This is a genomic window from Effusibacillus dendaii, from assembly GCF_015097055.1.
GTDB classification, from domain to species: Bacteria; Bacillota; Bacilli; order Tumebacillales; family Effusibacillaceae; genus Effusibacillus; species Effusibacillus dendaii.
This window is the reverse complement of the sequence record NZ_AP023366.1, coordinates 2,250,001-2,307,671: the sequence shown is the minus strand read 5'-3', so window position 1 is coordinate 2,307,671 and position 57,671 is coordinate 2,250,001. Positions and strand designations below refer to the sequence as shown.

Below are 57,671 nucleotides of genomic sequence, written 5' to 3'. Positions count from 1 at the left end.
TTCCGGATGAGCAAATATGTGGACCGGCTGCTTGCCTATTATGAGGAAAACCCGGACTTTATTCAACCGGAGTCCCGCAAAAACGAAATGATTAACAATTTTATCAAACCGGGGTTGGAAGATTTGTGCGTTTCCCGTACGACGTTTGATTGGGGAATCAAAGTTCCAAAGGATCCGGAACATGTGATTTATGTTTGGATTGACGCATTGTCGAATTACATTACAGCGATCGGGTATTTATCGGAAGACCCGCAAAAACAAGCAATGTTTGAGCGGTATTGGCCGGCAGACGTACACCTTGTGGGAAAAGAGATTATCCGATTCCATACCATTTATTGGCCGATTATGTTGATGGCACTGGGGCTGCCGCTTCCGAAAAAAGTGTTTGGACACGGCTGGCTGTTGATGAAAGACGGTAAAATGTCGAAATCAAAAGGGAACGTCATTGATCCGAAAGTGTTGATCAATCGATACGGTGTGGATGCGATCCGCTATTTCCTGCTGCGCGAGGTGCCGTTTGGTGCGGATGGCGTGTTTACGCCGGAAGCGCTGATTCAACGGATGAACTACGATTTGGCAAACGATCTGGGAAATCTGTTGAGCCGCACAACCGCGATGATTGAGCGGTATTTTGGGGGAGAGGTGCCAAGCCGGGCGGACCTTTCGGAACTTGATCGAGGCCTCCAATCATTGGCTGTCAGCACAGTTGAAAAAGTGGAAGAAGCAATGGACAAGATGGAGTTTTCGGTTGCGTTGACAGCCATTTGGCAACTCGTTTCACGCACCAACAAATATATTGATGAGACAGCTCCCTGGAATTTGGCGAAAGAGGAAGCAAACAAACCGCGATTGGCTACCGTGATGTATCATTTGGCGGAGACTATCCGGATCATTTCCATTCTGATTCAACCGTTCATGACACGCACACCGAAAGCAATGTGGAATCAGTTGGGAATTTCGGAAGGGCCATTGACCGAATGGGACAGCACGCACCAGTTCGGATTATTGCCAAGCGGTACCCGTATCGCCAAGGGGGAGCCGATTTTCCCGCGTTTGGATCTGAAATTTGAAGTCGAATATCTGGATGCGACGACCGGGGCACGCCAAGCGAACCAAGCGGCTGCTCATGGTACAGGCGTTTCGCAACCGGCTCCCGTCACACAGGAAAAATCGGCTGTTGGGCAAGTGCAGGCGAAAGTGGCAGATGAGTCAACCGGGCTGATTACGATCGACGATTTTGCCAAAGTCGAACTGCGTGTTGCGCAGGTCTTACAGGCAGAGAAAATCGAAAAAGCAGACAAACTGTTAAAACTGCAGTTGGATGTCGGCACGGAAAAACGGCAGGTGGTTTCAGGCATTGCCAAGTTTTACACACCGGAAGAACTTGTTAACCAAAAAGTGATTCTGGTTGCCAACCTGAAGCCGGTCAAGCTGCGGGGAGTGGAATCGCACGGAATGATTCTGGCCGCGTCGGAAGGAGATCGACTCGTGTTGGCTACGGTCTCGTCCGATATTCCAAACGGTGCCATAGTAAAATAAACATCTCAATTTTCGGTAAGGGTAATGGAGAAAGCAGGTGCAGGAGAAATTGTTATTCGATTCCCATTGTCATTTGAACAGTGACAGTTTTGACGAGAATGATGTATTGGAAATGATTCATACGGCGCGCGATCAGAAAGTGGTTCAGATTTTGGTGCCGGGTTATGATATGAAATCTTCTGAACGGGCAATCGAATTGGCGGACAACTGGCAGGGTGTCTATGCGGCGATTGGCATTCATCCAAACGATGCGAACGGCACAACGGACGAAATGTATGACCAGTTGCGTGAATGGGCGAAACTGCCTTATGTTGTGGCAATCGGTGAGATCGGACTGGATTATCATTGGGATACAACACCGAAAGAAGTACAGTTTGAAGTGTTTCGCAGGCAAATTGCATTGGCCAAGGAAGTCAAATTGCCGATCATCATTCATGACAGGGAAGCACATGCTGATATTGTCCGGATTTTGCAGGAAGAAGGCGCTCGGGAAGTCGGCGGTATCATGCATTGTTTCTCCGGCTCTTGGGAAATGGCACGCGACTGTATGGAAATGAATTTTATGATTTCATTTGGTGGCCCTGTCACATTTAAGAATGCCAAACGGCCGCAGGAAGTGGCAAAAAAGATACCACTCGATTATTTGTTGGTGGAAACGGATTCCCCCTATTTAACACCCGAACCCTACCGCGGGAAACCGAATCAACCGCTCTATGTACGTTATATAGCGGAAAAAATCGCTGAACTGCGCGAAATGGATTTTGCCGACGTATGCGAAATTACTTCTGCCAATGCAGAACGGATTTTTAAAGTACGAAATCCGTTTGTTTCGATGTGACATGAATCCGATTTTAAAAATTAAAGAAGTCATTGTGGTGGAAGGTCTGCATGACAAAGATGCGATCGATCGGGCGGTGAAAGCGGATTGTTTGATTTCCGGCGGTTCGGCGGTATCTGAAACATTTTTGCGGCAGGTGGAGCGGGCGCAGAAAGAGCGGGGCGTAATTATTTTTACAGATCCCGATTATCCGGGCGAGCGAATTCGCAAAATTGTAGCCCAACGGGTTCCCGGCTGCAAGCATGCCTTTTTGCCAAAAGAAGAGGCGATTGCAAATGGGGATCTGGGAATCGAAAACGCCTCTCCGGAAAGCATTCGGCGAGCCCTGGAAACTGTACGCACGGAATGGGCGGGGGGCGACGAGCAGTTCAGTTGGGCAGAAATGGTTGAGCATGGCTTAAACGGTGCGCCAAATTCGGCGGAACTGCGCGACCGATTGGGTCGTTTGCTGGGAATTGGTTACGGAAATGCGAAAACGTTCTGGAAACGACTGAATATGCTTGGCGTTACGCGTGAAGAATGGGAATGGGCATGGCGACAGATGGAGCAGAAACCGAATGACGGCAGCCCGTAAGGGCAGCGATCCAAACCGGTTTGCCAAGAGGGGCAAACAGTAAGGTGGCACAGGATGAAACGTCTCGTGAACCCGTCAGTCACCCGACAGGTGATTGATCAATTTGGCTTTCATTTTAAAAAGCAGTTGGGGCAAAACTTTCTTATTGATGCGAACATTCTCGGCAAAATTGTAGAGGCGGCCGAGCTGACAGAAGTAGATGGGGCGATCGAAATTGGACCCGGTATTGGAACGCTTACGCAGGCTTTGGCAGAACGGGCGGGTAAGGTTGTGGCTATTGAAAAAGACGACCGGCTAATCCCGATTTTGTCGGATACTCTAAATGAGTATGCGAATGTTTCTGTGCATCATGGGGATGTATTGGAAATCGATCTCCCGGAACTGATTGCCGCCTATTTAGGTGATCGGCGTGTAAGCGTGGTGGCCAATTTGCCTTATTATGTGACGACTCCTATTTTGATGAAGCTTTTGGAAGAAAGAATACCGCTGCACGCGATTGTCGTGATGGTGCAGAAAGAAGTGGCGGAACGGATGGCTGCCGCACCTGGCGGAAAAGAGTACGGGGCGTTAACTATCGCGGTTCAATATTATTCGGAGCCGCATATCGTTTGCCGCGTTCCTCGAACTGCGTTTATGCCGCAGCCGAATGTGGAGTCGATCGTCATTCAGCTGAAACTTCGCAAGAAACCGGCTGTCGACGTAATAAGCGAAGCCCTGTTTTTTCAAGTTGTGAAAGCGAGTTTTGCACAAAGAAGGAAAACCATTTTAAACAATTTGCAAAACAATTTTCCAGTGTCGGGCGGCAGGGAAACCGTTTTGCATGTCTTGCGGGAAGCGGACATTGACCCGATGCGGCGAGGGGAGACGCTCTCGTTACAGGAATTTGCTCGTTTATCAGATCAGTTTGCCCTGTTGGAGCAGGGAAGCTGATCTTTTTTTCTGGAATGGGTGCCGCCGTTTTTGCAAATTCTTTAGGTAGTGAAGAGAGGAGCCAACCGTGTAAGTGTCGAATTTTTACGATAGATTAAAGTTTCTGTAAAGCCCACATCTTGACCGTTAAATACGAATATGATGAAGAAAAGGGCGGTGGTTGCGTGCAGTTCCTGAGTCCGACAAAAGGGTTTCTGACGTTGGATGAAGTGATCGGTGACATTTGTGAATTTGTAGGAAATGATCCAAATAACCAATACAAGGTGATTATTGGATCTGATTCGCAAAATCGTTACGAAAAGGGAGTTACGGTGTTTGTTACCGCCATTATTGCGCACCGTGTAGGGAAAGGCGCTCGCTATTACATTTATCGGAAAACATCCCGTGAAATACGTTCCTTAAAGCAGCGAATGTTTACAGAAGCATCCTACTCCCTGTTGTTGTCCCAGGAAATGTCGCAGCGAATTCCGCAAATATGCGGAGATCATCTGGAGATTCATTTGGATATCGGAGAAAAAGGAGCCACAAAGTCATTAATTAAAGATCTTGTCGGTTGGGTAACAGCTTCCGGCTACATCGCCAAATTTAAACCGAACTCGTTTGGAGCTTCCAAAGTGGCTGATCGGTATACGCGGTCTTGGGGATAGAATGGCAACTGTGTATTGAAACAACCCGGATTTTTAACAGATATACTGGCGTTTCAATTGCCGGTGAAATTACATACAATCTGCCCATCCTGATTTTATCCATGACAGTAGCTGTTTTCGCTTCTTTCTCTTCATTTTGGATATTGGTAAAGCGGATGCCCGGTCGAAGGCGAGGTTACGGGAGTGTACAGAAAAGAGCAAGATGTTACGGAACACAAAGAAACACAGAGCGCGATCAAGAAAAGTGAAGAGAAGTACCGTAATCTTGTGGAAAATCTGCCGGAAGCGTTTCGGATTGCAAGGCAAGGACGATGGCTTTATCTGAATCTCTTAAAAAACGCGATTGAATCGATGCCAAATGGCGGACGTATTGTAACTGAATTGAAACAATCAGACGGCCGTGTATCTATCCGGTTTATTGACCAAGGCTGCGGAATCCCAAAGGATATGCTGAAAAAACTGGGGCAAACCTTCCTTACCACCAAAGAAAAGGGAACCGGGCTCGGGTTGATGGTCAGCTGCCAGATTATTGAAAGCCATAAAGAGACCATCCATTTTGAGAGCGAGGAACAGAAAGGAACGACGGTGCACCTTTCGTTGCCTGTGGTACGCCAAGTAAGACAGCTCAAGTTTCCGGCTAATGTGAAGATGCCTGCTAGTTAACGAACGAACTCACGGTCGGTTTGAAGGAAACCGATTCGTTGTCCCATTTGCACAAACTGCCCTTCTTGCAAATCCTCCCATACGGCCATGCCAGGTTGAAACAGCAAAATAACAGTTGATCCAAAACGGAACAGACCCATTTCCTCCCCTTTCTGCAGTTGGGGTCCCGTCACCTTTTGCTGTGTCATTACGCCTCGCGGTTGATTGGTTGTCAGGTCCGGGTCATATACCACCTTGATTGAGCCTACGATCGTAGCACCTACCTTAACGATCGCGTACTCGCCGTAAGGAGTTTCAAAATACGTTGTCAGCCGTTCGTTTTTGGCGAATAGTCCGGGAACGTTGCGAACCCCGAAAGGATTCACGGGAAACAGGGTGCCAGGCATATACGAATACCCGGTAATTGTGCCGGTCAAACAAGTATGGATACGATGATAGTCTTTCGGTGACAGGTAAATGGTTAGAAACAAGCCCCCTTCAAAGACGGAGGCTTTCTCTTTGTTTCCAATAAGTTGAACCAGGGAGTAGCTGACCCCTTTAGCCTGAATCAGCGTTCCGTCTTCGATTGTGCCGAATTGGGAAATCACCCCATCTACCGGCGATATGATCACATGATTCCCAGAAGCAAGCGGACGGCAACCGGGTTTCAGTTTACGTGTGAAAAATTCAGTCAGTGATCGATATTCATGAATCGGTTTCTCCGCCTGCTGCAAGTCGACTTGAAAGTGACGGGCATACAAAGGGATCAACCATTTTGACAGACTGCTTTCAGCAAAACGGCCGACCAGTCGGGAGACCAATTTTTTCGGAATTCGATTGAGAAGAAACAAGCGGATGCGGTTGTTCATGAGTGTCCTCCGAATTAGATGTTCATCCTCTCAATATACTGATCCCTTGATTTAATTGCAAGAAAATCTGCTTTATCAAGAGCCGCGCAGCCATCGCACGCAAGAGTGACAGCAACTCGCAAAAGTTGGGCAGACTAAAATTGATGTGGCCGTGCACACGAACGAACCAAATAACACTTGTTTTCATATAGTACAAGAAAATTGTAGCATTCTGTCGTTCCAAAATGGTAAAATCGATTGACTTCTTATTCTGATCGGACAGTTGTTCGGTCTGTGTGTGGGATGGTGTCAGATGAATTCGTTTTCGGAAGCGATGTCAAAGATTCGGGGCTGTAACAACCTGATTCTTTGCCATGACCAAGCGGACAGTGATGCAATTGGAGCCGCTTACGCGTTGTCACAATTAATCGGTGGAGATGTGGGTGTACCTGTAGAGGTGGCTAATCATGCGGAGCATCTCATAGAACGGCTGTCTATGACAGTAATTCATCGCCCAAACGTAACCGATTATACGAATGTGGTTGTGGTGGATACAGCCCATTCGACCCAATTGTGTGACTCGGTACCGGAAAAGTTTTTTGTCATCGATCATCATCCGAACAACCACTTGCTGGAAAAAGCAGAGGTTGCTCTTTATGATACCGTTTCATCAACAAGTCAATTGGTTTATCGGGTGATTCAGGATTTGCATCAGCCGATCGACAGGCAAATGGCGATGGCGCTGTGCGCGGGGATTCTGACCGACACGATCCACTTCCATAGAGGGGACCCGGAAGCATTTCAAGTATTTGGGGCTCTGCTGCAAGCTGGCGGGCTTACTCATGAAGAAATACTCGATTTGTATATTATGCAGGACACGGATGACCGTGAAGCCATTCTGGATGCGGCGTTGGCTGCGAACAAACAAACAATAGCCGGTTATCATATTGTGACAGCGGAGATCGCGTCCAACATCCCGACTTATGGGGCAAGAGCCCTGTTTGATTTGGGGGCGGATGTGAGTATCGTCGGATACCGTTCTGACCGAGAGGTTGAGGTTCGCATGTACATTCGAAAGACTTTATGCGATCACCATGCGATTCAAGCGATTGATCTGTTTCGTAACACTCCTTCTATGAAAAAAGGAAAAACATGGGGATACGGCCTGTTTGCCGGTTTTCGAAGTTCGAAAGTGGAACTGGGGATTATTTTTAAGGATCTGCGGAAAGTGTTGGACGAACGCCTAACACGGTAAGGCAAGTGACTACATACGATATCCTAGTCGAGTTATTAGGAGGATTGCGTATGTGGAAGATTGGGGACCTGGTTGCCCGCAAATCCTACCAAAAAGACGTTTTTTTTATCATAATTGACGCGGATGCCGCAAGACGGGTAGCAACTCTTAAGGGCTTGGAGGTACGTCTTCTGGCAGACGCTCCCTATGATGACCTTGAAACGGTCAGCCGACACGATTGGGAAACGCATATTCTTCAGTATTCGAGACTGGAAGCGAACAGTTTGAGTCTGATTCGCAAGCGGCGCGTTTTTGAAAGGGAGAAACACATGCTGCGCTCCGGTGTAAAATTGGCAGCGGGCAACCATTTTTATGAGCGGCCAGGGCGTGTCCTTCATCTCGACGGGGACAGCAGTTATTTGAATAAATGTATGCTTTTTTACGAAGAATTGGGTTTGCAGGCGAACGGACATCATGTAAGTGAATCAAGAATGGCGGACGTCTTGCCGCGTTTCTTGGAAATGTACCATCCGGATATCCTGATTATTACGGGGCATGACGGATTGATTGGCAAAGGGCAGCATCCGGACAATGTTTACAGCTACAGAAACACTGAAAATTTCATCAGAGCTGTGCAAGCTGCACGGAAGTATGAGAGGAGCCTGGATGAATTAGTGATTTTTGCCGGAGCTTGCCAATCGCATTATGAAGCGATCTTGGAATCCGGTGCAAATTTTGCCTCTTCCCCGAAACGGATTTTGATTCATGCGCTTGATCCTGTACTGGTAGCCGAAAAGGTCGCCTTCACGCCGATTAACCAAACGATTAATATTTATGATGTGGTCCAGTCCACAATAACCGGAACCGACGGCCTGGGAGGGTTGGAATCCAGGGGGAAATATCGGCTTGGGTTGCCTAAATCCTTGTCCTAAAAGGCATTTTACCGGAAGTATAAACAGTTTGAAAATTGGGACTTGTATGCCTGAAGTTCCAATTTTTTTTGAAATTGGCGACAAAAGCACCATTGACAGGGTTTGTTAGACGTTGCTATAATATTTTACTTAATTTGACACACCCCTGTCCGAGTGATATACTTGTCAATGGAAAGAGGTGGTGTGGATGGCGACGAAAAATCCTCTAAACGAGATCAAACGGAATTTGGATGGCTATATCGGTGAAAAGATCTTGTTGCGGGCGAACGGAGGTCGTCGCAAGACGATTGAACGGATGGGAGTTCTGGAAGAAACTTATCCGTCAGTATTCGTTGTTAAGCTTGAAAACACAGGCAACTCTTTTAAACGTGTGTCTTACAGTTATGCAGATATCCTTACGGAAACGGTCGAACTGACTGTTTGCAAGGATGATCAGGAACATATTCGAGTCATGTATGTCGAAGGTTAAACAAAAAGGGTCATGGGGAAATGCTTCCGAATTCGGAGGCATTTTTATTTTGCTTTTTTCAAATACTATCTTTGTACGCCAGAATTAAGGAGGCGATAGAAATGGCACGACGTCGAGGCATCATGTCGGAACAGTTGAAAATTGAATTGGCGAAAGAACTGGGGTTTTATGACACTGTTCAGCGTGAAGGATGGGAAAGTATCCGCGCCAAAGACGCCGGAAATATGGTCAAACGAGCAATTGAAATTGCGGAACAAACATTGGCCAATCAGACCCGATAGCCATTTAGCCAACCGGCGTATGAAATGCCAGGGCTGCGCCCTGGTTTTCCCAATTTAATGAATATTCGCCGCTTTGCTGGGCTAAGCTGAGGGTTGGAGTCTTTTTTTGTTGCAAGGAGGCAAAAAAGTGAGCAATTCCCGCGGCAAGTTGGTTGTGATTGGCGGAGCCGAGGACAAGCAAGGAGAATGTTTAATTTTGCGGGAGTTTGTCCGGTTGGCGGGTGGATCAAATGCACGAATCGTAGTAATTACGGTTGCCACTGAGCTTCCGCTGGAAGTAGGCGCTCAATATCTGGAGGTATTTGACCGGATCGGGGTGGAAGACGTCCGTACGTTTGATGTATCGAACCGCGAAAATGCCAATGCGGCAAGCGCGGCGAAGGCAATTGAACAGGCGACCGGCGTATTTTTTACCGGTGGAGACCAAGTTCGCATCACGAACCTGTTAGGTGGAACCAAAATTGATATGATCCTTCATAAGCGTCATGAAGAAGGGATGATATTGGCGGGAACCAGCGCTGGCGCTTCCATGATGTCGAATACAATGATCATAGAAGGTGTGCCGGAAACAAATCCCCGACTGGGGATTGTGGAAATGGGACCGGGTATGGAGTTCATTTCCGGAGTGGTTATCGACCAGCACTTTGCGCAGCGGGGGCGAATCGGGCGTTTGCTGTCGGCTGTTGCACAGTATCCCCATCATTTAGGCCTTGGAATCGATGAAAATACGGCTGTTGTGGTAGATGGAAACGAATTTGAGGTGATCGGGTCAGGTGCGGTCACCATAATTGATGCCGGCAGCTTGATCTATTCCAACTTTGCCGAGTTACATAAAAATGGTGATTTGGCGCTTTTCGGCGTAAAACTGCATGTGCTGCCTTCTGATTATCGATTTGATCTGCAAAACCGTGCTCCTGTTTTACAGCAAAATTTGAACAAAGCAGAAAAAACGAGGAGTTGAAACGATGAAAATAGGTGAGATTCGGACAATGCCCGGTCCGAATATCTATAATCATAAACCGGTTCTGTTGATGAAGCTGTTTTTGGAAGACTTAACAGAGAAAGAGAGCTATGAGATTCCCGGTTTTGTGGATCGCTTGTTAAGCTTGCTTCCCGGTGTGCATCAACATCATTGTGCAAAAGGAAGACCGGGTGGGTTTATCGAACGGCTATATGGAGGCACCTATTTTGGGCATATTGTGGAACATGTGGCATTAGAGTTGACCGAATTGGCGGGTGTACCCGCTTTTTTTGGCAAAACATTATATGCGGACGGTCCAGGCATATATGATGTGATTGTCGAATTTAAAGCGGAAGAAAGTACAAAATATTTACTTCGAGCAGCTGTTGACCTGGTACAAGCGCTTGTTGACGGCAAACCGTTCCCTTTGGAAGAATGTTTGCAGGAAGCGCGAAACATTGCGGCGAAGACGGAGTTGGGCCCCAGTACACGCGCGATTGTTGATGCGGCCGAGCGGCGCGGAATTCCATGGATCCGGTTAAATCAAGGGAGCCTGATTCAACTGGGGTACGGTAAAAACAGAAAGCTGTTGCAAGCGACCGTCTCAGATCAGACAAGGGCAATCGCGGTGGACATAGCCAGTGATAAAGGATTGACCAAAAGCATCCTGGAACAGGCTGCTGTCCCTGTTCCGAAAGGCCGGATCGTCCAGACGAAAGAAGAGGCGATCCAAATGCTGCAAGAAATCGGGACATCGATTGTAGTCAAGCCGTTAAATGGTTGTCAGGGAAAAGGAGTTTCTTTGAATCTGACTTCCGCAGCAGAAGTTTCTTATGCGTTTGAAATTGCGCAAGAATATTCATCCGAAGTGATCGTGGAAGAATTCATAGAGGGACGAAATTACCGGGTGCTGGTGGTAAATGGAAAAGTAACCGCTGCCAGCGAGCGGATACCAGCCCATGTAGTGGGCGACGGCAAACGTTCCATTATTGAGTTGATTGAAATGGTGAACCGAGATCCACAGCGCGGCGATGATCACGAAAAGCCGTTAACCCGTATTGTGGTGGATTCGATTCTTATCGCTTATTTGCAAAAAAGTGGACGCAGCCTATCCGATATTCCCCGCAGCGGCGAGAGGGTTTTTTTGCGTGAAAGCGCCAATTTGTCAACAGGCGGGACAGCAAGGGATGTCACCCATCTGATTCACCCGCAAATTGCCGATTTGTGTGAACGGGCTGCCAGAATCATCGGGCTGGACATTTGCGGAATTGACCTGGTATTGGAAGACATTGCAGAACCGTTACCAACTGGCGGTGGAGGAATTATCGAATTAAATGCGGCGCCGGGGATCCGAATGCACCATTACCCGACAGAGGGCGAACCGCGCGATGTAGGGGAAGCCATAATTGAGATGCTGTATCCGATCGGATCTGCAGCGCGCATTCCTATCTTTTCGATTACGGGCACCAACGGGAAAACGACAACCACCCGTATGATCGGTCATTTATTGGCTGGCACCGGCCAAACCGTGGGAATGACTACAACGGACGGAATATTCATTAGTGGAGAATGTATCGCGCAAGGCGATACAACGGGTCCGCTTTCGGCAAAAACGATTTTGTCCGATCCCCTGATTGATATTGCAGTTCTTGAAACGGCGCGCGGGGGAATCATCCGTTCGGGACTTGGCTACGACTGGTGTGATGTGGCTGTTTTCACCAATATTCAACCGGATCACATCGGACAAGATGGGATCGAGCGGTTGGAAGATCTGGTGCATATTAAATCGTTGGTGGCGGAACGGGTACGAGAAGGCGGTGTGCTGGTTTTAAACGCGGATGATGAAAATTTGACCGGGCTGCTGGATAACCCTCGCATTCGTAGAGTAAAAAAGAAAGTGGTGTATTATTCACTCTATGCAGGGCATCCGTTAATCAAACGGCATCTGTCGGTCGGCGGAACGGCTGTTTTCCTGAAGCAGGGTTGGATTGTCGAGGCGGTTGGACAAATCGAGCGACCGATTGTTCGTGCTGCAGACATACCGGTGACAATTGGCGGAACGGCTGATTTTCATACCGCAAATGCAATGGCTTCCATTGCAGCCTGCCGGGGGTATGGGTTGTCAATTGAACGCATTCGGTCGGGGATTACGGGATTCCGAAGCGATTGGCATAACCAGGGGCGGACAAATCTGTACCAAGTGGGAAACGGATATGTGATGGTGGATTATGGGCATAATCCTGATTCACTGGCTGCCGTTTGCCGGATGATTGCAAATTGGAATGGCCGGAAAGTAACTGGTGTCATCGGGGTGCCCGGCGACCGGGACAATTCGGTTGCGGAACAGGCAGCGAAAGTGGCGGCAAGAGGATTTCATCGTCTCATTATCAAAGAGGACAAAGATCTAAGAGGCCGGTTGCCTGGTGAGATCCCGCAAATTCTGTATCAAGCTGTCAAACAGGAGGCGGCAGACCTCGACTGTGAAATCGTTCCGGATGAATGTGAGGCGCTTGCCAGAGCGATTGAGAGGATGGAAACAGATGAAGTTGTAGTTGTCTTTTACGAAAAACTGCAGCCGATTTTAGATCTCCTAAAGAAATATAATGCCGTATCTGTCTCCTCTCCAGAAGGAATTGCCGCACAGTTAACGTTAGCCAAATTATAATTGGCTGAAACCATCCTTCCTTGAGTAAGGATGGTTCTTTGTTTATGATGAAAAGAAAGTAAGAGTTGCAGGCGGTGGAAAGATGGTTGGCGAAAAGGCGAAAGCGAAAATCAATCTGACGTTGGATGTTCTGTACAAGCGGCCGGATGGGTACCACGAGGTGGAAATGGTCATGCAGTCGGTCGACTTGTCAGACCACCTGCTGTTTGATGAACGGGGAGACGATCAGATTACGTTATCCTGTAATGTTCCTTACGTTCCGCTCGACGAACGGAATCTTGCCTATCAGGCGGCCGCCTTACTTAAAAGTCGATATCAGATTCGAAAAGGGGTTCATATTAAAATTGACAAACAGATTCCGGTCGCTGCCGGTTTGGCAGGAGGCTCCAGTGACGGGGCCGCTACACTCCGCGGATTGAATCGATTGTGGAATTTAGGCCTCAGTTTGCATGATTTGGCAAAGTTAGGTGCGGAATTAGGGTCCGATGTACCGTTCTGTGTGTATGGCGGAACAGCCATTGCGAAAGGGCGCGGCGAACAAATTGAACGGCTGGCAGTCGCTTGTCCGCTATGGGTGGTGTTGGTAAAACCCTCATTTTCCGTATCGACGGCAGATGTATATGGGAATTTGCGTGTTCAGGAAATCAAGACACACCCGGATACGAAAGGGATGATCCGATCATTAGCGGAGGGGAACCCGGAAGCGATTGTGAGTCATTTAGGGAATGTTCTTGAAAGTGTAACGTTTCAAATGTATCCCGATTTGGAAAAACTAAAGCAGAGTATGATTCGGTTTGGTGCGATGGGTGCCCTGATGTCGGGATCTGGACCGACCGTATACGGAATTGCAGACCGGGAATCAAAAGCACAGCGGATATATAACGCGCTGCGGGGGTTTTCCCGGGAAGTGTATCTCACTCGATTTCTCTAATAGGATGGCCTGATTTGGAGGAAGGTGGATCGTATGCTCGCTTGTATTGTCGCAGGTGGGAAAAAAGGAGAATTTACGCCGGAAGGGCAAAAAGCACTCGCAACCATTCATGGAAAGCGAATGGTCGATTATGTGGCTGATGCGCTGGCGGCGACTCCCGAAATCGATCAGGTGATCGTTATATCCGATCAAGAAAATTTAATTGACAGTCTTTCATACGCCCTGAAGCAGGCAAAGAACGAAAATGAATATATGCTGATCGTGACCTGTGATATTCCCTTTTTGACGCCGGAAGCGGTGGCCGATTTTTTAAGCCGCTGTAAACAGGATGCCGATTTTTATTATCCGATCGTGGAAGAACAAGTTCACAAGAATCGGTTTCCCGGCATCCAACGCACATTCGTGAAATTGAAAGAAGGGACGTTCACTGGCGGAAATTTGTTTTTGGTGCGACCAGCGAGCTTGATACCTTTATTGGATCGAATTGAGAAAATATTGGAGGCCCGTAAAAGCCCGATTGCTTTATCGGCTGAATTAGGGTTTAGTTTTGTTTTGCGGTTGATTTTGACCAAAATGATCGGCGTGCTGACCATTCGGTCATTGGAAACCAGAATTCGCAAACAGTTTCATATCCATGCGAGAGCGGTGGTCTCGCCTTTTCCTGAAATCGCGAATGATGTGGATCGTCCGGCCGATTTGATATGGGCGCAAAAAATATTAGGACAAAACTTGCCGGCGATACGAAAATAATGATATGATTCGAAATATATTGTTCGTGTTTTTCGGGGAGGCAGGTTGCTTGCGAAGAAGTGAACGCATTGTCCGTTTAACAAAAACGCTGTTGGAGCAGCCACATCGTTTGCTTTCCCTGACCGAAATGGCCGAAAAACTGGAATCGGCCAAATCATCGCTTTCAGAGGATTTGGCGATCATTCGGGATGTCCTGCTGAAGGAAGGTTCCGGGTCGCTGGAGACACAAGCAGGGGCTGCTGGCGGGGTGAAGTATGTGCCAGGCATGCCGAAACAGCAGTCGGCCGATTTTTTGATGGAGATGAGTCGGCTGCTGACAGACCCGGACCGGATTCTGCCGGGAGGTTATCTGTACATAAGTGACGTACTGGGGCGTCCTGATGTACTGGACCGGGCGGGGAAAATATTTGCCGACCTTTTCTCTGCATCAGCCGTCCAGTATGTGTTGACAGTCGAAACAAAAGGGATTCCATTAGCTATTTCGACAGCCAGATATTTGCATGTTCCGACGGTGGTCGTGCGGCGGGATCATCGGGTGACAGAAGGGTCCGCTGTTTCGATTAACTATGTGTCCGGTTCCAAAAGAATCCAGACAATGTCTCTGTCGAGGCGATCGCTGCCAGAACAGTCGCGCGTGTTGATCGTGGATGATTTTATGAAAGCGGGCGGAACGGCCAAAGCGATGATCGACATGATGAAAGAATTTCGCGCGGATGTGGTAGGGGTTGGAGTTTTCATGGCGACTTCCGAACCCGCTGAAAAAATGCTTAAAGACTATGTTTCACTGCTCACTCTGGCAGAGGTTGACGAGGTGAGCAAAGAAATTCGTGTAGTTCCTTCAAATATTACCAAGTAACGCCAGGTCTAAGGAGGAAAGCTGATGGATAGAAAAATCGTATCAACATCTCAGGCGCCAGCCGCAATAGGCCCTTATTCACAAGCGGTTTTAACTGGCAATATGCTGTTCACATCCGGTCAAATCCCATTGACGCCGGATGGACAACTGGTAACGGGAGATATTCAGACACAGACGCACCAGGTGTTTAAAAATCTGCAAGCCGTTCTGCAAGAGGCCGGTATGACTTTCAAAAATGTAGTAAAAGCAACCGTTTTTGTGGCTGATATGAACGATTTTGCGAAAGTAAATGAGGTCTATGCACAATATTTTTCCGAGAAACCGCCTGCTCGATCAACAGTACAAGTGGCTCGGCTGCCGCGTGATGTAGGAATTGAGATTGATTTAATTGCCGTAAAGGAATAGCTTCGTATTGATCAGAGGAGTGTGCGGTCAGCAAGGCCGTACACTCTTTTGTCATTTAAAATCGATTTATGTCGCAAAATTTTTATTATCAGAATTGATAATCTAGGAAGGAAAATTTACAAGAATGATCGAACTTAATGGACAAGGGGGGGCCAGTTACATCAAGAAAGGGGTTGCCAAAGGGTGCAAATCACTGATGTTCGTTTAAGGAAAGTAAATACGGAAGGGCGGATGAAGGCGATTGCGTCGATTACAATCGACCACGAATTTGTCATTCATGACATCCGCATAATTGACGGAAATAACGGAATGTTCGTAGCAATGCCGAGCAAGCGAACACCGGATGGGGAATTTCGTGACATTGCTCATCCCATTTCCTCTGAAACGCGTAAAAAGATTCAAACGGCTGTTTTGGATGTTTACAATCGGGCCGAAGATGATGTTCAACCCACCGATGTCCTTGAAGGAGCATAGCATTAAATTTCATAAGCAGAACGGATGCCGAATCCCGCAAGAAGTTTTCTTGCGGGATATTTTGTATTACGATACAATGATGGGTGGATTTTATTGCTGGGAGACGGAGGAATTTTAAAACATGTCGATCAATGCCGTTGTATTGGCAGCCGGACAAGGAACGCGTATGAAATCCAGACGTCACAAGGTTTTACACCCGGTATGCGGCAAACCGATGATTCGCCATATACTGGATGCGCTTCAGGCGGCCGGAATTGAACGCCGCATTGTAGTAATCGGAAGTTTAGGAGAACAGGTTCAAACAGAACTTGCGGGTGAAGTGGAGTTTGTCTGGCAAAAGGAGCAATTGGGCACCGGCCATGCGGTGATGCAGGTAAATCCATTGCTGACAAACCAAGAGGGGATAACGATTGTTTGCAACGGCGATACTCCTCTCATTACTTCTGAAACTGTTCAACAATTAATTGAGCTGCACAAGCAACAAAATGCGTCCGCTACTGTCATGACCGGGATCGTGGAAAATCCGTATGGCTACGGACGGATTATCCGGGGACAAGACGGATCGGTACTGCGCATCGTGGAAGAAAAGGACGCCTCCGCTGATGAAAAACAGGTAAGGGAAATCAATTCGGGAACCTATTGTTTCAATACGCCCGACTTATTGCAGGCGCTTTCAAGTCTTACAAGCGACAACGCGCAAGGCGAATACTATCTGACAGACTGCTTGGATATTATGCGGCGGGGCGGCAAACGAATTGCTGCATTTGCTGTATCTGATTCTGATGAAATTTTAAATATTAACGATCGGGTGCAGTTAGCATCCGTTGAACAAATTTTACGGCAGCAGATTCGACTGAAGCATATGAGAAACGGTGTAACCCTGATGGATCCGGCAACTACTTTTATTGATGCGGATGTCCAAATCGGCCCTGATACCACGATTCTGCCGGGTACTCTGATAACCGGATTGACTGAAATAGGGGACGCCTGTACGATTGGTCCGAATACTCAAATTCATAACAGTTCGATTGGAAGTAACAGCACTGTCACTCAATCTGTTTTGCTCGAATCAAATTTCGGATCCGGCGTTCAGATCGGTCCGTTTGCATATGTGCGACCTGGTTCGCAGGTAGCGGATCAGGTGAAGATCGGCGATTTTGTAGAGATCAAAAATTCGGTTATCGGCGCTGGAACCAAAATCCCGCACCTTTCCTATATCGGGGATGCGGATATTGGCGCGGGAACAAATATTGGCTGTGGGACGATTACCGTTAATTTTGACGGAACGAAGAAATATCGAACCATTGTGGGAGAGAATAGTTTTGTTGGTTGCAACTCCAATTTGGTGGCGCCTGTCACGGTAGGGAAGGATACGTATATCGCAGCCGGTTCTACCATTACGCATAACGTTCCTGACGGGGCGCTTGCTGTAGCGCGTGAACGCCAGGTTATCAAGGAAGGATACAAGGCAAAATTAGAGGCCCGATTGCGTGATCGCAGCCCAAAAAGTGAGGGGTAAACGTGTACAAGGATAAAAAACTGAAAGTATTCACCTGTAATGCAAATCCTGATTTAGCCAAAGAGATCGTTCAACATCTTGGAATCGATCTTGGTGTTTCTCATGTCACTCGATTTTCCGATGGAGAAGTTCGCATCAAGTTGGAAGAAAGTGTTCGCGGTTGTGACATTTTTGTCATTCAGCCCACATCCGCTCCGGCCAATGAGCACCTGATGGAATTGTTGATTATGGTGGACGCTTTAAAACGTGCCTCCGCAAGCAGCATAAATGTGGTGATTCCTTATTACGGGTATGCGAGACAAGATCGGAAAGCCCGTGCACGTGATCCGATCACGGCCAAGCTGGTGGCCAATCTGGTGGAAACTGCAGGGGCTACGCGTGTCGTAACAATGGACTTGCATGCGGGTCAAATACAGGGCTTTTTTGATATTCCGGTCGATCATTTGTATGCAGAACCGATTTTGGCTGAATATTTTAGGGACAAGAACCTGAAAGACGTTGTGGTTGTCTCGCCTGACATGGGGGGCGTGACCCGTGCCCGCGGAATGGCGGAACGGTTAGGAGCGCCGATTGCTATTATTGACAAACGGAGACCGGAACCGAATGTTGCGGAAGTTATGAACGTAATTGGCAATATTGATGGAAAGACGGCGATTATGATTGACGACATTATTGACACAGCCGGTACGATCACACATGGTGCTAAGGCGCTGTTGGAGCTAGGGGCGCGGGAAGTATACGCGTGCTGTACGCATCCCGTTTTTTCCGGACCTGCCATACAGCGATTGAACGACTCTATTCTGAAGGAAGTAGTCGTTACCAACACGATTGCTTTGACCGAAGAAAAAATGAATCCCAAGATTGTGACGCTGTCCGTGGCAAAATTGATCGCGGATGCCATTTTGCGGATTCATAATGAAGAGTCGGTATCGTTCTTGTTCGAATAAACAACTGATGAGGTACACCGGTGGATCGTTGCCGGTGTGCTTCTTTTTTCACTATCGGAAGGTACAACTTCGAAGCAGGGTTTGAATCTTCCGTTTAATGGGAATCCTCTTATAGATAAAAACAGTTGGTGAAGGGATGAGTCCCTTTACCACCGTATTGGAGGGGTTGTAGTGGAACAACTGGCCATTGAAGCTGGTCTCCGTACCAAATTAACGAAATGCGAGCGCAATCGGATCAGACGGGAGGGCGGCGTGCCGGGTATTTTATACGGACCCACTATCACATCTACACCTATTGTCATTCATCCGGAATCGCTAAAAAAAATTGTGGCTCGCAAAGGTCACGGACTTGTCGAACTGAATCTTTCCGGCGAAACGGTTCATGCTATGATCCGACACATGGAAAGAGAACCCATTAACCGGAAAGTACTACATATTGATTTGTATGCCGTTTCCATGGATCAAATGATTGATGTGGAAGTTCCGATTTACTTAAATGGCCTTGAGGAAGTGGAAAAAAGGGACGCTATAATCCAACAGCAGATGCGGGAAGTGATTCTGCGCACCCGTCCGATGGACATCCCGGATCAAATTCTGGTCGATATTTCTTGGATGCATGCCGGCGACAACCTGCGTGTCAGGGACTTGCCGATTCCGTCCGGCAGCAAGCTGATTTCGGATCTGGAAGAGGTTGTGGTGGGAGTCATTCCGGCGGACAATGCAGAGCCTGATACAGAAATTGTTCCAAAGGAGCCGGAACTTGTGCATGATACAGAAGGACAAGGGGTAGGGGCACATGAAATTCCAGGGGCTCACGAGTAAACTGAATTTAGGAGTTTAACATAAAGGAATACGATGAGATCGCCATTTTTATGGGCGATCTTTTTTATTGCAGTCAAAAAAAGGTCTTTAGACCTATAAAAAAATAAATCAAAAGTCCTATGGATTTTGCTGAATCCAGTCTTTTCGCACCTGTTTCCCTTGCCATATCTGCATGTACATTAAAAGTAATGTGAATTCGACATGATTCGTCAGTTTTTTTGATAGGTATTTATAAATTTTTCCCTATCGACATAGAGGAAGGCCGACTCAAAGCGCGACATCCTTGTCGGTCGACGAAAACGCAACGTCCATGTTGCATCGTCGACACTAGACCGTCCATGGTCGTCGCACGTCGGTATCAGCGCATCCATGCGCAAGACAGCCTAGGCTCTCGCCTGTGCTTAGATTGGCGAAGCCAAGTTTTCTTTAGAGAGGAGGAAATCAGGATGTCTGTGGATTTAAACGAACTTGCAGTACAAGCCAAAACTTGTGAATATGCATTTCAGGAGACGTTAAAACGGGTAGAGCCTATGTGTCGTCGTATTGCTCATCGATATGCCTCTTGGATGGCCGACAGGGATGAAGTATTCCAATGGGCTCGGATTGAAGTGTGGAATGCGGTAAAATCGTTTGAAACCGGAAAGATGTCGTTTTTCTCTTATTGTAAACTGACTGTAGAAAACCATATCAAATCCAGGTTAAGACGGCTCTATGGCCAGGCCAATGTGCCAAATCGAACCGCCATGCGATTGGACGGTCCGACGGTCAATGAAGAGGGAACGGTCAATGACACCTCGTATATAGAGGGGGTTATCGATCGACCTAGCAAATCGACTTACCAAATCCTTTTACGTAAAGACTCTTTGCAAAGTATCCGTTTAATCTTAAAGAATGAAAATTTAACTCCGCTGGAATATAATTGTCTGGTATTATTCTATTTTGAAGAACGCAGTCATATGGAAATTCAATCTATTTTGGAGCTTCCCAGCCGCAAAGCGGTTGATAACGCATTGACTCGGGTGCGGAGGAAACTTGCCAAAAATGAAAAACTGCAGGAGATTTTTCAAGTCTTGAGTGCGCAAGCCGCCATGTAAAAGGGCGTTTACGATAAATTAGGGGCTACCTATTGTTTAAATGGGTGCCCCTATTCCTATTTTTACCTTTCTTCTTGCATTGATCCAAAAGGAAATGTACTCTAGTTAAGACGACCGAAACAAGGAGGTTCGTTTGGTGAGGATCATCTTCGGACTTGGTAATCCTGGCAAAGAATATCAATTCACGCGGCACAATGTCGGATTTGTTGCTGTTGACCATCTGGCGGATACATTAGGTATCGAAATCGCCAAATCAAAATTTCAGGCTCTTTATGGGGAAGGGTCCCACCAGGGAGAAAAAGTGGTTCTCGTTAAGCCCTTGACATACATGAACTTAAGCGGTCAATCAGTCAGACAGGTGCTGGACTGGTATAAGCCAACACCGTCGGAATGGGTTGTAGTCTATGATGACATGGATTTGCCGTTGGGAACTGTACGGCTTCGGGTAAAGGGAAGTTCGGGTGGGCATAATGGGATTAAGTCGATTATTTCAACAGTCGGTTCGCAGGAGTTTCAGAGAGTCCGGATTGGTGTGGGACGCCCTGCACCTGGCAAGACGGTAATCGATCATGTGTTAAGTTCCTTTCACAAAGAAGAGAATGCCCGGTTGGAAGAAACATACAAACAGACGACGGCTGCCTTGCATACATTTATACAAGTAGACTTTCAAACAGCTATGAACCGTTACAATTAGGTATGCCAAATCGTTTCCTCGTCCATACTATTCAGAAGAAATTGGAGGAGGAATCCCTTGTGCGATTGATCTACGTATGCCGGCACTGTAACTCCTATTTGGGCAAATTGGATCGGACGTCAGTAAATGAAACTCGCTTAGGACTCACTTCCTTGACGCCTGAAGAACAGGCAGATATAATATCGTATAATTTAAATGAGGATGTTGTTTACGTGAAAACGATTTGTGATTATTGTCAGGAAGCGATTGAAGCGCATCCCGAACTGGCGTTGCTTCATAATCCGCTGCAATGAGTGAAACAAACTGCAGAAGCCTTGGGTACATTGCCTGAAGGCTTTTTTGTGCTTTACGGGAGGGGTCAATTGTTGCATCCTTTGATTGATTTGATTCAAACGGATTCTGATTTAGGAATGATTGCAAAAGGATTCGAAAAATCATTGTCTGAACAATGGGTAACCGGGTTGAGCGGTTCAGCCCGCCATTTGTATACGGCTGCGTTGCATACTGTTCTGAGATCGCCCTTGCTGATCGTCACACATAATCTTCAGCAAGCACAACAGATTTATGAGGACATGTGTGAATTGCTTCCTGCAGGCGAGGTATTTTTGTTCCCGGAGAGAGAGCTGTCTTATTTGGATATCCTGGCTTATTCCCCGGAACAGGCGGCAACTCGTTTGAATGTGTTGGAAGGGTTGGTGCAGCGACAGGCTTCTATTGTGATTGCTCCGTTGGCAGCCGTTTACCAGCCGTTGCCAAACAAGCAAACATTTACCGAATCGGTCATTAAACTGAGCGTGGGTGATGAAGTAAATTTAGATTCGATTGTAGAGCGCCTCGTATACCTTGGGTACGAACGTTCAGAATTGGTTGAATCTAAGGGGCAGTTCTCCGTTCGGGGAGGCATTCTGGATGTATTTCCGTTAACGATGGAAATGGGAGTTCGCGTTGAATTGTTTGATGTGGAAGTGGATTCCATTCGTACGTTCGACCCGACTACGCAACGGTCACAAGAGAAACGGAATGAAATCTCCTTTTGGCCAATTCGTGAAGTTTTAATTAAAAAGGAATCATTGCAAAGCAAAGCAGACCAAATTTATGAGTTGCTGGATAAATATAAGAAAACGGTGCGAGAAAGCGAACGAGCTGAAAAATTGGAAAAGCAGATCGGCCGCGAAATCGAACTTATGCGGGAAGGAATCGTGTTTCCCGGACTTATTCGTTACCTGCACCTGATTGATCCGAGCGTCAGCAATTTACTGGGATACCTTCCTGCGGATGCGATTCTCGTTTATGATGAACCGACCCGCTTGCGGGAGACCGTACAGATTTTGGCAAAAGAGCAGGCGGAATGGCAAACGGCCGCACTGGAACAAGGCGAACTGATGCCTGCGATGATTCAGGATACGGATCGTTCCGCCCTGTTTTTTGAAAAAAAATGGAGACGTCTGTTTTTTTCCTTATTTCCCAGAACCATTCCCGGACTTACGATGCAGCAAGTGGTCCATGTTTCGGCCAAAGCCGGTCAGAATTTCCACGGACAGATGAATATTCTGAAAGGGGAGATGGAACGCTGGCGAAAAACAGGATCACGGGTGATCTTTCTGGCAGCGGGACCGGAACGGGCCGAAAGACTGCAGCGGGTGTTGGAAGACTACGGAATGGAAGCGGATTCTGCTTCTGATTTAAAGGGATTGGGGAAACGGCCGGTTATTCTGCATGCCAATTTGACCGGCGGGTTTGAACTGATTTCGTTTAAATTGGTAATTATTACTGAAAACGAAGTGTTTGCCAACAAAAGAAAAGCAAAGAAGTTTAAAGGATTGTCAGATGCCCAGAAACTGAAAAGTTATCAGGATCTCAAAGTCGGCGATTTTGTTGTCCATCTCAACCATGGGATCGGACAATATTTAGGGATTGAAACGCTTGTAATTGAAGGCAACCACAAAGACTACCTGCACATCAAGTACAAGGGGAAAGACAAGCTGTACGTGCCGGTCGAACAGATTGATCTCGTACAAAAATATATCGGGTCGGAAGAAAAGGAGCCGAAGCTGTACTCGCTGGGCGGTACCGAATGGGCGCGCGTCAAATCAAAAGTACAAAATTCGGTTAAGGATATTGCGGAAGACTTGATCAAGCTTTATGCCGCCCGGCAGGCTACACCGGGGTATGCGGCGAGTCCCGATACGCAATGGCAAAGGGAATTTGAAGCGATGTTCCCTTACGAGGAAACAGCCGATCAGTTGCGCGCAATTGCGGAAATCAAGAAGGACATGGAGACCCCGCGACCGATGGACCGTTTGCTGTGCGGAGATGTTGGGTACGGCAAAACAGAGGTGGCGATTCGCGCCGCTTTTAAAGCGGTTATGGATGGGAAACAGGTAGCGGTTCTGGTGCCTACGACTATTCTGGCTCAACAGCATTATGAGACGTTTAAAGAACGTTGTACCGGTTTCCCGATAAAAGTGGAAGTGATTTCTAGGTTTCGCACGCAGGCACAGATGAAAGCGGTTTTGAAAGGATTGTCTGACGGCAGTGTGGACATCGTGATCGGGACACACAGATTGTTGAACAAGAGTGTGAAATTTAAAGATTTAGGGTTGCTGGTAATCGACGAAGAGCAACGGTTTGGAGTCAGCCATAAAGAAAAAATCAAACAAATAAAAAACAACGTCGACTGTTTGACGCTGACGGCAACGCCCATCCCGCGCACACTTCATATGTCGATGTTAGGAATTCGCGATTTGTCGGTAATTGAAACGCCGCCGGAAAACCGCTTTCCTGTACAAACGTATGTGGCGGAATACAGTGACGTGTTGGTGCGGGAAGCGATTGAACGGGAATTAGGGCGCGGCGGGCAGGTTTATTTTCTTTATAATAAGGTCAAAGACATTGAAAAAATGGCTGACCATATCCGCACTTTGGTGCCGGAAGCGAGAGTCCTTGTCGGGCACGGCCAAATGGGGGAGGAAGCGCTGGAGCATGTCATGCTGGACTTCTTGGAAGGGGAAGCGGATGTGCTGGTGTCTACCACCATTATTGAAACCGGATTGGACATCCCGAATGTAAATACGTTGATTGTGTATGATGCGGATCATATGGGACTTTCCCAATTGTATCAATTGCGTGGACGGGTGGGACGGTCCAATCGGGTTGCCTACGCGTATTTTACCTATCAAAGGGATAAAGTGTTGACCGAAGTGGCCGAAAAGCGATTGCAGGCAATTAAGGAATTCACGGAGTTAGGCTCCGGATTTAAAATTGCCATGCGAGATTTGTCGATTCGCGGTGCAGGGAATCTATTGGGTGCTGAACAACACGGGTTTATCGCATCTGTTGGTTTTGATCTATACTCGGATATGCTCTCGCAAGCCATTCAGGAACTGAAGGGTGAGAAACAAGAAACGATTCCCGATCCGCAGGTGGAATTGGCAGTTGACGCTTATATTCCATCCGAATATATTCGGGATACGGTACAGAAGATCGAGATTTACAAAAAATTTGTGAGTGCCCGCAGTCTGTCAGATATTCGTGATTTGGAAGAGGAAATGGAAGACCGGTTTGGCGACATTCCACTGCCGGTTCGAAATCTGCTGACGGTGACTCAGATTAAGTCATACGCCCGCCAATTTGAGTTTCAATCGATTGTGCAGGACGGACACGATGTGGTAATGAAACTGTCGGAACGGCAAAATCAGTTTGTAAAAGGGGAGAAGCTGTTTGCTCTCACGCAACAGTTTCCGGATCGCGTGAAGTTGACCGCCGCCCCCTATATTACGATTACCCTTCGTGTGAAAGGGCTGAAAGACCACGAAGTTCTTGAGATGATTAAAAAGTTTTTGGAATCGTATCCGTCAGTTCTGAAAACGGAACAAGAACTGCAAAGAGCGTAATACTGCTTTTCAACACTCCGTGCCCCTGCCGGCCTCCAGCTGGCAGGGTTTTATGTGTTTCTGTACGAAACTGAATTTTTGGTGGTGGGTATATTCCCTACTTCTGGACAAATACTAATCGAACCTTCATCCCATCAAGAAAGGAAAACGAGCCAGTAAATCCCAATGTAATATATCGGACAATCGGACAAAATAATGGCAACAGGGCAGCAGCTTAACTGATGATCTCATCTGGCATAAAAACCTACACATCACGAAAGAGAGGTCGATTATCATCCATGAAGGCTACTGGTATCGTTCGTAGAATTGACGACTTAGGACGAGTGGTGATCCCCAAGGAGATTCGACGGACACTTCGCATCCGGGAAGGGGACCCGCTGGAGATTTTTGTTGATCGGGATGGAGAGGTAATTCTGAAAAAGTATTCGCCGATTGGCGAGTTGGGTGACTTTGCAAAAGAATATGCAGATTCCCTCTATGAAAGCCTTGGCCATATTACTTTGATTACCGACCGTGACCTTGTGATTGCGGTAGCGGGAACATCCAAAAAAGAGTTTATGGAAAAATCGGTTGGCTCCGATGTGGAGAAGGTAATGGAAGATCGCAAAACCGCTCTGATATCGAGCCCGGCAGAAATGTCAATTCTAAAAGAACGCACGGAACGGTTTACCTCGCGCGTAATTTCCCCGATCATTGCACAAGGGGATCCGATCGGTACAGTTGTCCTGCTCTCCCGTGACGAGAATGTGAAAATGGGGGAACTGGAAGCGAAACTGGCCGAGACGGCAGCCGGATTTTTGGCGAAACAAATGGAACAATAAATAGAAATAGAAATCATACAGTTTGGTTTGCAAGAGGGTGGTAATCCGCTCTCTTTTTTGCCTTGGGAAGCAAGTGACTGTCCTAGTTCAAATGCGCTTTGCATACATGTAAGTAGGCAAGCGGTTTGCTATAATGGACAGATCGAAGAGGTGGCAGACAAATGTCGGATCGGAATTTGTTTCTACGAGGCGCGTTTATTTTAGCGGTAGCCGGAATTGTTTCGAAACTGATGGGTTCGATATACACCCTTTTTCTGCAAAATATTATCGGGGATCGCGGGCTTGGACTCTACCAGATGGCGTATCCGATTTATTCCACGCTCCTGCTCTTGTCTACAGCCGGCATTCCGGTTGCTGTTTCAAAATTTGTGGCAGAGCATATGGCGCTTGGCGATTATCGTGGCGCCAAAAAAGTGTTCCGGGTGGCAAGTGTCATCCTGTTTATAAGCGGCATTCTATGTTTTTTTCTGCTCTGGTTTGGCGCAGAACTGTTTGCGCGAATTTCCGGCGATGAAGGGGCAAAGTTTGCCATTCAGGCGTTGGCGCCTGCTTTGATGGTTGTTCCTGTCATGGCTTCGATCCGAGGGTATTTTCAAGGATGGCAGCAGATGGAACCGACTGCCGTATCGCAGGTGGTCGAACAGTTGATCCGTGTGGCAACAATCATTGGCGCAGCCTGGCTGCTGCTCCGTATGGGGTACAGTGAGGAATGGGCGGCTGCGGGGGCTGCTTTTGGTGCCGTGACGGGTGCATTTGCCGCCCTGCTTGTTTTGGTTGGTTATGTATGGAACAATCGGGTTCTATTTCGCCATGATGTTCAAATGCCGAATCGTGTTCCGCCGCAGTCCAACCGAACCGTGATCAAAAAGCTGATTATGTACGCGATTCCCGTCTCGCTCGGGGCGCTGGTGGTGCCATTCATGAACAATGTGGATGTGATTACGGTAGCCAATATGTTAAAGCAGGCAGGCTACAGTCAGGATCAAGCGACTGAGCTGTTTGGACTTCTTTCCGGTCGCGCATTTAAATTAATGATGTTGCCGGCTACCATTGCAACTGCGATAGGTGTTGCGTTAATGCCTGCGATCGCCGGAGCGCTGGCGGTAGGTGAAAAGCGTGTTGCTTATCAGCGAATCGAACTGGCCCTGCGGTGGACAATCATTATTGGGCTGCCGGCGTCTGTCGGGCTGTTCTTGCTGGCCGAACCGATCGATATCACGCTTTTCAAAGACAGCTCCGGGACACCAGCTATTATGGCGATTTCGTTTGCTACTTTATTTTCCTCGTTGCAACTTACCACAACGGCGATTTTACAGGGGATTGGATATGTCTATCGACCGGTGCGGAATCTTTTGATAGGGGGTGTGTTTAAACTGATTTTTAATATATGGTTGGTCCCCAAATATGGAATCGAGGGGGCTGCCGTTTCCACTGTGCTGTCCTTTTCCATTGCAGCCCTGTTAAATTTCTGGGATATTAACCGGTTAAGCGGCCTTTCGTTTAATTGGCGACTGTTGCTTTGGGGTCCGAGTATTGCTACATTTTTAATGGGAGTTGCTGTGTTTGCCAGCCTGCGGCAGATGGGACCTTATTTTTTTACAGTCTTGCCGGAACGTTTGGCGGGTGCTTGCCTGACGCTGGCTGTGATTCTGTTCGCTTCCGCCGTTTACGGAATAGCGTTGTTGGCATCGGGCAGTTTAAGAAAGGAAGATATCCGTTCTATCCCGCGGATTGGGCAAAAGTTGGCGGATCTGTTTGCCAAAATCGGCTTGGTTCGTTAGCGTACCGACTGCCCGAAAGGTGCTTTTGGCAGACATCTTAAAGTTAGGGTAGGGGAGTGGTAGATTCACTAATGGCGACCATACAAATTGTGGGGCTTGGCCCCGGATCGTGGACAAGCATGCCGCTTGGCACATATGAACAGATTCAAAATGCGAAACCCCTGATTTTGCGTACAGAACGTCACCCGGTTGTAGAAATTTTGGCGCAAAAAGGGATCTCCTATCGTTCGCTTGACGAACAATACGAGCAGGCGGAAGACTTCGATTCCTTATATGAGACGATTGTAGAAATGCTGTTTCAGGAGGCGAAGGAGCAGGGAGAAATCGTTTACGCTGTACCGGGCCATCCGGGAGTGGCCGAACGTACGGTACAAATTGCTTTGCAAAAATCGGCTGGTGCGCAGGTGGATGTCGTGATTGGACCCGGGCATTCGTTTTTGGATGAATTGCTGCTGCGGGTGGGTGTGGACCCAACAGAAGGGCTGCTGATTCTCGATGGGACAAGCCCGCGGGCAGATCAGCTAAATCCGGCTTTGCATACGGTGTTTGTCCAAGTGTACAATCAGTCAGTCGCGGCGGACGTTAAACTTACTTTGATGGATGTATACCCTGACGATTATCCGGTGACGGTCACCCGAGCGGTTGGAGTAGAAGGGGAGGAACGAATCGAACAAGTTCCCCTGTATGAACTGGATCGGATCGAGTGGATTGACCATCTAACCACCTTATATCTGGCGAAGAGTGAAGAAGAACGAATCACGCACCGACAATTTTCAAAACTGGTTGAGATCGTACGCATTCTTCGTTCACCGGAAGGCTGTCCCTGGGATCGTGAGCAGACACACCAGTCCATTCGCAAACATGTGATTGAAGAAGCGTATGAAGTGGCGGAAGCCATCGATCTGGAGGATCCGGATGCACTCGCTGAGGAATTGGGGGATCTATTGCTGCAAGTGGCTTTGCACGCGCAGATTGCTTCGGAAGAGGGTACTTTTACAGTATTTGATACGATTCAAGCGATCAATGACAAACTGATTCGCCGTCATCCACATGTGTTTGGCGACAGACAAGCGAACGATGCCGAGGAAGCGGTTGTCAGTTGGGAGGAAACGAAGCGGCGGGAGAAGCAGGCAAAAGGGACCACCGAAAAGCTGCTTGACTCAGTTCCAGCCGGAATGTCGGCTATGCAGGTGGCTTACAAATTGCAGAAAAAGGCCGCAGAGGTTGGCTTTGAATGGCAGAGCATTGATGGGGTGCTGGACAAACTGCGGGAAGAATTGGACGAGCTGCAGGCCACGGAAGACAAGGCGGATGAATTGGGAGACGTATTTTTTGTTTTAGTCAATTTAGCCCGTTATTTAAAACTCGATCCGGAAGCCTGTTTGGCGAAGACAAATTTAAAATTCAGAAGAAGATTTGGTTATGTGGAAGAAAAGTTGGAAGAACAAGGAAAAAAATTAACGGAAAGCAGTCTGGAAGAGATGGATGAATGGTGGAATAAGGCGAAATTAGTCGAAAAAAAGTAGCGTTTTAGAAAAATTTACGACAAAATTGCAGGATTTTCTATTTAGCGCACGAATATGCAGGGTAGGTTTAGTTAAAAACCAAAAAATTCCTTGCATGGAAAGGAGATTTTTGCATGAACAAGGTAGAACTTATTGCTAAAGTCGCGCAAAAAACTGGTCTCAAGAAAAAGGATGCAGAAGCTGCAGTCAACAGCCTGCTCGACGCTATTGGCCAGGCACTGAAAAAAGGTGACAAAGTACAATTGATCGGTTTCGGAACTTTCGAAACCCGCAAGCGTGCTGCTCGCAACGGACGCAACCCGCAAACCGGAGCAGTGATTAAAATTCCTGCAACGAAGGTTCCGGCATTCAAGCCAGGCGCTAAGTTGAAGGAAATGACCAAGAAGTAAGAATATGAGGTTAGACAAATTTCTCAAAGTTTCTCGCTTGATCAAGCGGCGAACTTTGGCGAAAGAAGTCTGCGACAAGGGGCGTATCCAGATTAATGGACGCCCCTCAAAAGCGTCTTCGGAGGTAAAAGCGGGGGACCTCCTGAGGATCACTTTTGGGACCAAAATCGTCGAAGTCAAAGTACTGGCCGTTGCGGAACATGCATCAAAAGATCAAGCAGCAAACCTTTACATGGTACTTTCGGAAAAGCGAATAGAGGGAGATCCAAGCATGGACGATGAGGATGACGAAGCATAAGTCGTCCTCTTTTTTATTGTTCTTTCTTGTCCAAACTCTGCATAAAGTGACAGTGAGACAAGCGAATCGGTAAGTACGGCTGATTTTGCAGGACTCGCAATTTTGATGTGGAGGGATCCACCGTGGAGGAAAGATCGCGCACTCAACACAATCAATATGAGCGCCATGAGGTGACCATTTTAAATCGGCAAGCGATGCAGGTGACAGGTGTGGTGAATGTAGAGAGCTTTGATGCAAACGAATTTGTTTTGCAGACGGCTTACGGCTTATTGGTCATTCGAGGTGAGAATCTTCACATTCAAGCGTTAAATCTGGAAAACGGGATCGTTTCCATCGAAGGTGTGCTTTACGACATGGGCTATTTTGAGGAAAAGGCCTCCCCTTCTCAAAAGGCGAAAGGGCTCTTCGGCAAGTTGTTTAAATAACGAAGACGGCATGCTTAAATGAGAAAGGGGATTCCCAAGTGGCTCTTGAATTGCAATACATGACGTTATTGGCGATGAGCCTAAACGGCATCCTGCTGGGAGCCGTTTTTGATATCTGCCGGGTTGTGCTCAGACAATGGAAGTTTTTACGGTGGGCAAAACCTTTGTTTGATTTTTCCTTTTGGATATTTGCCTTGTTCTCCGTCTTTTCGAGCTTAATGTGGGCGAATAACGGGGAATTGCGGATGTATGTATTTGTGATTTTATTGCTGGGATGGGTGTTGTATCGAGTGTTGCTGCAGCGGATTGTTGTCGGCAGCACGGTCGGAATTATAATGGGGATCCGATATATTTGCGTAATGCTGTGGAATATTTTCGTAACGGTAGTGGTTCGTCCTGTTAAAACAGGTGGGCAAATTTTGATTCGTTTGTTTTATGCGTTTGACCGTCTGTTGAAATATTTGGAGCGGGTGATTCTTTGGCCGTTTCGAATCAGTTTACGCATCATTCTATGGCTGTTGCGCCCAGTTTTTCGATTGTTACGCCCGATTACAGATCGGCTTGCCAAAAGGCTCCGACCAATCAGTTCCCGAATGGAACACATTTGGGGGAAAGGAAAAGGAATTTGGGAAAAGTTGACGAATTGGTTATTGAATAAGGATGATCAAAATCCCAAGCAGTAACCAGGTGATTACCTTGAAAAAACGAATGGTGAAAAACTCGTCTGGTTCAAATGTGGTCTATGTGGTCCCAGACACCAAACAAAGCACGGCTGCCCCTGTACGCAAAAAAAGAAAGCCTACTGTCCGGATGCTTTTTTTAATTGTTTTTTCGTTGTGGGCAGCTTATACGTTTCTGTTTTCAATGCTTCCCAATAAGCTCCGTTTGGATCGCGAACATGCGGAACTGCAGCAGCAGTTGGAGCAAGCCCGGCAGACTGAACAGAAATTGACGCAAGATGTCAATAATCTGCAGAGCGATTTTTATATTGCGAGATTGGCGCGCAAATACTATAACATGATTAAAGAGGGAGAAGTTTTGTATCGACCTCAGCAATAGCTCCTTGACACTTTTTTTAACAGTCGCATATAATTTGAATTGGTAAAAACGGTTTTTATCATTTAAGGGGGAGCATTTTTTAAATGTCTATTGAATTAGGCAGCAAAGTGGAAGGTAAAGTCACCGGTATAACAAATTTCGGGGCGTTTGTGATGCTGCCGGGTGGGGTCACCGGACTCGTTCACATTTCGGAGATTGCTGATTCGTATGTGAAAGATATCAATGATTTTTTAAAGGTCAACGATACAGTAGTGGTGAAAGTTCTTAACGTCGACAAGAACGGAAAAATCGGACTGTCCATTCGACAGGCTGTTGATAAACCGGCGGAAACAGTTGGTGCTGAGCGGGAAAGAAGATCTTTCGGTCCGCGTGACCGTGGACCTCGCGAATCGGGAAGCCGGGAACGTTCCAATCGACCACCGCAAAAATCGTTAGAAGATAAAATTTCCAAGTTTTTAAAAGACAGCGAAGATCGGTTGACTGCTTTGAAACGGAACGAAAGCAAACGGGGCGGCCGAGGAGGCCGACGCGGCTAACGATAAAAAAAGCATTCCTGAAATCAGGGATGCTTTTTATTTGAGCGTATGTATCCACCCTCAAGAAGACAAACTACTTACAAGGGGGAATCCGGATGAATCACTATGTGAGTTCGTATATAGGAATTGCAATTGCGGTTGTACTGCTGCTGGCTATTCCGGCTTGGTGGATGTTCGCCAACTACCGGCGCCGTGAAAAAAATAAATAAAAAAGCTTCCTGCTTGTGAAGGAAGCTTTTTTATTTATTACGCAGCCCCTGGAGGAACGGTAGATGCTGCAATGCCTGCAACAACGAAAGCCACAAATGTCAGCAGCATGAGACCGGCCAAACCGAAACGTCTTTCACGGGCAAGAGATAGCATGGGCGGTACCGCCATAAGACCGAACAGAATAAGTACGATTGCGGTAAAAATCGGATGTAATGTCACTACACGTCACCTCAATTACAGGTTATCCACGAAACAACGAATCGATTCCATTATAGTCTCCAAAATTGCCCATGTCAAAATAAAAAGGGGCAAAGCCCCTGTGTTCACATAGCGTTCACATTTCTTCTGTATTTATAGAAAACCCGGTTGAGCATAATGACAGAATGTTTATCTCGCTCAGAAAATGCGCGTTGCAGTTGGTTTTTGAGCCAACTTGGCATATGTCATTCCCCTCCTTACGGTGCTGCTGGTTTTCTAGTATACGCGCCGCAAGGGGAAAAAGTGCCCAGTTTTAGTCGCAATAACCCTTCTGCTTCAGTTTGGCAATATGCTGTTCAATGACTTTGTCAATGTCCACACCATGTGTTTCTTCCAATACATACATCATGGTGATGCACGTTTGTGCCGTATCGGCCAATTCACTCGCGATATTTTCCATCACCTGCTCGTCCACCACATAGTTTTCTCCGGACAGATTTCGGAATTTCCCAATCGCTTGCGCCAATTCACCCGCTTCTTCCAATAGCTTGAGAGCGGTGGATTCCAATGTGGGAGTCAATTTGTTCAAACGGGGCAGGGTAATCGTTTTCATGTTCGATTTGTCCATTCAGCAGTTCCTCCCTTTGTCGGTTTGCGCCAACCAATCTGTTCTTCCAGTTGGATAAAGGATTCCTCTTTCATCTCGGTAAATGGGAGGACCCGAATATGGGCCCGTTCCAAGATGCGGACAGAGATTGGGCTGCGGCGATAGTCATTTTGGAACAGGACAGCCGATATGCCGTAATCGACCAACTCCTTTGCACAATCGGGACAAGGGAAATGGGTGACGAAGGCGATCCCGTTACGCGCTTTTTCACCTGCCCGCCGCAGGGCGTTTCGTTCCGCATGGAGCGTGGCTTTGCAATGGCCATGTTCATCGAAGTCGCATCCCACATCCTCACAATGCGGATGACCTGGCAAGGAACCGTTATACCCCAATCCGTGGATGATTCCATCCGGACCCACGACAACGCATCCAACATGTACCCGGCAAGTGGAAGCGCGGGCCAACTCAATTGCAATGTTCATGTAGATCGAATATTTAATCGGTCGCATACCTGTACGCTCCTGTTTTTCTGTTACTTTCTACGATACCGGTTTTCCGGTTTCCTGTCGACTGAAAAACAGTTTCGACATACATTCTTATACTTCCTTTTTGCGTGCAAGTCTGTCAACCTCTTTTTGGGCGATAAGAATTCATACATTTTATCTGATCGGCATCCGAGCATGCATACGTAAGCCAACTTGAGGAGTCGTTGAGAAAAGCAGGATCTTGTCGGAAAAAAGCTTGATTCTATCGCAGATTCTGACAAACTTTGTGAAAGAACCCTTGCTATAATGACCCTACTCAAGATTCCGTCAGGGGGAATTCGTTGTGTGGAGACGGTTTTGGCGATTGAATTGGCAGGCGGCTTCCGCCGTGGATGCGGATGTTGCGGAAATCAAGGAGCGTAACAGAATATTGCGACAGTGGACAAGCCTTACAAATTGGTGGGAATCAAAAGCTGTTGGCAGATCAAGTGCCGTATTGCTCTTGATCGCGTTTTTTCTGGGGCGTGCAGAAATTTTGGGTGAACTTACACCGTTCGCACTTGCTTTGTACGCCGTTATGCTTCGTTTGAAAAAGACACTGTCCCGAAATGTGATGATCGCCTTGTTATTGGGAGCGGCAACCGTCCATACGATCGGCTATGTAATCTCGCTGGTTGCTATGTTGGCCTTTTACCGAATTGTGCATGGGATGCTTTCGAGGCGAAAATCGCTCAGTCTAAACGCTTTGCCATTTGTGGTTTTTTTGGTGGACACGGCGGCCAGAATTGCGATTTCGATGGCTCGTAATGATATGTCTACCTATTCGCTGATGATGAGTCTCGTAGAAGGATTTCTGGCTATGGTGCTGAGTTTGATTTTTATCCAGTCGCTGCCGATTTTTACATTTCAAAAAGGCGTTAAGGAATTGCGCAATGAGGAAATTTTCTGTCTGGTTATCTTGATGACATCTGTTTTGACCGGTTTGTCAGGGATTCAAGTAGGGAGCCTGTCGTTTGAAAATATTTTCAGCCGTTATTTGATCATGCTGTTTGCGCTGATCGGCGGTGCTGGCGTTGGGACAAGCGTCGGCGTGGTAACGGGAATCATACTGGCGATGGCAAATTTGAACGCCATCTCACAAATTGGAATGCTGGCATTTGCCGGAATGCTGGGCGGGCTGCTGAAAGACGCGAAGAAAGTGGGGGTGGGTATCGGATTTTTGCTCGGCACCGGAATTTTGGCGGTCTATGTAGGGCAGCTTCCGGAGATTTTCACTGCGCTGCAGGAGACACTTGTTGCTATCGTGTTGCTGTTGTTTACGCCGAAAGGATTTATTGAACAAATATCCAGGTATGTACCCGGCACACATCAACATTATCTTTCCCAACAGGATTACAGTCGTCGGATTCGCGAATTGATGGCGGGACGAATCCGGGAGGTTTCCCATTTGTTTCAAGAGTTGGCGCATTCGTTTGCCCAGTTATCGTCCGGCGGCCGGAAAAGTCAGGACGAGGCGCTGAACGCCGCGCTTGAAGTGGTAAACAAACAGGTATGCACGACCTGTTTTAAACGGGAAATCTGCTGGGAGAAGGATTTTTACCAGACCTACCACGGATTTCGAGATACGATCGCATTAATTGAGGCGGAAGGAACGGTCACGAAGGACAGTATTCCAACGGAACTGCGTAAACGGTGTGTTCGTATCGAACAGATTTTGCCGGCTCTTTATCAGGCTACCGATTCAATTAAACGGGACATGCAGTGGCAGAACCGGCTTTTGGAAAGCAGGGAATTGGTGGCCGTACAACTGCAGGGTGTGGCGGATATTATGGAGGAGTTGACATATGATCTGACAAAGGAAAACCATATGTCAGCCGGACATGAAGAACACATTATAGCCGCCTTGGAACAGTTAGGGCTATCCATCCGATCGGTCGATATCATTTCATTGGAAGAGGGAAAAATAGAAATTGAAGTAACGCAGACAGCGGCGGTCGATAGGAATGAGTGCGAGAAATTGATCGCTCCTTTGCTGTCTGAAATTGTCGGAGAAAATATTACGGTCGCAGAGAAGCGGATTCACGAGGACAGCGGCTTGATGTCCATCTTCCGTTCGGCGCAGGTATACCGGGTCAACACGGCTGTGGCATCGGCCGCGAAAGACGGCAAAATCTTAAGCGGCGACTCTTTTACTACGTTGGATGTCGGAAATGGAAAATTTGCGGTCGCAGTGTCCGACGGCATGGGAAACGGTGAGCGGGCCATGCAGGAATCAAGCGCGGCGATTCGCCTTTTGCAGCAGCTTTTGAAAGCGGGCTTTGATGAACAGCTGGCTATTAAGACGGTTAATTCGGTATTGTTGCTTCGCTCAAAAGATGAGATTTTTACGACAATGGATCTTGCCTTGATCGATCAGTTTAACGCCAGAACGGAGTTTTTAAAAATCGGTTCGGTCCCTTCTTTTGTGAAACGGCACCACGAGGTGATCTCGATCCGGGGAGAGAACGTTCCGATTGGGATTTTGCAGGATATTGACATCCAGACCGTAGTGACCGATTTGCAGGAAGGCGATTTGTTGATTTTAATGTCGGACGGGATTTATGACGCCCCTAAACATGTAGATGATAAAGAAAAATGGCTGAGAAAGCAGATCGAGCGGTTTGACTCAAGCGATCCGCAGGTGGTGGCAGATTTGCTGGTAGAATTGGCTGTTCGCGTAAACCATGGAAAAATTGTGGATGATATGACCGTGTTGGTAGCGAAGATTGAAAAACATCATCCGGATTGGGCTACCATCAAATTGCCCGGCATGAAAAAAATCAGACGAAAAAAGGAGGCTTCTGCGCCGCCGATTCCGGTGCAAGGGCCGGACTCTACCTCTCTTTCATAAATATACAAGTCTATTGACTAAAAGTTTAACCGTCTCTCTTCCCGGACATACTGGTTACTAATCATAGATACAGGGAGTGGGAGCGATGTGGGAGCAAGTGGAACTGAAACAAATTTTGCTGTTGACAGACGGATGTTCCAATCTGGGCGGTAACCCGGTCGAGGTTGCAAAAGCGGCAAGTCATGCCGGGATTGCGGTTAACGTAATTGGCATTTTGGATGGCGGTTCTTTGGGAGAAAAGGGCCGTAACGAGGTGCAGGCCATCGCGGCAGCCGGAAACGGTATGAGCCAGTTTGTGGAAACGAAACATCTGGGGCAAACGATGCAAATGTTGACGCGCCATACGATGCAGGCAACGCTGCAACAAGCAATGAAGAAAGAGCTGAAGTCGATGATCGGTCGAGACATGGAACAACTTCCGCCTGAACGGCGAATCGACCTGCTTCATATGATTGACCGAGCGGGTGAACTGTCTGCTTTGCGGTTGGTTTTGCTGATTGACGTTTCTGCCAGTATGCGGGACAAGCTACCGCATGTTCGGGAAGCGATACGGGAGCTGGAGATTAGCCTGGAGGCCCGTAAAGGTGAGCACAAAATTGCGGTGATTACTTTCCCGGCAGGGGGCCAGGCAAGTAAGCTCCTATCCCATTTTTGCAAGAATCCGGGGTTGTCTGAGCTGGGAAGCGGACTTTCAGTCGGCGGGTCAACACCGACCGGACCGGCTTTATATGACGCGATCAGATTGCTGCAGAATGGGGAGGGAGCTTCGGATGTCGCAGCGAGCAGCTACGTGGTCTAAATTTAATAGCCGACAGGCGCCGCAAAGGCTGGGCGATACGGTATACGGAAGATGGAACGGACATGCTTATCAGTTGATTCGCTTGTTGGGAACGGGAGCAAATGGAACCGTTTGGTTGGCGCAAGAGAATGGGCGCAGCTACGCGTTAAAAATTTCAACAGAACCGACGGCCATTTCGTTGGAATACAGGCTGCTGAAGCAACTGCAGGAAAACTCGCCGCCAGACATTTTCACGGTCCAGGGAAGCCGCCTTGGGCCTTTTGTTTATGATTTGGATGATTACACTTCTGCTGACGGGCAATTGCATTATTTTTATGTGATGGAATACATTGCCGGGGTCCCCGCTCATCTCGACTCGAAACGGTCGGACGGAACAGCCGCTTGCCAAATCGTATGCCGTCTGTTGTTTTTTTTGCAGCAGCTTCATCAAAAGGGAGTCGCATTTGGCGATATTAAGGCAGACAACGTGTTGGTCAACCCTCGGAATGGGGAGGTTCGGCTGGTCGACTTTGGAGGCGTCACCCGTTTTGGGGAAAGTATCCGCCAGTTTACCGAATGGTATGATCGCGCGTATTGGCAGGCAGGTTCACGGCGGGCGGATCGGCAGTACGACTTGTTTTCCGTCGCTTTGTTATGGATTCAACTGCTTTGTCCGGGAATTGATAAAATCCGGGGTGGCGGCGTAAGAGGATTTCAACGTATCAAACGGACACTTGCTGCAAATGGGTTGAAAAATTGCATTCCCATTTTGGAAAAAACGTGGAAGGGCGGATTTCAAGATGCCGATGAAATGCGCGAGGCGGTGCAGCAGGCTGCCGCATCGCACGTTCAGCCAAAATTCAGAAAGAAAGTTGGCCGATTTTATCGAAAATGGGATGACGTTCTTGAGAAGGACTGGGATTGGACGCATTGGACAGTGGTCGGTTCCGTGGCCGTTTGTATGTCCGTGATTTTACGTTTGATTATGATAAAATAAAACTATGAGCAGAGATAAAGTAGCGATTCAAACGATGAATGTCTGTTTAAAAGCGGGGACCTTACTGCTGCGAAACGGGGCGGAAACAGCCCGGGTGGAGGAAACGATCGAGCGGGTTGGTCGGGCCAGCGGTATGCAGGTGGTATACAGTTTTGTGACGCCAACCGCCATAATTATCAATTTGATGACAGAAGAAGGCAGCTATACCCGATTAAACCGCATCACGGATGGATTGAGCATCGATTTGACAAAAGTGTCCAAAATCAACGAACTGTCAAGGCGATTTGAACGCGGCCAATTGTCTTTGCAAGAAGTAGACGAAGAATTGGACCAGATTGAGCGGGAAAAATCGGAATATCCCCTATGGATTCGCCAATTCTGCGCGATGGTGGCTGGCGGCGGATTTACGATGCTGTCTGGCGGGGGATGGTGGGATTTGCTGCCGGGGGCGATTTGTGCGGGGATGGCTCATTTTTTAACAGAACGTCTGGACCCGAGGATGCCCCGTTTTTTGGCTGTATCGCTCCAATCTTTTGCCGTCACGTTTCTTGCTGTGTTATTGGTAAAATCGGGATTTGGGGAAAATTTCTATCCGATTAATATCGGCGGACTGATTCCGCTTTTGCCAGGTCTCGCAGTTACGAATGCGGTGCGTGATTTGATGGCGAACGACCTCATATCTGGTTTGGCGAGATCGGCAGAGGCATTTCTGACTTCCTTTGCGATTGCAATCGGAGTGGCTCTCGTATTTGTTTGGCATATCGGAGGTTTGTCCGAATGATTATGAACCTCATATTGGCGTATTTAGGGACAGTGGCATATGCGATTATTTACCGGGTTCCGAAGCGGGCTTTGTTAACCGCAGGCCTGGTCGGAGCGGGTGCCAGCGCGATTCGGAGCGGCGTTGAACAGTTGGCATCGAGTGCGGTAGCAGGAGCGTTTTTAGGCGCTTTTTTCGTATCGATCGCAAGTGAAATGTTGGCGAGAATCCAGAAATTGCCGGCTACTGTTTTTATTGTTTGCGGCATCTTGATGCTGGTGCCTGGTATGCGGGCGTTAAGCGCGATGCGCTTTTTTATGGAAAAAGACTATTTTCAGGGAATTTCAAACGGAACGGAAACCTTTTTGATAGCGGGCGGGATTGCTGCAGGTCTAGTGGTTGGGGGTGCGTTGATGCGTTTTGGCAGGAGGCGGCAGCATGTTGCATAAAGTTAAATCTACAATTGAGGACAACTTCCTGTTTGACAAAGGAGAACAGATTCTTGTCGGCGTATCTGGCGGTGCGGATTCGGTTGCTCTTCTGTCTGTTTTGCACAAACTGGCTGAGCAGGAAGGCTGGCAGCTGCATGTTGCACATGTAGAGCATGGGCTGCGCGGGGAAGAATCGATTGAGGACGCACGATTTGTGGAAAAGCTTTGCGGTGAATGGAAGATTCCTTTTCACTTGATGCAACCGGATGTGAAAAAATATGCGGCTGAACAAGGCATATCGACGCAGGTAGCGGCAAGGGAGCTTCGGTACGCCTTCTTTCGGGACACTGCCAAACGGATCGGGGCATCAAAAGTGGCGCTGGCACATCATGCCGATGATCAGGCAGAAACGATTTTAATGCGTGTTCTGCGCGGCACTTCCGTAGCCGGTTTGACGGGAATTCCACTGCGCCGCAAGATGGACGGCATCGAAGTGGTGAGGCCGTTTCTTTACGTATGGAGGTCTGAGATTGAGGAATACTGTCAGAAGGAAAAAATTGTGTACCGTAATGATTCAACCAATGCATTAACCGATTACTTGCGAAATAAGATACGATTACAGCTAATACCACAATTGGAAAGGGAGTATAATCCGAATTTGCGGCGGGGACTGACGCAGCTGGGGGACATTGCTTCACACGAGGACTCGTACATGAATCAACAGGCTGAACTTATTTTTGAACAAATTGTTAAAAAAGGATTGGACAGTGGATGGTCTGTCGACAAAACGGGACTGTTGTGTCAACCGCTTGCTTTACAACGTCGAGTAATTACACTAATATTATATTATCTTTCTGGATGTACCATAGAGTGGGAAGCCAAGCACATTACCAGTATTATTGGGCTGGCCAATCACCCTTCTCCTTCTGCCCGGATCGATCTTCCTTTCGGTGTACGGGCGTGGAGGGAATATGATTTTATACATATTGCAAAGTCTCCTGTTTGGGAGATTCCCGCGCATCGAACAGAAGCCGCCTTACCTGTGCCGACATGGCCTGTCGATCAATCAAAAATGGTTTTTCCCTTTTGTTTTCCGGAGTTTTGTTTGAACGGATCGATTGAACTGTTGGAAGGAGCTGAGTCCCCTGTCGACCAATGGGAGGCTGTTTTTGATTATGATCAAATTCAGGACCGCAGCTTCTTGATTCGATCCCGCTTGCCAGGAGAATGGATGCGACCGATCGGAATGACAGGGCGCAAAAAAATCAAAGAGATCATGATGGAAGCGCGGATTCCTTTATATCGAAGGAATTTCTGGCCGTTATGGCTGATAGACGACCAAGTCGTGTGGGTGACTGGAATTCGTCGAAGTCAGTTTGCAGTTGTGGGTCCACAAACGCGAAGAACCGTTCGAATTCGCGTAAACCAGCAACAATTGCAGGAGGAAATGCCAACACAGGAGGATTAACAAGCAATGCGCGACGATATAGAAGAAATCATGTTCACCCCGGAGCAAATTCAAAGCAAAGTCGCCGAACTGGGGATGCAAATTTCCGATGATTACCGGGATAAAAACCCACTCGTTGTTTGTGTGCTAAAAGGCGCATCTTTATTTATGGCGGATTTGGTAAGAAACATCTCGATTCCGATCGAAATGGATTTTATGGCTATTTCCAGTTATGGGGCCTCCACCCAATCTTCAGGCGTAGTCCGAATCATGAAGGATCTGGAGACCGGATTGGAGAATAGACATGTGATTATCGTGGAGGATATTGTGGATACGGGGCTTACGTTGTCTTATTTGCGTGATTCCTTGTTAAGGCGTAACGCATCCTCTGTTCGTATCGTCACATTATTTGATAAACCCAGCGGTCGTAAAATTGAGATTATCCCCGACTACTCCGGTTTTCAGGTACCGAATGCATTCATAGTCGGATATGGGCTTGATTATTCGGAAAAATACCGAAATCTTCCTTTTGTTGGAATTTTAAAGCCCGAGATTTACAGTTAAGCAAATTGAAAAAAACGAGTCAGGTCGCTACCCTACAGTTTCGGTGACCGAGAGGAGGTAAGGGATGAACAGGGTTTTCCGAAATCTCGGATTTTATCTGATCATTTTTCTTCTGATTGTAGGAATTGTCAGTTTTGTGACGACAGGCAATCAGGGAACGACAGAGCAACCTTTCAACAATGTGGTTCAAGAGCTGCAGAAAGACAATGTGCAATCAATTGATGTTACGCCTGATGGGCTTACTCTTCAATTGAATGTTACGTTGAATGATGGCACGAAATGGACGTCCCGTGCGCTCGTAAGCGAAGTATTCACGGAAACGTTGATGAATTCAAAAGCGAAGGTAGTCATCAACGCTCCGCCTCGGGATTCCGTATGGATTACAATCTTTACGGGAATTTTGCCGTTTATCATAATGTTTGTCCTGTTCTTCTTCCTTTTGAATCAGGCCCAAGGCGGCGGTTCAAAAGTAATGAATTTCGGCAAGAGCAGGGCGAAGCTCTACACGGAAGAAAAGAAAAAGGTGACGTTTAATGACGTGGCCGGTGCTGACGAAGAAAAGAACGAACTGGTGGAAGTGGTAGAGTTTCTGAAAGACCCTCGCAAATTTGCCGCACTTGGCGCCCGTATTCCGAAAGGCGTTTTGTTGGTTGGACCGCCGGGAACTGGTAAAACACTGCTGGCGAGGGCGGTTGCCGGTGAGGCGGGAGTTCCTTTTTTCTCGATCTCCGGTTCTGACTTCGTGGAAATGTTTGTAGGTGTTGGTGCGTCCCGTGTGCGGGATTTGTTTGAGCAAGCGAAGAAAAACGCGCCTTGTATCATTTTTATTGATGAGATTGATGCGGTGGGGCGTCATCGGGGGGCCGGTCTTGGCGGCGGACACGATGAACGGGAGCAGACTCTAAACCAGTTGCTTGTAGAGATGGATGGATTTGGGGCAAACGAGGGCATTATCATTATAGCGGCTACAAACCGCCCAGACATTCTCGACCCTGCGCTGCTTCGACCGGGACGGTTTGACAGACAAATTACGGTTGATCGCCCAGATGTAAGGGGGCGCAAAGAGATTTTGCAAGTGCATGCGCGCAATAAGCCATTATCAGCTGAAGTAAATCTTGACAATATTGCAAAAATGACGCCCGGATTTACAGGAGCTGATCTGGAAAATCTGCTGAATGAGGCAGCCTTGTTGGCAGCCAGACGGAATAAAAAAGAAATCGACATGCCTGAAGTGGATGAAGCGATTGATCGCGTGATTGCCGGTCCGGAAAAGAAATCGAGAGTCGTTTCGGAAAAGGAACGGCGATTGGTGGCGTACCACGAGTCTGGCCACGCGGTAGTGGGTTATTTCTTGGAAGGCGCCGATGAAGTCCATAAAGTGACGATTATTCCGCGCGGCATGGCGGGTGGATACACCGTTATGTTGCCAAAGGAAGATCGTTGGTTTGCCACCAAAGGGGAAATGCTTGATAAGGTTTGTGGATTGCTGGGCGGCCGTGTGGCAGAGCAATTGGTGTTAGGGGAAATCTCTACGGGAGCTCACAACGATTTGGAAAGGGCAACTGGCGTTATCCGCCGTATGATTACTGAATTCGGTATGAGCGACAAGTTGGGACCGCTCCAATTCGGACACCGTCAAGGCCAGGTTTTCTTGGGGAAAGATATTTCGTCCGAACAGAACTACAGCGATGCGATCGCATATGAAATTGACAAAGAAATGCGTGCGATGATTGATGAATGTTACAAACGTACGGAACAAGTATTGACCAAGCATCGAGACAAGTTGGAACTGTTGGCGAAAACCTTGCTTGAAAAAGAAACGATTGATAAAGCCCAGATTGAGGCGTTAATGAAAGGTGAGACGCTACCCGATCAGGGACAGGAAAATTCAGATGCGAAAAATGATTCTCAGCAGGAATCTTGATTTTCGAGGAGAATAAAAAATTGGTGGTAATGAAAGCACCCGGGGAACCGGGTGCTTTTCTGGAAGCTGTCTGAAAAAACTCAAAACACGGGGTGTCGCGTGTGAAACTGGACCTTCGGGTGATTCAGCCGATTATTTTACGAGCCTTGCAAGAAGATATCGGATTTAGCGACATTACAACAAACAGTATTGTGGCGGCAGATAAACAAGCAAATGCAGTATTGGTCATGAAGGAACCAGGGATACTTGCCGGGTTGCCCGTTGCCGAACAGGTTTTTAAAACGCTTGACCCGGATCTTCGATTAAACGCCTTGGCGAAAGACGGAGACGCAATCGCATCCGGACAAGCTATCTTGGAAATAGAGGGTTCGGCCCGCTCCATGCTAACGAGTGAACGAGTCGCACTTAACTTTGTTCAGCGAATGTCGGCAGTTGCTACAAGAACCGCACGGTTTGTAGAACTGGTTCGTTATTACAATGCAAAAATAACAGATACCCGCAAAACAACACCGGGTTTTCGACTGTTGGAAAAGTATGCCGTTACAATTGGCGGCGGCAGAAATCACCGTTTCGGATTGTATGACGCCGTCTTTATCAAAAACAACCATATTCAAATTGCCGGTGGCATTAAACAGGCCATTATGTCGGCCCGGCATCAGATTCCTCATACAACGAAAATTGCCGTAGAAGCCGATTCGATGCAGAAAATAGAAGAAGCGCTCGAAGTGAAAGCGGATATTATTTTGTTAAGCAACATGAGTTTGGAAACGATCAGGGAAGCGGTCGATCTAATCGGGGGAAGGGCCATTACCGAGGTTTCTGGAGATGTCACAGAAGAGAACGTGGTAGATGTTGCGAAAACGGGTGTGGATTATATAACAGTCAGCCTGATTACCACTTCTGTGCGGCATTTAGATATTACGTTGGAACTTCGCACCGGTGAAACAAGTGATGAGAAAAGCTGACGTACGGGTTTGAATCAGGGGGGGTCACGTTGATTTTTGTAATTGATGTGGGAAACACGAATATCGTGTTAGGGGTATACAATGGGGATCAATTGGAGCACCATTGGCGCATTGCTACAGTTCGAGACAGAACAGAGGATGAACTGGGCATCTTTGTAAAAAGCTTGTTTACGGACAGAGGACTAAAGTTTACGGATATTGACGCGATTGTTATTTCATCTGTAGTTCCACCGCTCATGTTTGCATTGGAACGGATGTGTGACAAATATTTCGGAATCAAGCCGTTGGTGATCGGGCCTGGAATTAAAACAGGACTGAACATTTCCCTGGAGAACCCGCGGGAAGTGGGGGCTGATCGGATTGTGAATGCAGTCGCCGCTCTGGAAACATATGGTCCTCCGTTAATCGTCGTGGATTTTGGTACCGCTACGACCTTCTGTGTTTTAAATGAAAAAGGACAATATCTTGGGGGACCGATTGCGCCGGGTATCGGAATCTCCACGGAAGCTCTTTTTCAAAGAGCCGCTAAACTGCCACGGATTGAAGTAGTGCGTCCTTCTTTGGTGGTTGGACGAAATACGGTTACCAATATTCAATCAGGTGTTTATTACGGGTTTATTGGACAGGTAGATGGAATTGTACACCGCATTAAGGAAGAGCTTAATCTCCCTTTTACGGTGATTGCCACTGGCGGGTTTGCCAAGCTGATTGCGACAGATTCCTATACGATTCAGGAAGTTGATCCTTTTCTTACTTTAAAAGGGCTTCGACTGATTTGGGAACGAAATCGGTAACCTACCGACACACGAAGATAGAGCGGGAACAGACTTGTTTTCAGCTCTGTTCTTTTTTTAAGGCTGTCAAGAAAGCCTTCTCTACTCTTCATTCCTTCTTTCTGAAGGGGCGTCGGCAAAATGTTTCTTTACTAAACGGGCCCGGGTGATGACTGTTTCACCAAATTTGTCTTTTAAACGGTCCACGGTCTCTTGCAGATGATGGTTTTTGTCGGGGGCTTGATCAAACAGATTGGCCTGTACATGGCCACGTTCAGCGATTAGACTGCTGGTTGAAATGCCGATCAGGCGTATTCTGTCTGTAGGACGCAATCCGCATTTTTGCAAAAGTTGTTTTGCAGCCTGGTAAATTTTACTGCCTGATTGGGTGGGTTCCGTCCAAGTATGGCTTTTGGTAGTCGTTTGAAAGGACGCGTAACGCAGTTTTAAGGTGATGGTTTTCGCTTCCATGTGTGATTGACGAAGCTCCCGTGCCACCGTTTCTGCCTGCTCAAGCAAGCTTGTATGCAGAAATTCTATATCTGTCACATCTTCTGAAAAGGTAACTTCCTGCCCGATTGATTTTCGTTCATGATAAGGCTCGACGGGGCGGGGATCGATCCCTTGCGACAACTGGAAGATATGATCAGCCAGATGACCGATCGTACGGCGCATTTTTGCCAAATCCATGGCGGCGGCGTCGCCGATCGTACGGATACCCAATCGATTCAGTTGAGCGGCCGCCTTTTCCCCTACGCCCCAAAGCTTTGAGATTGGTAAAGGGTGTACAAGGTTCTGGATGTCTTCTTCTCTGATGATCGTAAAACCATCTGGTTTATTCAAATCAGATGCCAGCTTGGCGAGAAATTTACAGTAAGAAAGGCCAACCGATGCAGTAAGTCCTGTTTCCTGTCTAATTTCATTCTTGATTTGCAAAGCGATTGTTTCAGCGGGTCCAAACAGTGTTTCGCAGCCGGTTACATCGAGAAACGCTTCGTCAATCGATAATCCTTCCACGAGCGGTGTGTAACGGTGAAAAATGGCGAATACCTGACGTGAAACCGATCTGTATTTTTGACCGTTGACCGGTAAATAGATGCCCTTTGGGCAGCGGCGTTTTGCCTCCGACATCGGCATGGCGGAATGTACTCCGAAACTTCTTGCTTCATAGGATGCAGTCGAGACGACACCCCTTGCGCCGAGTCCCCCAATAATAACAGGCTTCCCTTGCAAGGACGGATTGTCTCTTTGTTCAACAGCTGCAAAGAAAGCGTCCATATCGACATGCAGAATACAATTTCGCGAGGCCATTTTTCTCCTCCTGTACAGGTTGTGTCTGTATACTTCTTTCCGGATTAAGAAAATGCTACCATATACTAAGAATTGAGAACAGCAGGAGGTCAGTATGAATGATTATATTGTCCGTGCCACCGCGTTGGAGGGACGGATTCGTGCATTTGGCGCAGTGACTACTCAACTGGTGGAGGAATTAAGGCAACGTCATCAAGCCACTCCGGTTGCAACAGCGGCGATGGGCCGGGCGGCTACCGTCGGGGCTGTTATGGGGCTAATGCTAAAAGGAGATAACCGGTTAACGATTCAAATTAAAGGAGGCGGACCAATCGGACAGATCATTGTCGACGCGAATGCCAGAGGGGAAGTCAGGGCCTACGCCAGCAATCCTCATGTAGACCTGCCCTTAAATTTGATCGGGAAGTTGGACGTGGCGGGAGCGGTGGGTACAAACGGCTTTCTAAACGTGATTAAGGATATGGGATTGAAGAATCCCTATCAAGGTTCTGTGGAAATCATCTCGGGGGAACTGGGAGAGGATTTCGCCTATTATTTTTCACAAAGCGAACAGACTCCCTCTGTTGTGGGAGTGGGTGTGTTGGTAGATCGCGATTATACGGTAAAAGTGGCAGGCGGTTTTATTTTGCAGCTGCTGCCGGGTGTTTCAGGGGAAGACGTCAGTTATATCGAAGAGCAGCTCTCGAAAGTCCCTGGCGTTACATCGTTATTGTCGGAAGGAGCAACACCGGAACAAATTTTGGAAAATCTGATTCCGGGCCCGGTCAAATTTTTGGAACGGGAGCCTGTACGTTTTCAGTGCACCTGCAGCCATGAGCGGTTGGAAAAAGTTTTAATTTCGTTAGGTGAAGGCGAGTTGCAGTCAATGATTGACGAAGATCAGGGCGCGGAAGTGGAGTGTTCCTTTTGTAAAGAAAAATATTATTTCTCGGATGAACACTTGATGACATTAATTGACCGCATAAAAGAAAAGTAGTAAAATTTGATAAAACCAATTAGTTTAATCGGAAATGGAGGAACCCAAAATGAAAATTGCGAATTCGATTGCGGAACTGATCGGCAATACCCCCATCGTAAAATTGAACAAAGTAGCTGGACCGAATGACGCGGAGATCTACCTGAAACTGGAATCTTTCAACCCGGGCGGCTCTGTAAAAGATCGGATCGCGCTTTCGATGATAGAAGAGGCGGAAAAAGAGGGATGGATTAAACCGGGTGACACGATTGTGGAACCGACTTCGGGCAATACGGGCATCGGCTTGGCTATGATGGCGGCGGCAAAAGGTTACCGGGCCATTCTGATTATGCCTGACACAATGTCTGTAGAGCGGCGAAATCTGCTTCGCGCATATGGTGCAGAGTTGGTTTTGACACCGGGAGCGGAGGGCATGAAAGGTGCAATTGCCAAAGCGGAACAATTAAAAGCCGAGAATCCGTCCTATTTTATTCCGCAGCAATTTAAAAACCCGGCCAATCCGAAAATTCATCGGGAAACAACGGCGCGTGAAATTATTACGGCGATGGATGGGAAAGTCGACGCGTTTGTAGCAGGTGTTGGGACAGGCGGGACGATCACAGGTGTGGGCGAAGTGTTGAAACAACAGATCGGGTCGCATGTACAAGTGGTTGCTGTTGAACCGACTGCTTCCCCCGTATTGTCCGGCGGGCAGCCAGGCCCCCACAAGATTCAGGGAATTGGCGCTGGCTTTGTTCCTGAAATTTTAAATCGTGAAGTCATTGATCAGGTCATAACTGTCGAAAACGAAATTGCTTTTGAATATGCGCGCAAAGTGGCGAAAGAAGAGGGCGTGTTGGTGGGGATCTCATCCGGCGCCAACATTTATGCCGCGCTGCAGGTGGCTAAAAAACTGGGTGCTGGCAAACGTGTCGTGACTGTCGCTCCGTCGACGGGTGAAAGATATCTGTCCACTCCTTTGTTCCAGTTTGAGTAATAGGCTGTTACTATTAACAGCAGCAAACCGCGAGTGCCATTGGCATTCGCGGTTTTTTCAGTGATTGAAACTATTTGGTGAAACGAATATGATTGAACTTAATTATTCAAATCAGTGTGTCAGCAAACGATTCATGGGGGAATACGTAATGGAATTTAATCCTTATTTGGTACATATCGAATCGGAACAACATCTGCTGCAGGAAATGAGACAGATCGGATCGACCGAAACGGGCAATCATATTATGGTTAAAAAAGGGCAAACTGTTGTGATTCGAGTGGATAATGTAGGGTTGAAAGCGGCCAATTTGCTGAAACAGGAAATGTTGGCGGTCGGCGGCGATGCGGCGGTGCATCGTGATGTGGCGGCTCTTTCGATTGAACGTTCATCGATGCTGTTGATGGGCACAAAGCGTCAGTTTGAGTTGTTGCTGCCGAAACTAAAACTACAACCTTTCGGTTTAAAACGGCTTGCTGTGGAAATGGAAGAGGTGTTGGTACAGGCAGGAGAGCGGTCGGCTCATAAGCGGAAAGGGTCCCTGGTCTGCGGTTCCTTTGAACTCCCTTTGGGGGAACGTACACTGATTATGGGGATTTTGAATATTACGCCTGATTCCTTTTCGGATGGAGGACGTTATATGAATCTGGAGGCTGCTGTCGAGCATGCGCACCGGTTGACGGAGGACGGGGCCGATATCCTTGATGTGGGAGGCGAATCGACACGTCCAGGCCATCAGCCTGTGGATGAAGAGGAAGAACTGCGCAGAGTGATTCCTGTGGTTGAGCGTTTGGCAAAGGAAGTCAAATTGCCAATTTCCATTGATACATACAAGTCAAAGGTGGCCAAAGAGGCTGTTCAAGCGGGCGCACATATTGTTAACGACATTTGGGGATTCAAAATAGATCCGGATATGGCTCGTGTATGCGCCGAGTTGGATGTGCCGGTTATCGTCATGCACAACCGGGCAGAGCCTTTTGAGACGGATGTGATGAACGGTTTGATCCGGGAAATGCGTGAGTCGGTGGCTTTGGGTCTAGCTGCGGGTGTGAAAAAAGAGCGGATGATTCTGGATCCGGGCATCGGATTTGGCAAGACGTACGAGGACAATCTGTTGGTATTACGGCACTTGGCCGATTTTTGCGGATTGGGGTTTCCGGTATTGTTGGGTACTTCGAGAAAATCGGTGATTGGCCACTGTTTGGGGCTGCCCGTTGAGGAGCGAATGGAGGGAACTGCCGCAACGGTTGCCTTAGGTATTGCGAACGGAGCGGATATCGTACGGGTGCATGATGTAAAGCAGATAAAAAGGGTTGCATTAATGACGGATGCTCTGGTACGCTGAACAAGGAAATTTCTTCCTGAAATAAGGTGATTACGTTTGGATAAAATAATTCTGCATCGAATGGAATTTTACGCCTATCACGGGGTATTTGAGGAAGAGAGCAAACTTGGCCAGAAGTTTCTGGTTGATTTGGAACTGTCAACTGAATTGTCCAGAGCCGGACAAACGGACAACCTGAAAGATACATTAAACTATGTTCATATATACGAGATTGTCAAACAAACGGCTCAAGTTGAACGGTATCGGCTCATTGAAACGGTGGCGGAAACGATTGCTTCCCGTATTTTGAACCGGCTTTCTGCCGTTCATTCGGTTCAGGTTACGGTTACGAAAGTTACGCCTCCTCTGGAAGGGATTATGGGAGGGGTATCGGTTCAAATTTGCCGCTCAAAAGGAGATTCCTTATGACGGACCGAGGCAGTCAATTGGATGATGCGGCAACGTCCCCGATTTTTGTGTCCATGGGATCAAACTTAGGAGAGCGAGAAGCCTATTTAGCGTCCGCTTTGCACTCGCTTTCCCTACGGGGAATCAGCGTTTTGGAACAGTCCCCCGTTTATGAGACGAAAGCGGTCGGGATAGAAGACCAGCCGGATTTTCTGAATATGGTGATCCGGGTACAAACCGATCTTGCACCGCACAACCTATTGAAAAATTTGCTGCAGATTGAAGCGGAACACGGTCGGGTTCGCGACCTGAAATGGGGACCGAGAACACTTGATCTTGACCTGCTTTTTTATGGTAAACTAGTAGAACAAAGTGATGATTTGATACTGCCGCATCCACACATGCACGATCGAGCGTTTGTACTGTTGCCGCTGCAAGATTTGGCGCCTGATTGGGTACATCCGTTGCTGGGGAAAACGGTTCGGGAGATGGTGGCAGATGTATCCGGAAAGGGAGGTGTACGGCGATGGGAGAAGCCCTTGGCAAACGGGTGCGCGCCTACCGAAAGTTAAAACATTTGACGCAGCAGGAGTTAGCCAATTTGCTGGGTGTTTCGGTGGCCATTGTCGGTGGTATTGAACGCGGAACGCGTGAGCCTTCACAAGATATACTGACGAAGATATCTCATGTATTGGGTGTTTCAACTGATGAATTGACAGGAAACCATGTATAGAAATTGGTATTGAGCGTAGACACATAGCGTGGTATACTACAAATTGGTCAGCACAGGCAGATTCGCCTGTGCTTTTCATTGCATAATGAAGATGAACTATTGGAGGTGGTTGTATGGCGTTTAAAATTGGCGAAGTGGAGATGGAGAATCAGGTGGTATTGGCACCGATGGCGGGCGTCTGCAATCCACCGTTTCGTAAACTTGTAAAAGAAATGGGCGCGGGGTTGGTCTGTGCGGAAATGGTTTCGGACAAGGCGATTGTTCATGGAAATGAGAAAACCCGTCTGAAACTTGGAATCTTGCCTGAGGAACACCCGGTTTCTCTACAGCTTGTTGGCTGCGATATTGAATCGATGGTCAAAGCGGCCGAATTGGTGATGCAGCAAGAGTTTAAGCCGGATATTATCGATATCAACATGGGCTGCCCGGCTACCAAGATTCATAAAAATGGATCAGGTGCCGCGTTGGCGCGCGATCCTGAAGTGGCGGGGCGAATCATTGAAGCGGTTGTTAAGACGGTTGACCGGCCAGTAACGGTGAAATTTCGCAAAGGCTGGGATGAGCAAAACATCAATGCGGTACAAGTTGCGAAAGCGGCCGAACAGGCGGGAGCCAAGGCGGTTGCCGTGCATGGACGAACGGCGAGACAGCTGTATACCGGCCGGGCGGACTGGGACATTATTCGCCAGGTGAAGGAGGCTGTTTCCATACCGGTGATTGGCAATGGAGACGTTACCACGCCGCAGCTTGCACAAGAAATGCTGCAATCGACCGGTTGTGATGCGGTCATGATTGGCCGGGGTGCACATGGAAACCCTTGGATTTTTAAGCAAGTGGCGCATTTTTTGGAGACGGGAAAAGAGATTGAACCACCATCGGCGGAAGAACGAATTCGTGTTTGCCTGCGCCATATGGATCTGTTGATCGAGCATAAAGGGGAATTCATCGCAGTCAAAGAAATGCGGAAGCATGCTGCCTGGTACATTAAAGGGTTGTACAATTCGGCTGAATTGCGCAATTTGATCAATGAACAGGCAACACGGGACGGCATGCGGAAGACGCTGCTCGATTATTTGGATTTTCTGACACAAAAAAATGTAGCCGTTTAAAAAATGGAAATTCTGTAGTTCACCTCAAGGTTTGGGGTGAACTTTTTTTGTGCATACTTTTTGAAAACATCCATTTTGGGGGGGCCTGCCTATGAAGCGGGTAGTCAGCTTGAGTCTCGGTTCGGCAAGCCGAGATCACCGAGTGGTAGCCGATTTTTTGCAGGAACAGGTTGCTATTGAGCGGATTGGAACGGACGGCGATCGCGCCAAACTGATTGAATTGATTCGTCAGCTTGACGGTTCAGTTGATGCGTTTGGCATGGGCGGAATCGATCGTTATATTGTAGTGAACCAAAAACGGTTTACGTTTCGGGAGGCGGAGCAAATTGCCCGCGCTGCCAACAAAACCCCAATTTGTGACGGAAGTGGTTTAAAGGACACGCTGGAACGGGTAGTGGTACACCAATTGGCGGACGATCCGTTAATCCGCTTGCGAAGGAAAAAAGTTCTGCTGGTGAGTGGCGTTGATCGGTTTGGAATGGCGGAGGCGCTGGTGGAAAATGATTGCGAAGTCGTTTTTGGCGATTTGTTGTTTGGATTAGGGATCTCCGTGCCGATACGGTCGCTTGCCGGATTGGAAAGAGCGGCTCGAATTTTGGCGCCGATTTTGACCAAACTGCCGATTCGATACTTGTATCCCACGGGCGAAAAACAAGAAACGATTAAAGGTTCCCGCTTCTCCAAATACTATCTGGAAGCGGACGTGATTGCCGGCGATTTTCACTTTATTCGCCGGTACTTGCCCGATCAGCTTGCAGGAAAAATTGTTTTAACGAACACAGTCACGGAACAAGACAAACAATTACTGAGAGAACGCGGTGTTTCCTGTCTGGTCACGACCACACCGCACTTGCAAGGCCGCAGTTTTGGGACGAACGTAATGGAGGCGCTTCTTGTGGCGTTACATGGCAAAAAAGGGCCTCTTACGAGTTTCGAATATTTACAGATGATCGAACAACTACAGCTGCAGCCGCACATCGAATGGTTCCAGCAGGCCGAGAGGGCAAGCGTTGACAGTCGGTACTTTTTGCCAGTATAATGAAAAAATGAAAAAATACCAAGCACTGTCACGTGGATGACAGTGCTTTCTGCCTATTTCTACACGTATTAGGCAGGTCGGAGTAAGGAGCGCGGGTTGTGTCTGAAAAAGAAGTCGTATTGACTCAAACAGGTCTGAAAAAATTGGAAGAAGAGCTGGATTTGTTGCGCACCGTCAAGCGGAAGGAAGTGGCGGAACGAATCAAAACCGCCATTGGATTCGGTGATATTTCGGAGAATTCCGAGTATGAAGATGCCAAAAATGAACAGGCATTTATTGAAGGAAGAATTATCACCCTTGAAAAAATGCTCCGTAATGCCCGAGTCATTCTTGAAGACGATGTGGACACGAATGTTGTTAGTGTTGGATCCACCGTTCAGTTAAAGGACTTGGAATTCGGAGATGTTGTGGAGTACACCATCGTCGGTTCGGCAGAAGCGGATCCATTGGAAAACAAGATATCGAATGAATCTCCCGTGGGGCAGGCTTTGTTAGGTCAGAAAAAGGGCCAGGTAATCGATGTTCAGGTGCCGGCTGGTGTAATTCAATACAAAATACTTGAAATTAAAAAAAGCTAACCGAACGAATAAGTGAACAGCTTAGTAAGGGGTAGAGGGAATGGCAGAACAGGATTTTCAGGAATTAAGTGAGGTGCAGCGTGTTCGCAGGCAGAAGCTGCAAAATTTGTATGCGCTCGGCGTAGATCCGTTCGGTGAAAAATTTGAGCGGACTCATATGGCGTCTCAAATCATTGAATTTGCAAAAGACAAAACAAAAGAACAATTAGAAGCCGAAACTATTGAGGTTTCCCTAGCGGGTCGGATTATGCTGCTCCGTCCACAGGGAAAGGCCGCTTTTGCCCATATTCAAGATTTGAGTGGACGAGTACAGATCTATGTGCGGCAGGATACGGTCGGTGAACATGCCTTTTCTATTTTTCAGGAATTAGAGATGGGCGACATTATCGGAATCAGGGGTACTGTTTTTAAAACAAAAACAGGTGAACCTACTGTAAAAGCCAAAGAATTGGTCGTTTTAACAAAAGCATTAAACCCTTTGCCGGAAAAATACCATGGATTAACCGATGTGGAGCTTCGTTATCGACAGCGGTATGTTGACCTAATCGTAAACCCGGAAGTTCGGGACACTTTTATTGCCCGATCCCGCATTATCCAATCGATGCGACGATATCTTGACGATGCCGATTTTCTGGAAGTAGAAACGCCTACTATGCATGCGGTTGCCGGCGGTGCTGCAGCAAGGCCCTTTGTTACTCATCACAATGCGTTAGATATGCAATTATACATGCGGATTGCAATTGAATTGCATCTTAAACGTCTAATAGTAGGTGGGTTGGAAAAGGTATATGAGATTGGACGAGTCTACCGAAACGAGGGCATTTCCACAAGACATAATCCCGAATTTACGATGCTGGAACTGTATTGGGCATATGCGGATTTTCAGGACATTATGGATTTGACGGAAAATTGTATCGCACATATTGCGCAAGAAGTGCTGGGAACCACACGGATTGCGTATCAGGGGCAAGAAATTGATTTGACTCCCAAATGGCGGCGGGCTTCAATGGTGGAGCTTGTAAAAGAAGCGGTAGGCGTTGATTTTCAGCAGCACATGTCTATTGAGGAAGCGCGTGGTTTGGCTGCAAAACATGGAGTGAAAGTAGAACCGCACTATTCGATCGGGCATATTTTAAATGAGTTTTTCGAGACATTTGTAGAAGAAAAATTGATTCAGCCGACTTTTGTTTACGGCCATCCGGTCGAAATCTCTCCGCTGGCAAAACAAAGCAAGCAAGATCCAAGGTTTACGGACCGGTTTGAACTATTTATCGTAGGCCGCGAACATGCGAATGCGTTCACTGAATTGAATGATCCGATTGATCAGCGTGAACGTTTTGAAAAACAGTTGGAGGAACGCGTAGCGGGCAATGACGAGGCGCATGAAATGGATGAGGACTTTATCAATGCGCTTTTATATGGAATGCCGCCTACAGGTGGATTAGGGATCGGCATTGATCGTTTAGTCATGCTGTTGACCGATCAGCCTTCCATACGGGATGTTCTTCTGTTCCCTCTGATGCGGGATCGATAATGAATTTTTGGGTTGTCTCGGAAGCAGATTTCGTGCTTCTGGGACAGCTTTTTTATTGGATCTGATAAGATTGTTTGTAAATATCAGCTTTTTGGACATAGGGTAAACAGTATCCGATCTGATGCTGTTTTTTGTATTTGTTTGTATAGAATAACTAATTGAATTAGTGGTTTAAACGTGATAGTATATCATTTGTCGTTGTGAAACGGCGGCTTGATGGATCGGGTTACTGGATTTACCAGTTGCGGCTAACGGTCAAATGTGATAAGATAGCAATTGCCGCCGCGAGTGAGCGGCACGAAAAATGATAAAAACTTCCACTTGTTTTGGGCGTTTGAATCTGTTAAGATCATGTTTGTCGCTGCTTTTGGGAAGCACAACGAGTCGTTCTTTGTACCCAAAGGGCACAAGCACCCGAGGGGCACAAGCAACGCTAAGCACAATTAGATAAGGAAACCCCGCTAAGAACGTTGACATCCATGTCAACACGCGGGATAGATCATCCGTGATCTAAGTCGTTCTTTGAAAACTGAATCGTGTAGGGAGCCAGATTGATTCTTAAGGAAATCCCGATTCCTGTGGAACGGGATCCATTCACAGTAAGTGCTGAAGCACTAACTGTTCATTGAGAGTTTGATCCTGGCTCAGGACGAACGCTGGCGGCGTGCCTAATACATGCAAGTCGCGCGGGCGGAAAGAGAGCTTGCTCTCTGGAAGCCAGCGGCGGACGGGTGAGTAACACGTGGGTAACCTGCCTGACAGACTGGGATAACGCCTGGAAACGGGTGCTAATACCGGATAATCAGCCTTTAGGCATCTAAGGGTTGTAAAAGGTGCTACGGCATCACTGACAGATGGGCCCGCGGCGCATTAGCTAGTTGGTGGGGTAACGGCTCACCAAGGCGACGATGCGTAGCCGACCTGAGAGGGTGAACGGCCACACTGGGACTGAGACACGGCCCAGACTCCTACGGGAGGCAGCAGTAGGGAATCTTCCACAATGGGCGCAAGCCTGATGGAGCAACGCCGCGTGAGTGAAGAAGGCCTTCGGGTTGTAAAACTCTGTCTTTGGGGACGAATGGCTGAGAGAGGGAATGCTCATGGCGTGACGGTACCCAAGGAGGAAGCCACGGCTAACTACGTGCCAGCAGCCGCGGTAATACGTAGGTGGCAAGCGTTGTCCGGAATTACTGGGCGTAAAGCGCGCGCAGGCGGCCATTTAAGTCTGGGGTGAAAGCCCGGGGCTCAACCCCGGGATGGCCCTGGATACTGGATGGCTTGAGGATCGGAGAGGCAAGGGGAATTCCACGTGTAGCGGTGAAATGCGTAGAGATGTGGAGGAACACCAGTGGCGAAGGCGCCTTGCTGGCCGATAACTGACGCTGAGGCGCGAAAGCGTGGGGAGCAAACAGGATTAGATACCCTGGTAGTCCACGCCGTAAACGATGAGTGCTAGGTGTTGGTGGGGTCCACCCATCAGTGCCGAAGTCAACACAGTAAGCACTCCGCCTGGGGAGTACGGTCGCAAGACTGAAACTCAAAGGAATTGACGGGGGCCCGCACAAGCAGTGGAGCATGTGGTTTAATTCGAAGCAACGCGAAGAACCTTACCAGGGCTTGACATCCCGCTGACCGGTTTAGAGATAGACCTTCCCTTCGGGGCAGCGGAGACAGGTGGTGCATGGTTGTCGTCAGCTCGTGTCGTGAGATGTTGGGTTAAGTCCCGCAACGAGCGCAACCCTTGATCTGTGTTGCCAGCATTGAGTTGGGCACTCACAGGTGACTGCCGGTGACAAACCGGAGGAAGGCGGGGATGACGTCAAATCATCATGCCCCTTATGTCCTGGGCTACACACGTGCTACAATGGGCGGAACAACGGGAAGCGAAGGAGTGATCTGGAGCGAAACCCTGAAAACCGTTCGTAGTTCGGATTGCAGGCTGCAACTCGCCTGCATGAAGCCGGAATTGCTAGTAATCGCGGATCAGCATGCCGCGGTGAATACGTTCCCGGGCCTTGTACACACCGCCCGTCACACCACGAGAGTTGGTAACACCCGAAGTCGGTGAGGGAACCTGAAAGGGAGCCAGCCGCCGAAGGTGGGATCGATGATTGGGGTGAAGTCGTAACAAGGTAGCCGTATCGGAAGGTGCGGCTGGATCACCTCCTTTCTAAGGAGCTCGAAAGAGCACAAGCACGAACACACAGGCTTCTCTACACGATTTGGTTTTGAAGGAACGACAGCCTTCGAGAGAAGGAAGAGTTTCTTCAGGTGGAAAGATTTGAGGGTTGCGGTCGCACATGCCACCGTGATATCAACATCTTCCGTTGAATTTTGTTCTTTGAAAACTGGATAGCGAATATGAGAAACGAAAAATTGCGAGGTAACTCATCTACCGGCCAAAGTGAAGTGAAGCGTTGGAGCAACACCGAATACTTTGGCGGGGACCCAAAGAGATTGGGGAGCGAGTATACAATTCACAATTAGCTGGGAAGATACCGAGTAAAACCGATGTAGATGATTAAGCTACAAAGGGCACACGGAGGATGCCTGGGCGCCAGGTGCCGAAGAAGGACGGAGCGAACGCCGAAACGCCTCGGGGAGCCGTACGCAGGCTGAGATCCGGGGATATCCGAATGGGGGAACCCACTGGACGTAATGGTCCAGTACCCGCTGTTGAATCCATAGGCAGCGAGGAGGCAGACCAGGGGAACTGAAACATCTAAGTACCCTGAGGAAAAGAAAACAACAGTGATTCCGTCAGTAGCGGCGAGCGAACGCGGAGAAGCCCAAACCAACCTGCTTGCAGGTTGGGGTTGCGGGGCGTCTCATGAGGAGTTACAAAATGGATGTGTAGGAGAAGCGGTTTGGAAAAGC

General features: G+C 47.8%; 60 protein-coding genes and 2 rRNA genes (2 of these 62 only partly in view). 56 read left to right on the top strand and 6 right to left on the bottom strand.

Annotated elements, in window-relative coordinates:
- From metG to skT53_RS12400, 7 genes are all read left to right on the top strand, one after another.
- Positions 1-1,539 carry the 3' portion of a methionine--tRNA ligase gene (gene metG, locus skT53_RS12430; RefSeq protein WP_200757412.1) on the top strand. Its footprint begins 483 nt before the window's first position, so only the last 1,539 of its 2,022 coding nucleotides appear in the window; its start codon lies off the left edge, out of view; its stop codon occupies positions 1,537-1,539.
- Positions 1,540-1,588: 49 nt separating this feature from the next.
- Positions 1,589-2,377, top strand: a complete 789-nt coding sequence (locus tag skT53_RS12425) for a TatD family hydrolase (RefSeq protein ID WP_200760975.1) — start codon at positions 1,589-1,591, stop codon at positions 2,375-2,377.
- A 1-nt stretch (position 2,378) separates the two neighbouring features.
- On the top strand, positions 2,379-2,951 hold the full coding sequence (gene rnmV, locus skT53_RS12420) for a ribonuclease M5 (protein ID WP_200760974.1): 573 nt from the start codon (positions 2,379-2,381) through the stop codon (positions 2,949-2,951).
- A 54-nt stretch (positions 2,952-3,005) separates the two neighbouring features.
- Positions 3,006-3,881, top strand: coding sequence for a 16S rRNA (adenine(1518)-N(6)/adenine(1519)-N(6))-dimethyltransferase RsmA (gene rsmA, locus skT53_RS12415; RefSeq protein WP_200757410.1), 876 nt, complete (start codon positions 3,006-3,008; stop codon positions 3,879-3,881).
- Between the two features lie 164 nt (positions 3,882-4,045).
- Positions 4,046-4,528, top strand: coding sequence for a ribonuclease H-like YkuK family protein (locus tag skT53_RS12410; protein ID WP_200757408.1), 483 nt, complete (start codon positions 4,046-4,048; stop codon positions 4,526-4,528).
- The gene (locus skT53_RS19225) at positions 4,519-4,776 is read left to right on the top strand and encodes an MHYT domain-containing protein (RefSeq protein ID WP_200757406.1); all 258 of its coding nucleotides are present in this window, start codon (positions 4,519-4,521) and stop codon (positions 4,774-4,776) included. The genes skT53_RS12410 and skT53_RS19225 overlap by 10 nt, the downstream gene beginning before the upstream one ends.
- Positions 4,712-5,191: an ATP-binding protein gene (locus skT53_RS12400; protein ID WP_200757404.1), complete on the top strand. Its 480-nt coding sequence runs from the start codon at positions 4,712-4,714 to the stop codon at positions 5,189-5,191. Before skT53_RS19225 ends, skT53_RS12400 begins: the two co-directional genes overlap by 65 nt.
- Here skT53_RS12400 and asd read toward each other — a convergent pair.
- The gene (gene asd, locus skT53_RS12395) at positions 5,188-6,039 is read right to left on the bottom strand and encodes an archaetidylserine decarboxylase (protein WP_200757402.1); all 852 of its coding nucleotides are present in this window, start codon (positions 6,037-6,039) and stop codon (positions 5,188-5,190) included. The two genes, skT53_RS12400 and asd, sit on opposite strands and share 4 nt — an antisense overlap.
- Positions 6,040-6,331: 292 nt before the next feature.
- Here asd and skT53_RS12390 point away from each other — a divergent pair, with 292 nt between their 5' ends.
- The 27 genes from skT53_RS12390 (at position 6,332) to skT53_RS12260 (ending at position 31,780) form a co-directional block, all read left to right on the top strand.
- Complete coding sequence (locus skT53_RS12390) at positions 6,332-7,273, top strand: DHH family phosphoesterase (protein ID WP_200757400.1); 942 nt, start codon at positions 6,332-6,334, stop codon at positions 7,271-7,273.
- 50 nt (positions 7,274-7,323) lie between these two features.
- Positions 7,324-8,184: a sporulation peptidase YabG gene (yabG, locus tag skT53_RS12385; protein ID WP_200757397.1), complete on the top strand. Its 861-nt coding sequence runs from the start codon at positions 7,324-7,326 to the stop codon at positions 8,182-8,184.
- A gap of 187 nt (positions 8,185-8,371) precedes the next feature.
- Positions 8,372-8,653 (top strand): biofilm formation stimulator Veg, encoded by a 282-nt coding sequence (gene veg, locus skT53_RS12380; RefSeq protein ID WP_200757395.1) that lies wholly within the window; start codon positions 8,372-8,374, stop codon positions 8,651-8,653.
- A gap of 101 nt (positions 8,654-8,754) precedes the next feature.
- A complete protein-coding gene (locus skT53_RS12375) occupies positions 8,755-8,934 on the top strand; it encodes a small, acid-soluble spore protein, alpha/beta type (protein WP_200757393.1) in 180 nt (59 codons plus the stop codon).
- Between the two features lie 127 nt (positions 8,935-9,061).
- Entirely contained in the window at positions 9,062-9,895 is an 834-nt protein-coding gene (locus skT53_RS12370) for a cyanophycinase (RefSeq protein WP_200757391.1), read from the top strand.
- 4 nt (positions 9,896-9,899) lie between these two features.
- Positions 9,900-12,560 carry a cyanophycin synthetase gene (gene cphA / locus skT53_RS12365; protein ID WP_200757389.1) on the top strand — a complete coding sequence of 887 codons (2,661 nt, stop codon included), beginning with the start codon at positions 9,900-9,902 and terminating at the stop codon, positions 12,558-12,560.
- A gap of 82 nt (positions 12,561-12,642) precedes the next feature.
- Positions 12,643-13,491 carry a 4-(cytidine 5'-diphospho)-2-C-methyl-D-erythritol kinase gene (gene ispE / locus skT53_RS12360; RefSeq protein ID WP_200757387.1) on the top strand — a complete coding sequence of 283 codons (849 nt, stop codon included), beginning with the start codon at positions 12,643-12,645 and terminating at the stop codon, positions 13,489-13,491.
- A gap of 33 nt (positions 13,492-13,524) precedes the next feature.
- Entirely contained in the window at positions 13,525-14,241 is a 717-nt protein-coding gene (locus skT53_RS12355) for an NTP transferase domain-containing protein (RefSeq protein WP_200757385.1), read from the top strand.
- Between the two features lie 49 nt (positions 14,242-14,290).
- Positions 14,291-15,097, top strand: a complete 807-nt coding sequence (gene purR, locus skT53_RS12350; protein WP_226375203.1) for a pur operon repressor — start codon at positions 14,291-14,293, stop codon at positions 15,095-15,097.
- A 24-nt stretch (positions 15,098-15,121) separates the two neighbouring features.
- Positions 15,122-15,502 carry a RidA family protein gene (locus skT53_RS12345; RefSeq protein WP_200757381.1) on the top strand — a complete coding sequence of 127 codons (381 nt, stop codon included), beginning with the start codon at positions 15,122-15,124 and terminating at the stop codon, positions 15,500-15,502.
- 183 nt (positions 15,503-15,685) lie between these two features.
- Positions 15,686-15,976, top strand: a complete 291-nt coding sequence (spoVG, locus tag skT53_RS12340; RefSeq protein ID WP_200757379.1) for a septation regulator SpoVG — start codon at positions 15,686-15,688, stop codon at positions 15,974-15,976.
- A 121-nt stretch (positions 15,977-16,097) separates the two neighbouring features.
- Entirely contained in the window at positions 16,098-17,495 is a 1,398-nt protein-coding gene (gene glmU, locus skT53_RS12335; protein ID WP_200757375.1) for a bifunctional UDP-N-acetylglucosamine diphosphorylase/glucosamine-1-phosphate N-acetyltransferase GlmU, read from the top strand.
- A 2-nt stretch (positions 17,496-17,497) separates the two neighbouring features.
- Positions 17,498-18,442: a ribose-phosphate diphosphokinase gene (locus tag skT53_RS12330; protein ID WP_200757373.1), complete on the top strand. Its 945-nt coding sequence runs from the start codon at positions 17,498-17,500 to the stop codon at positions 18,440-18,442.
- Positions 18,443-18,613: 171 nt separating this feature from the next.
- Positions 18,614-19,264 (top strand): 50S ribosomal protein L25, encoded by a 651-nt coding sequence (locus skT53_RS12325; RefSeq protein WP_200757371.1) that lies wholly within the window; start codon positions 18,614-18,616, stop codon positions 19,262-19,264.
- A 446-nt stretch (positions 19,265-19,710) separates the two neighbouring features.
- Positions 19,711-20,358 carry a sigma-70 family RNA polymerase sigma factor gene (locus skT53_RS12320; protein WP_200757369.1) on the top strand — a complete coding sequence of 216 codons (648 nt, stop codon included), beginning with the start codon at positions 19,711-19,713 and terminating at the stop codon, positions 20,356-20,358.
- A gap of 136 nt (positions 20,359-20,494) precedes the next feature.
- Positions 20,495-21,052 carry an aminoacyl-tRNA hydrolase gene (gene pth, locus skT53_RS12315; protein ID WP_200757366.1) on the top strand — a complete coding sequence of 186 codons (558 nt, stop codon included), beginning with the start codon at positions 20,495-20,497 and terminating at the stop codon, positions 21,050-21,052.
- A gap of 59 nt (positions 21,053-21,111) precedes the next feature.
- Positions 21,112-21,345, top strand: coding sequence for an anti-sigma-F factor Fin (locus tag skT53_RS12310; RefSeq protein WP_200757364.1), 234 nt, complete (start codon positions 21,112-21,114; stop codon positions 21,343-21,345).
- Positions 21,346-21,417: 72 nt separating this feature from the next.
- Complete coding sequence (gene mfd, locus skT53_RS12305; protein ID WP_200757362.1) at positions 21,418-24,945, top strand: transcription-repair coupling factor; 3,528 nt, start codon at positions 21,418-21,420, stop codon at positions 24,943-24,945.
- A 278-nt stretch (positions 24,946-25,223) separates the two neighbouring features.
- The gene (spoVT, locus tag skT53_RS12300) at positions 25,224-25,766 is read left to right on the top strand and encodes a stage V sporulation protein T (protein WP_200757360.1); all 543 of its coding nucleotides are present in this window, start codon (positions 25,224-25,226) and stop codon (positions 25,764-25,766) included.
- A 161-nt stretch (positions 25,767-25,927) separates the two neighbouring features.
- Positions 25,928-27,547, top strand: coding sequence for a putative polysaccharide biosynthesis protein (locus tag skT53_RS12295; RefSeq protein WP_200757358.1), 1,620 nt, complete (start codon positions 25,928-25,930; stop codon positions 27,545-27,547).
- Positions 27,548-27,618: 71 nt separating this feature from the next.
- Positions 27,619-29,073, top strand: a complete 1,455-nt coding sequence (locus skT53_RS12290) for a bifunctional methyltransferase/pyrophosphohydrolase YabN (RefSeq protein WP_200757357.1) — start codon at positions 27,619-27,621, stop codon at positions 29,071-29,073.
- Positions 29,074-29,186: 113 nt separating this feature from the next.
- Positions 29,187-29,462: an HU family DNA-binding protein gene (locus skT53_RS12285; RefSeq protein ID WP_200757355.1), complete on the top strand. Its 276-nt coding sequence runs from the start codon at positions 29,187-29,189 to the stop codon at positions 29,460-29,462.
- A gap of 4 nt (positions 29,463-29,466) precedes the next feature.
- On the top strand, positions 29,467-29,760 hold the full coding sequence (locus skT53_RS12280) for an RNA-binding S4 domain-containing protein (protein WP_200757353.1): 294 nt from the start codon (positions 29,467-29,469) through the stop codon (positions 29,758-29,760).
- A gap of 122 nt (positions 29,761-29,882) precedes the next feature.
- Entirely contained in the window at positions 29,883-30,185 is a 303-nt protein-coding gene (gene yabP / locus skT53_RS12275; RefSeq protein ID WP_200757351.1) for a sporulation protein YabP, read from the top strand.
- 38 nt (positions 30,186-30,223) lie between these two features.
- A complete protein-coding gene (gene yabQ / locus skT53_RS12270) occupies positions 30,224-30,868 on the top strand; it encodes a spore cortex biosynthesis protein YabQ (RefSeq protein WP_200757349.1) in 645 nt (214 codons plus the stop codon).
- Positions 30,869-30,872: 4 nt separating this feature from the next.
- The gene (locus skT53_RS12265; RefSeq protein ID WP_200757347.1) at positions 30,873-31,244 is read left to right on the top strand and encodes an FtsB family cell division protein; all 372 of its coding nucleotides are present in this window, start codon (positions 30,873-30,875) and stop codon (positions 31,242-31,244) included.
- A gap of 83 nt (positions 31,245-31,327) precedes the next feature.
- Complete coding sequence (locus tag skT53_RS12260) at positions 31,328-31,780, top strand: S1 domain-containing RNA-binding protein (RefSeq protein WP_200757345.1); 453 nt, start codon at positions 31,328-31,330, stop codon at positions 31,778-31,780.
- Positions 31,781-32,026: 246 nt separating this feature from the next.
- Here the strand turns inward: skT53_RS12260 and skT53_RS12255 are convergent, their stop codons facing one another.
- The 4 genes from skT53_RS12255 to skT53_RS12240 all read right to left on the bottom strand — a co-directional run bounded on the left by skT53_RS12255 (position 32,027) and on the right by skT53_RS12240 (position 33,304).
- Positions 32,027-32,209, bottom strand: a complete 183-nt coding sequence (locus skT53_RS12255) for a hypothetical protein (protein ID WP_200757343.1) — start codon at positions 32,207-32,209, stop codon at positions 32,027-32,029.
- 104 nt (positions 32,210-32,313) lie between these two features.
- Positions 32,314-32,430 carry a cortex morphogenetic protein CmpA gene (cmpA, locus tag skT53_RS12250; protein WP_200757341.1) on the bottom strand — a complete coding sequence of 39 codons (117 nt, stop codon included), beginning with the start codon at positions 32,428-32,430 and terminating at the stop codon, positions 32,314-32,316.
- A gap of 71 nt (positions 32,431-32,501) precedes the next feature.
- On the bottom strand, positions 32,502-32,816 hold the full coding sequence (locus tag skT53_RS12245) for a MazG-like family protein (protein ID WP_200757339.1): 315 nt from the start codon (positions 32,814-32,816) through the stop codon (positions 32,502-32,504).
- Positions 32,798-33,304, bottom strand: a complete 507-nt coding sequence (locus skT53_RS12240; protein WP_200757338.1) for a deoxycytidylate deaminase — start codon at positions 33,302-33,304, stop codon at positions 32,798-32,800. The genes skT53_RS12245 and skT53_RS12240 overlap by 19 nt, the downstream gene beginning before the upstream one ends.
- Before the next feature lie 319 nt (positions 33,305-33,623).
- Between skT53_RS12240 and spoIIE the strand changes: the two genes are divergently transcribed.
- The 10 genes from spoIIE (at position 33,624) to skT53_RS12190 (ending at position 44,830) form a co-directional block, all read left to right on the top strand.
- A complete protein-coding gene (spoIIE, locus tag skT53_RS12235; RefSeq protein ID WP_200757336.1) occupies positions 33,624-36,170 on the top strand; it encodes a stage II sporulation protein E in 2,547 nt (848 codons plus the stop codon).
- Positions 36,171-36,255: 85 nt separating this feature from the next.
- Positions 36,256-36,969 (top strand): vWA domain-containing protein, encoded by a 714-nt coding sequence (locus skT53_RS12230; protein ID WP_200757327.1) that lies wholly within the window; start codon positions 36,256-36,258, stop codon positions 36,967-36,969.
- Entirely contained in the window at positions 36,941-37,945 is a 1,005-nt protein-coding gene (locus skT53_RS12225) for a serine/threonine protein kinase (RefSeq protein WP_200757325.1), read from the top strand. Before skT53_RS12230 ends, skT53_RS12225 begins: the two co-directional genes overlap by 29 nt.
- Before the next feature lie 4 nt (positions 37,946-37,949).
- A complete protein-coding gene (locus skT53_RS12220) occupies positions 37,950-38,726 on the top strand; it encodes a threonine/serine exporter family protein (protein WP_200757323.1) in 777 nt (258 codons plus the stop codon).
- Complete coding sequence (locus tag skT53_RS12215; protein ID WP_200757321.1) at positions 38,723-39,154, top strand: threonine/serine exporter family protein; 432 nt, start codon at positions 38,723-38,725, stop codon at positions 39,152-39,154. Before skT53_RS12220 ends, skT53_RS12215 begins: the two co-directional genes overlap by 4 nt.
- Positions 39,144-40,604 (top strand): tRNA lysidine(34) synthetase TilS, encoded by a 1,461-nt coding sequence (gene tilS, locus skT53_RS12210; protein WP_200757319.1) that lies wholly within the window; start codon positions 39,144-39,146, stop codon positions 40,602-40,604. Before skT53_RS12215 ends, tilS begins: the two co-directional genes overlap by 11 nt.
- Positions 40,605-40,610: 6 nt before the next feature.
- Positions 40,611-41,147, top strand: coding sequence for a hypoxanthine phosphoribosyltransferase (gene hpt, locus skT53_RS12205; RefSeq protein ID WP_200757316.1), 537 nt, complete (start codon positions 40,611-40,613; stop codon positions 41,145-41,147).
- Positions 41,148-41,211: 64 nt separating this feature from the next.
- Positions 41,212-43,071, top strand: a complete 1,860-nt coding sequence (gene ftsH, locus skT53_RS12200; RefSeq protein WP_200757314.1) for an ATP-dependent zinc metalloprotease FtsH — start codon at positions 41,212-41,214, stop codon at positions 43,069-43,071.
- Positions 43,072-43,172: 101 nt separating this feature from the next.
- Positions 43,173-44,036 (top strand): carboxylating nicotinate-nucleotide diphosphorylase, encoded by an 864-nt coding sequence (nadC, locus tag skT53_RS12195; protein ID WP_200757309.1) that lies wholly within the window; start codon positions 43,173-43,175, stop codon positions 44,034-44,036.
- Between the two features lie 29 nt (positions 44,037-44,065).
- Entirely contained in the window at positions 44,066-44,830 is a 765-nt protein-coding gene (locus skT53_RS12190) for a type III pantothenate kinase (protein ID WP_200757307.1), read from the top strand.
- Between the two features lie 81 nt (positions 44,831-44,911).
- Here skT53_RS12190 and skT53_RS12185 read toward each other — a convergent pair whose 3' ends face one another.
- Positions 44,912-46,120 (bottom strand): DNA polymerase IV, encoded by a 1,209-nt coding sequence (locus skT53_RS12185; RefSeq protein WP_200757305.1) that lies wholly within the window; start codon positions 46,118-46,120, stop codon positions 44,912-44,914.
- A 94-nt stretch (positions 46,121-46,214) separates the two neighbouring features.
- On the opposite strand from skT53_RS12185, the gene hslO reads away from it, so the two are divergent.
- From hslO to skT53_RS12125, 12 genes are all read left to right on the top strand, one after another.
- Positions 46,215-47,096, top strand: coding sequence for an Hsp33 family molecular chaperone HslO (hslO, locus tag skT53_RS12180; protein ID WP_200757303.1), 882 nt, complete (start codon positions 46,215-46,217; stop codon positions 47,094-47,096).
- 49 nt (positions 47,097-47,145) lie between these two features.
- Positions 47,146-48,072 (top strand): cysteine synthase A, encoded by a 927-nt coding sequence (gene cysK / locus skT53_RS12175; protein ID WP_200757301.1) that lies wholly within the window; start codon positions 47,146-47,148, stop codon positions 48,070-48,072.
- A 148-nt stretch (positions 48,073-48,220) separates the two neighbouring features.
- Positions 48,221-49,414 (top strand): dihydropteroate synthase, encoded by a 1,194-nt coding sequence (folP, locus tag skT53_RS12170; protein ID WP_200757299.1) that lies wholly within the window; start codon positions 48,221-48,223, stop codon positions 49,412-49,414.
- A gap of 36 nt (positions 49,415-49,450) precedes the next feature.
- Positions 49,451-49,822, top strand: coding sequence for a dihydroneopterin aldolase (folB, locus tag skT53_RS12165; RefSeq protein WP_200757297.1), 372 nt, complete (start codon positions 49,451-49,453; stop codon positions 49,820-49,822).
- Positions 49,819-50,373, top strand: coding sequence for a 2-amino-4-hydroxy-6-hydroxymethyldihydropteridine diphosphokinase (gene folK / locus skT53_RS12160; protein WP_200757295.1), 555 nt, complete (start codon positions 49,819-49,821; stop codon positions 50,371-50,373). The genes folB and folK overlap by 4 nt, the downstream gene beginning before the upstream one ends.
- Positions 50,328-50,534, top strand: a complete 207-nt coding sequence (locus tag skT53_RS12155; RefSeq protein ID WP_200757293.1) for a helix-turn-helix domain-containing protein — start codon at positions 50,328-50,330, stop codon at positions 50,532-50,534. The genes folK and skT53_RS12155 overlap by 46 nt, the downstream gene beginning before the upstream one ends.
- Before the next feature lie 113 nt (positions 50,535-50,647).
- The gene (gene dusB, locus skT53_RS12150) at positions 50,648-51,643 is read left to right on the top strand and encodes a tRNA dihydrouridine synthase DusB (RefSeq protein ID WP_200757291.1); all 996 of its coding nucleotides are present in this window, start codon (positions 50,648-50,650) and stop codon (positions 51,641-51,643) included.
- Between the two features lie 91 nt (positions 51,644-51,734).
- Positions 51,735-52,682, top strand: coding sequence for a quinate 5-dehydrogenase (locus skT53_RS12145; RefSeq protein ID WP_200757289.1), 948 nt, complete (start codon positions 51,735-51,737; stop codon positions 52,680-52,682).
- Between the two features lie 98 nt (positions 52,683-52,780).
- Complete coding sequence (gene greA, locus skT53_RS12140; protein WP_200757287.1) at positions 52,781-53,260, top strand: transcription elongation factor GreA; 480 nt, start codon at positions 52,781-52,783, stop codon at positions 53,258-53,260.
- 40 nt (positions 53,261-53,300) lie between these two features.
- Positions 53,301-54,794, top strand: coding sequence for a lysine--tRNA ligase (lysS, locus tag skT53_RS12135; RefSeq protein ID WP_200757286.1), 1,494 nt, complete (start codon positions 53,301-53,303; stop codon positions 54,792-54,794).
- A 621-nt stretch (positions 54,795-55,415) separates the two neighbouring features.
- Positions 55,416-56,964, top strand: a 16S ribosomal RNA gene (locus tag skT53_RS12130).
- 349 nt (positions 56,965-57,313) lie between these two features.
- A 23S ribosomal RNA gene (locus tag skT53_RS12125) occupies positions 57,314-57,671 on the top strand; it runs 2,576 nt beyond the window's last position.
- Together the 16S and 23S rRNA genes form the textbook arrangement of a ribosomal RNA operon.

Coding starts and splice junctions, on each gene's coding strand:
- rnmV (WP_200760974.1), top strand. CDS start 2,379: ATGAATCCGATTTTAAAAATTAAAGAAGTCATTGTGGTGGAAGGTCTG.
- rsmA (WP_200757410.1), top strand. CDS start 3,006: ATGAAACGTCTCGTGAACCCGTCAGTCACCCGACAGGTGATTGATCAA.
- asd (WP_200757402.1), bottom strand. CDS start 6,039: ATGAACAACCGCATCCGCTTGTTTCTTCTCAATCGAATTCCGAAAAAA.
- skT53_RS12390 (WP_200757400.1), top strand. CDS start 6,332: ATGAATTCGTTTTCGGAAGCGATGTCAAAGATTCGGGGCTGTAACAAC.
- yabG (WP_200757397.1), top strand. CDS start 7,324: ATGTGGAAGATTGGGGACCTGGTTGCCCGCAAATCCTACCAAAAAGAC.
- veg (WP_200757395.1), top strand. CDS start 8,372: ATGGCGACGAAAAATCCTCTAAACGAGATCAAACGGAATTTGGATGGC.
- skT53_RS12375 (WP_200757393.1), top strand. CDS start 8,755: ATGGCACGACGTCGAGGCATCATGTCGGAACAGTTGAAAATTGAATTG.
- cphA (WP_200757389.1), top strand. CDS start 9,900: ATGAAAATAGGTGAGATTCGGACAATGCCCGGTCCGAATATCTATAAT.
- ispE (WP_200757387.1), top strand. CDS start 12,643: ATGGTTGGCGAAAAGGCGAAAGCGAAAATCAATCTGACGTTGGATGTT.
- skT53_RS12355 (WP_200757385.1), top strand. CDS start 13,525: ATGCTCGCTTGTATTGTCGCAGGTGGGAAAAAAGGAGAATTTACGCCG.
- skT53_RS12345 (WP_200757381.1), top strand. CDS start 15,122: ATGGATAGAAAAATCGTATCAACATCTCAGGCGCCAGCCGCAATAGGC.
- glmU (WP_200757375.1), top strand. CDS start 16,098: ATGTCGATCAATGCCGTTGTATTGGCAGCCGGACAAGGAACGCGTATG.
- skT53_RS12320 (WP_200757369.1), top strand. CDS start 19,711: ATGTCTGTGGATTTAAACGAACTTGCAGTACAAGCCAAAACTTGTGAA.
- spoVT (WP_200757360.1), top strand. CDS start 25,224: ATGAAGGCTACTGGTATCGTTCGTAGAATTGACGACTTAGGACGAGTG.
- skT53_RS12295 (WP_200757358.1), top strand. CDS start 25,928: ATGTCGGATCGGAATTTGTTTCTACGAGGCGCGTTTATTTTAGCGGTA.
- skT53_RS12290 (WP_200757357.1), top strand. CDS start 27,619: ATGGCGACCATACAAATTGTGGGGCTTGGCCCCGGATCGTGGACAAGC.
- skT53_RS12285 (WP_200757355.1), top strand. CDS start 29,187: ATGAACAAGGTAGAACTTATTGCTAAAGTCGCGCAAAAAACTGGTCTC.
- skT53_RS12280 (WP_200757353.1), top strand. CDS start 29,467: ATGAGGTTAGACAAATTTCTCAAAGTTTCTCGCTTGATCAAGCGGCGA.
- skT53_RS12260 (WP_200757345.1), top strand. CDS start 31,328: ATGTCTATTGAATTAGGCAGCAAAGTGGAAGGTAAAGTCACCGGTATA.
- cmpA (WP_200757341.1), bottom strand. CDS start 32,430: ATGCCAAGTTGGCTCAAAAACCAACTGCAACGCGCATTTTCTGAGCGA.
- skT53_RS12245 (WP_200757339.1), bottom strand. CDS start 32,816: ATGGACAAATCGAACATGAAAACGATTACCCTGCCCCGTTTGAACAAA.
- skT53_RS12240 (WP_200757338.1), bottom strand. CDS start 33,304: ATGCGACCGATTAAATATTCGATCTACATGAACATTGCAATTGAGTTG.
- skT53_RS12230 (WP_200757327.1), top strand. CDS start 36,256: ATGTGGGAGCAAGTGGAACTGAAACAAATTTTGCTGTTGACAGACGGA.
- skT53_RS12225 (WP_200757325.1), top strand. CDS start 36,941: ATGTCGCAGCGAGCAGCTACGTGGTCTAAATTTAATAGCCGACAGGCG.
- skT53_RS12220 (WP_200757323.1), top strand. CDS start 37,950: ATGAGCAGAGATAAAGTAGCGATTCAAACGATGAATGTCTGTTTAAAA.
- skT53_RS12215 (WP_200757321.1), top strand. CDS start 38,723: ATGATTATGAACCTCATATTGGCGTATTTAGGGACAGTGGCATATGCG.
- tilS (WP_200757319.1), top strand. CDS start 39,144: ATGTTGCATAAAGTTAAATCTACAATTGAGGACAACTTCCTGTTTGAC.
- hpt (WP_200757316.1), top strand. CDS start 40,611: ATGCGCGACGATATAGAAGAAATCATGTTCACCCCGGAGCAAATTCAA.
- ftsH (WP_200757314.1), top strand. CDS start 41,212: ATGAACAGGGTTTTCCGAAATCTCGGATTTTATCTGATCATTTTTCTT.
- skT53_RS12185 (WP_200757305.1), bottom strand. CDS start 46,120: ATGGCCTCGCGAAATTGTATTCTGCATGTCGATATGGACGCTTTCTTT.
- hslO (WP_200757303.1), top strand. CDS start 46,215: ATGAATGATTATATTGTCCGTGCCACCGCGTTGGAGGGACGGATTCGT.
- cysK (WP_200757301.1), top strand. CDS start 47,146: ATGAAAATTGCGAATTCGATTGCGGAACTGATCGGCAATACCCCCATC.
- folP (WP_200757299.1), top strand. CDS start 48,221: ATGGAATTTAATCCTTATTTGGTACATATCGAATCGGAACAACATCTG.
- folK (WP_200757295.1), top strand. CDS start 49,819: ATGACGGACCGAGGCAGTCAATTGGATGATGCGGCAACGTCCCCGATT.
- skT53_RS12155 (WP_200757293.1), top strand. CDS start 50,328: ATGGGAGAAGCCCTTGGCAAACGGGTGCGCGCCTACCGAAAGTTAAAA.
- dusB (WP_200757291.1), top strand. CDS start 50,648: ATGGCGTTTAAAATTGGCGAAGTGGAGATGGAGAATCAGGTGGTATTG.
- skT53_RS12145 (WP_200757289.1), top strand. CDS start 51,735: ATGAAGCGGGTAGTCAGCTTGAGTCTCGGTTCGGCAAGCCGAGATCAC.
- lysS (WP_200757286.1), top strand. CDS start 53,301: ATGGCAGAACAGGATTTTCAGGAATTAAGTGAGGTGCAGCGTGTTCGC.